At 50.9% G+C, this 57671-nt stretch carries 55 protein-coding genes, 1 tRNA gene and 1 other annotated feature (1 of these 57 running past the window's edge); of the genes, 32 read left to right on the plus strand and 24 right to left on the minus strand.

Annotated features, from left to right (window positions below; translation table 11 throughout):
- Positions 1–233: 233 nt before the first annotated feature.
- Both ychF and pth read right to left on the minus strand, forming a co-directional pair.
- Positions 234–1325: a redox-regulated ATPase YchF gene (gene ychF, locus JK211_RS00960; RefSeq protein ID WP_212706803.1), complete on the minus strand. Its 1092-nt coding sequence runs from the start codon at positions 1323–1325 to the stop codon at positions 234–236.
- A 115-nt stretch (positions 1326–1440) separates the two neighbouring features.
- Entirely contained in the window at positions 1441–2028 is a 588-nt protein-coding gene (pth, locus tag JK211_RS00965; RefSeq protein WP_212706804.1) for an aminoacyl-tRNA hydrolase, read from the minus strand.
- Positions 2029–2218: 190 nt separating this feature from the next.
- On the opposite strand from pth, the gene JK211_RS00970 reads away from it, so the two are divergent.
- A complete protein-coding gene (locus JK211_RS00970; RefSeq protein ID WP_371734556.1) occupies positions 2219–2524 on the plus strand; it encodes a DUF2583 family protein in 306 nt (101 codons plus the stop codon).
- A 105-nt stretch (positions 2525–2629) separates the two neighbouring features.
- On the opposite strand, the gene prs is transcribed toward JK211_RS00970, so the two are convergent.
- From prs to lolB, 3 genes are all read right to left on the minus strand, one after another.
- Positions 2630–3577, minus strand: a complete 948-nt coding sequence (prs, locus tag JK211_RS00975) for a ribose-phosphate pyrophosphokinase (RefSeq protein WP_212706805.1) — start codon at positions 3575–3577, stop codon at positions 2630–2632.
- A 126-nt stretch (positions 3578–3703) separates the two neighbouring features.
- A complete protein-coding gene (gene ispE / locus JK211_RS00980) occupies positions 3704–4558 on the minus strand; it encodes a 4-(cytidine 5'-diphospho)-2-C-methyl-D-erythritol kinase (RefSeq protein ID WP_212706806.1) in 855 nt (284 codons plus the stop codon).
- Entirely contained in the window at positions 4555–5181 is a 627-nt protein-coding gene (gene lolB, locus JK211_RS00985; RefSeq protein WP_212706807.1) for a lipoprotein insertase outer membrane protein LolB, read from the minus strand. The genes ispE and lolB overlap by 4 nt, the downstream gene beginning before the upstream one ends.
- A gap of 211 nt (positions 5182–5392) precedes the next feature.
- On the opposite strand from lolB, the gene hemA reads away from it, so the two are divergent.
- The 6 genes from hemA to kdsA are packed head-to-tail and all read left to right on the plus strand — an operon-like array spanning position 5393 to position 10718.
- Positions 5393–6649: a glutamyl-tRNA reductase gene (gene hemA, locus JK211_RS00990; RefSeq protein WP_212706808.1), complete on the plus strand. Its 1257-nt coding sequence runs from the start codon at positions 5393–5395 to the stop codon at positions 6647–6649.
- Positions 6650–6691: 42 nt separating this feature from the next.
- Complete coding sequence (gene prfA, locus JK211_RS00995; protein ID WP_212706809.1) at positions 6692–7774, plus strand: peptide chain release factor 1; 1083 nt, start codon at positions 6692–6694, stop codon at positions 7772–7774.
- Positions 7774–8622 (plus strand): peptide chain release factor N(5)-glutamine methyltransferase, encoded by an 849-nt coding sequence (gene prmC, locus JK211_RS01000; protein WP_212706810.1) that lies wholly within the window; start codon positions 7774–7776, stop codon positions 8620–8622. The genes prfA and prmC overlap by 1 nt, the downstream gene beginning before the upstream one ends.
- 1 nt (position 8623) lies before the next feature.
- On the plus strand, positions 8624–9022 hold the full coding sequence (locus JK211_RS01005; RefSeq protein WP_212706811.1) for a SirB2 family protein: 399 nt from the start codon (positions 8624–8626) through the stop codon (positions 9020–9022).
- On the plus strand, positions 9019–9828 hold the full coding sequence (gene sirB1 / locus JK211_RS01010; RefSeq protein ID WP_212706812.1) for an invasion regulator SirB1: 810 nt from the start codon (positions 9019–9021) through the stop codon (positions 9826–9828). Before JK211_RS01005 ends, sirB1 begins: the two co-directional genes overlap by 4 nt.
- Before the next feature lie 35 nt (positions 9829–9863).
- On the plus strand, positions 9864–10718 hold the full coding sequence (kdsA, locus tag JK211_RS01015) for a 3-deoxy-8-phosphooctulonate synthase (RefSeq protein WP_212706813.1): 855 nt from the start codon (positions 9864–9866) through the stop codon (positions 10716–10718).
- A 282-nt stretch (positions 10719–11000) separates the two neighbouring features.
- Here kdsA and chaA read toward each other — a convergent pair whose 3' ends face one another.
- Complete coding sequence (gene chaA / locus JK211_RS01020; RefSeq protein WP_212706814.1) at positions 11001–12092, minus strand: sodium-potassium/proton antiporter ChaA; 1092 nt, start codon at positions 12090–12092, stop codon at positions 11001–11003.
- A gap of 472 nt (positions 12093–12564) precedes the next feature.
- Here chaA and JK211_RS01025 point away from each other — a divergent pair, with 472 nt between their 5' ends.
- From JK211_RS01025 to spy, 8 genes are all read left to right on the plus strand, one after another.
- Positions 12565–13224, plus strand: a complete 660-nt coding sequence (locus JK211_RS01025; RefSeq protein ID WP_212706815.1) for a gamma-glutamylcyclotransferase — start codon at positions 12565–12567, stop codon at positions 13222–13224.
- Between the two features lie 166 nt (positions 13225–13390).
- A complete protein-coding gene (locus JK211_RS01030; protein WP_212706816.1) occupies positions 13391–14821 on the plus strand; it encodes a YchO/YchP family invasin in 1431 nt (476 codons plus the stop codon).
- 416 nt (positions 14822–15237) lie between these two features.
- Complete coding sequence (locus tag JK211_RS01035; protein WP_212706817.1) at positions 15238–16455, plus strand: bifunctional succinylornithine transaminase/acetylornithine transaminase; 1218 nt, start codon at positions 15238–15240, stop codon at positions 16453–16455.
- Positions 16455–17498 (plus strand): arginine N-succinyltransferase, encoded by a 1044-nt coding sequence (gene astA, locus JK211_RS01040; protein ID WP_212706818.1) that lies wholly within the window; start codon positions 16455–16457, stop codon positions 17496–17498. Before JK211_RS01035 ends, astA begins: the two co-directional genes overlap by 1 nt.
- Complete coding sequence (gene astD / locus JK211_RS01045) at positions 17482–18936, plus strand: succinylglutamate-semialdehyde dehydrogenase (protein ID WP_212706819.1); 1455 nt, start codon at positions 17482–17484, stop codon at positions 18934–18936. The genes astA and astD overlap by 17 nt, the downstream gene beginning before the upstream one ends.
- 15 nt (positions 18937–18951) lie before the next feature.
- The gene (gene astB, locus JK211_RS01050; RefSeq protein WP_249213736.1) at positions 18952–20286 is read left to right on the plus strand and encodes an N-succinylarginine dihydrolase; all 1335 of its coding nucleotides are present in this window, start codon (positions 18952–18954) and stop codon (positions 20284–20286) included.
- 27 nt (positions 20287–20313) lie between these two features.
- Positions 20314–21297, plus strand: a complete 984-nt coding sequence (astE, locus tag JK211_RS01055; protein ID WP_212706969.1) for a succinylglutamate desuccinylase — start codon at positions 20314–20316, stop codon at positions 21295–21297.
- 230 nt (positions 21298–21527) lie between these two features.
- A complete protein-coding gene (gene spy / locus JK211_RS01060; protein ID WP_212706820.1) occupies positions 21528–22010 on the plus strand; it encodes an ATP-independent periplasmic protein-refolding chaperone Spy in 483 nt (160 codons plus the stop codon).
- 125 nt (positions 22011–22135) lie between these two features.
- Here the strand turns inward: spy and nadE are convergent, their stop codons facing one another.
- Entirely contained in the window at positions 22136–22963 is an 828-nt protein-coding gene (gene nadE, locus JK211_RS01065; protein WP_212706821.1) for an ammonia-dependent NAD(+) synthetase, read from the minus strand.
- Between the two features lie 102 nt (positions 22964–23065).
- Positions 23066–24265, minus strand: a complete 1200-nt coding sequence (locus JK211_RS01070) for a multidrug effflux MFS transporter (RefSeq protein ID WP_212706822.1) — start codon at positions 24263–24265, stop codon at positions 23066–23068.
- A 251-nt stretch (positions 24266–24516) separates the two neighbouring features.
- Here JK211_RS01070 and osmE point away from each other — a divergent pair, with 251 nt between their 5' ends.
- Complete coding sequence (osmE, locus tag JK211_RS01075) at positions 24517–24855, plus strand: osmotically-inducible lipoprotein OsmE (RefSeq protein ID WP_212706823.1); 339 nt, start codon at positions 24517–24519, stop codon at positions 24853–24855.
- 255 nt (positions 24856–25110) lie between these two features.
- On the opposite strand, the gene JK211_RS01080 is transcribed toward osmE, so the two are convergent.
- Complete coding sequence (locus tag JK211_RS01080; RefSeq protein ID WP_212706824.1) at positions 25111–25695, minus strand: metal-dependent hydrolase; 585 nt, start codon at positions 25693–25695, stop codon at positions 25111–25113.
- A gap of 157 nt (positions 25696–25852) precedes the next feature.
- A complete protein-coding gene (hxpB, locus tag JK211_RS01085; RefSeq protein WP_212706825.1) occupies positions 25853–26527 on the minus strand; it encodes a hexitol phosphatase HxpB in 675 nt (224 codons plus the stop codon).
- Positions 26528–26695: 168 nt separating this feature from the next.
- Here hxpB and JK211_RS01090 point away from each other — a divergent pair, with 168 nt between their 5' ends.
- Positions 26696–27238, plus strand: coding sequence for a YniB family protein (locus JK211_RS01090; protein WP_212706826.1), 543 nt, complete (start codon positions 26696–26698; stop codon positions 27236–27238).
- Positions 27239–27241: 3 nt separating this feature from the next.
- Here the strand turns inward: JK211_RS01090 and JK211_RS01095 are convergent, their stop codons facing one another.
- On the minus strand, positions 27242–28111 hold the full coding sequence (locus tag JK211_RS01095) for a fructosamine kinase family protein (RefSeq protein ID WP_212706827.1): 870 nt from the start codon (positions 28109–28111) through the stop codon (positions 27242–27244).
- Between the two features lie 446 nt (positions 28112–28557).
- Between JK211_RS01095 and JK211_RS01100 the strand changes: the two genes are divergently transcribed.
- Entirely contained in the window at positions 28558–29319 is a 762-nt protein-coding gene (locus JK211_RS01100; protein ID WP_212706828.1) for a YdiY family protein, read from the plus strand.
- 255 nt (positions 29320–29574) lie between these two features.
- Here the strand turns inward: JK211_RS01100 and JK211_RS01105 are convergent, their stop codons facing one another.
- The gene (locus JK211_RS01105; protein WP_212706829.1) at positions 29575–29799 is read right to left on the minus strand and encodes a hypothetical protein; all 225 of its coding nucleotides are present in this window, start codon (positions 29797–29799) and stop codon (positions 29575–29577) included.
- 155 nt (positions 29800–29954) lie between these two features.
- Between JK211_RS01105 and JK211_RS16980 the strand changes: the two genes are divergently transcribed.
- From JK211_RS16980 to JK211_RS01160, 12 genes are all read left to right on the plus strand, one after another.
- Entirely contained in the window at positions 29955–30089 is a 135-nt protein-coding gene (locus tag JK211_RS16980) for a hypothetical protein (protein ID WP_256441120.1), read from the plus strand.
- A 169-nt stretch (positions 30090–30258) separates the two neighbouring features.
- The gene (thrS, locus tag JK211_RS01110) at positions 30259–32187 is read left to right on the plus strand and encodes a threonine--tRNA ligase (RefSeq protein WP_212706830.1); all 1929 of its coding nucleotides are present in this window, start codon (positions 30259–30261) and stop codon (positions 32185–32187) included.
- Between the two features lie 3 nt (positions 32188–32190).
- Positions 32191–32733, plus strand: coding sequence for a translation initiation factor IF-3 (gene infC / locus JK211_RS01115; protein ID WP_212706970.1), 543 nt, complete (start codon positions 32191–32193; stop codon positions 32731–32733).
- A 98-nt stretch (positions 32734–32831) separates the two neighbouring features.
- The gene (gene rpmI, locus JK211_RS01120; protein ID WP_212706831.1) at positions 32832–33029 is read left to right on the plus strand and encodes a 50S ribosomal protein L35; all 198 of its coding nucleotides are present in this window, start codon (positions 32832–32834) and stop codon (positions 33027–33029) included.
- 42 nt (positions 33030–33071) lie between these two features.
- Positions 33072–33428 carry a 50S ribosomal protein L20 gene (gene rplT, locus JK211_RS01125; RefSeq protein ID WP_038020526.1) on the plus strand — a complete coding sequence of 119 codons (357 nt, stop codon included), beginning with the start codon at positions 33072–33074 and terminating at the stop codon, positions 33426–33428.
- Positions 33429–33546: 118 nt separating this feature from the next.
- Positions 33547–33672 (plus strand) — a sequence feature (Phe leader region).
- Complete coding sequence (gene pheM / locus JK211_RS01130; RefSeq protein ID WP_152537847.1) at positions 33553–33597, plus strand: pheST operon leader peptide PheM; 45 nt, start codon at positions 33553–33555, stop codon at positions 33595–33597. Its footprint overlaps the feature before it by 45 nt.
- A 72-nt stretch (positions 33673–33744) precedes the next feature.
- A complete protein-coding gene (pheS, locus tag JK211_RS01135) occupies positions 33745–34728 on the plus strand; it encodes a phenylalanine--tRNA ligase subunit alpha (protein WP_212706832.1) in 984 nt (327 codons plus the stop codon).
- Positions 34729–34743: 15 nt separating this feature from the next.
- The gene (gene pheT / locus JK211_RS01140) at positions 34744–37131 is read left to right on the plus strand and encodes a phenylalanine--tRNA ligase subunit beta (RefSeq protein ID WP_212706833.1); all 2388 of its coding nucleotides are present in this window, start codon (positions 34744–34746) and stop codon (positions 37129–37131) included.
- Positions 37132–37135: 4 nt separating this feature from the next.
- On the plus strand, positions 37136–37435 hold the full coding sequence (gene ihfA / locus JK211_RS01145) for an integration host factor subunit alpha (RefSeq protein ID WP_029685826.1): 300 nt from the start codon (positions 37136–37138) through the stop codon (positions 37433–37435).
- 112 nt (positions 37436–37547) lie between these two features.
- Positions 37548–37688, plus strand: coding sequence for a hypothetical protein (locus JK211_RS01150; RefSeq protein WP_212706834.1), 141 nt, complete (start codon positions 37548–37550; stop codon positions 37686–37688).
- On the plus strand, positions 37685–38146 hold the full coding sequence (locus JK211_RS01155; protein WP_249213738.1) for a C40 family peptidase: 462 nt from the start codon (positions 37685–37687) through the stop codon (positions 38144–38146). Before JK211_RS01150 ends, JK211_RS01155 begins: the two co-directional genes overlap by 4 nt.
- 144 nt (positions 38147–38290) lie before the next feature.
- A complete protein-coding gene (locus JK211_RS01160; protein ID WP_212706835.1) occupies positions 38291–39730 on the plus strand; it encodes a YdiU family protein in 1440 nt (479 codons plus the stop codon).
- Between the two features lie 12 nt (positions 39731–39742).
- On the opposite strand, the gene JK211_RS01165 is transcribed toward JK211_RS01160, so the two are convergent.
- On the minus strand, positions 39743–40789 hold the full coding sequence (locus JK211_RS01165; RefSeq protein ID WP_212706836.1) for a 3-deoxy-7-phosphoheptulonate synthase: 1047 nt from the start codon (positions 40787–40789) through the stop codon (positions 39743–39745).
- A gap of 338 nt (positions 40790–41127) precedes the next feature.
- The gene (gene ydiK / locus JK211_RS01170; RefSeq protein WP_212706837.1) at positions 41128–42279 is read right to left on the minus strand and encodes an AI-2E family transporter YdiK; all 1152 of its coding nucleotides are present in this window, start codon (positions 42277–42279) and stop codon (positions 41128–41130) included.
- 186 nt (positions 42280–42465) lie between these two features.
- Here ydiK and JK211_RS01175 point away from each other — a divergent pair, with 186 nt between their 5' ends.
- Positions 42466–45522, plus strand: coding sequence for an FAD-binding and (Fe-S)-binding domain-containing protein (locus JK211_RS01175; RefSeq protein WP_212706838.1), 3057 nt, complete (start codon positions 42466–42468; stop codon positions 45520–45522).
- Positions 45523–45577: 55 nt separating this feature from the next.
- On the opposite strand, the gene JK211_RS01180 is transcribed toward JK211_RS01175, so the two are convergent.
- The 9 genes from JK211_RS01180 to JK211_RS01220 all read right to left on the minus strand — a co-directional run bounded on the left by JK211_RS01180 (position 45578) and on the right by JK211_RS01220 (position 56112).
- Complete coding sequence (locus JK211_RS01180; protein ID WP_212706839.1) at positions 45578–45979, minus strand: hypothetical protein; 402 nt, start codon at positions 45977–45979, stop codon at positions 45578–45580.
- 348 nt (positions 45980–46327) lie between these two features.
- A complete protein-coding gene (locus tag JK211_RS01185; protein ID WP_212706840.1) occupies positions 46328–46564 on the minus strand; it encodes a major outer membrane lipoprotein in 237 nt (78 codons plus the stop codon).
- Between the two features lie 292 nt (positions 46565–46856).
- The gene (gene pykF / locus JK211_RS01190) at positions 46857–48269 is read right to left on the minus strand and encodes a pyruvate kinase PykF (RefSeq protein ID WP_212706841.1); all 1413 of its coding nucleotides are present in this window, start codon (positions 48267–48269) and stop codon (positions 46857–46859) included.
- A 499-nt stretch (positions 48270–48768) separates the two neighbouring features.
- Entirely contained in the window at positions 48769–50058 is a 1290-nt protein-coding gene (locus JK211_RS01195; RefSeq protein ID WP_212706842.1) for a maltoporin, read from the minus strand.
- Positions 50059–50116: 58 nt separating this feature from the next.
- Positions 50117–51817: an alpha,alpha-phosphotrehalase gene (locus JK211_RS01200; protein ID WP_212706843.1), complete on the minus strand. Its 1701-nt coding sequence runs from the start codon at positions 51815–51817 to the stop codon at positions 50117–50119.
- Positions 51818–51833: 16 nt separating this feature from the next.
- Positions 51834–53291: a PTS trehalose transporter subunit IIBC gene (gene treB, locus JK211_RS01205; protein ID WP_212706844.1), complete on the minus strand. Its 1458-nt coding sequence runs from the start codon at positions 53289–53291 to the stop codon at positions 51834–51836.
- A gap of 141 nt (positions 53292–53432) precedes the next feature.
- Positions 53433–54389, minus strand: coding sequence for a trehalose operon repressor TreR (gene treR, locus JK211_RS01210; protein ID WP_212706845.1), 957 nt, complete (start codon positions 54387–54389; stop codon positions 53433–53435).
- A gap of 118 nt (positions 54390–54507) precedes the next feature.
- Positions 54508–54584 (minus strand) — tRNA-Val (locus JK211_RS01215).
- Positions 54585–54738: 154 nt separating this feature from the next.
- Positions 54739–56112 carry an MATE family efflux transporter gene (locus JK211_RS01220; protein WP_212706846.1) on the minus strand — a complete coding sequence of 458 codons (1374 nt, stop codon included), beginning with the start codon at positions 56110–56112 and terminating at the stop codon, positions 54739–54741.
- A gap of 189 nt (positions 56113–56301) precedes the next feature.
- Between JK211_RS01220 and JK211_RS01225 the strand changes: the two genes are divergently transcribed.
- A complete protein-coding gene (locus JK211_RS01225) occupies positions 56302–56937 on the plus strand; it encodes a riboflavin synthase subunit alpha (protein WP_212706847.1) in 636 nt (211 codons plus the stop codon).
- A 123-nt stretch (positions 56938–57060) separates the two neighbouring features.
- Here the strand turns inward: JK211_RS01225 and cfa are convergent, their stop codons facing one another.
- Positions 57061–57671, minus strand: partial view of a cyclopropane fatty acyl phospholipid synthase gene (gene cfa / locus JK211_RS01230; RefSeq protein WP_212706848.1) — the 3' portion only. Its footprint extends 538 nt past the window's final position; the window shows 611 of its 1149 coding nt (coding positions 539–1149); its start codon lies off the right edge, out of view — the gene reads right to left on this strand; its stop codon occupies positions 57061–57063.

The following is a 57671-nucleotide window of genomic DNA, read 5'->3' on the forward strand; positions in this document are numbered from 1 at the left end:
GGTTTTATAATCACGAGCGACCGAATATGGCACTGAATGGCTACACGCCGATGCAACATATTCAACGCTTATCTGATTCTACTTATCGCCTCCGTTAAAAATGGGGGGGTTACCCTGTTACGAGATAAGTTGAGAGTCTGTGAAATAAAAAAATCCACGCAATTGCGTGGATTTTATGGTTTTTTGTGATTTTTATGAGACTCAATGAAACCTCATAAGACAACACATTTTATTTAGACGTTAAACAGGAAGTTCATAATATCGCCATCTTTAACGATATACTCTTTTCCTTCGGCACGCATTTTACCGGCTTCTTTGGCACCCTGTTCGCCTTTGAACGCGACAAAGTCGTCAAAAGCGATGGTCTGGGCACGGATAAAGCCTTTTTCGAAGTCGGTATGTATTTTGCCGGCCGCCTGGGGGGCGGTTGCGCCGACAGGGATAGTCCAGGCACGGACTTCTTTAACACCGGCGGTGAAGTAGGTCTGCAGGCTGAGCAGGGCGTAACCGGCACGGATCACACGGTTCAGGCCCGGTTCTTCGAGGCCCAGTTCGGCCATAAATTCTTCGCGGTCCGCGTCGTCCAGTTCAGCAATATCCGATTCAACCGAAGCACAGACCGGCACGACCACAGAACCTTCCTGGTCGGCGATAGCCCGGACCTGATCGAGGAACGGGTTGTTTTCGAAGCCGTCTTCATTGACGTTAGCAATGTACATGGTTGGTTTCAGGGTCAGGAAACTCAGATAGCGGATCAGGGCTTTTTCGTCTTCATCCAGTGCCAGTGCACGCAGCATGCCGGCATTTTCCAGCTGTGGCAGGCACTTCTCCAGCACTTCCAGTTCGGCTTTCGCGTCTTTATCGCCGCCTTTGGCTTTTTTCTGTAAACGCTGGATAGCGCGTTCACAGGTATCCAGATCGGACAGGGCCAGTTCAGTGTTGATTACTTCAATATCATCAGCCGGATTCACTTTCCCGGAAACGTGAATAATATTGTCATCTTCAAAACAGCGAACAACATGACCGATAGCCTCGGTTTCGCGGATGTTAGTCAGAAACTGGTTACCCAGGCCTTCACCTTTAGATGCGCCTTTTACCAGACCGGCAATATCGACAAATTCCATGGTGGTGGCGATAGTACGCTGAGGTTTAACGATTTCTGCCAGCTTGTCCAGACGCGGGTCAGGCATGGGAACCACACCGGTATTGGGTTCAATAGTACAGAACGGAAAGTTAGCCGCTTCAATACCCGCTTTCGTCAGCGCATTAAACAGGGTGGATTTACCAACATTTGGCAGGCCCACGATACCGCATTTAAATCCCATGCTTGAGTTACCTTATAACGTATTGGCGGCAGATAAACAGACTGCCGCCGGAACTGTAAAATTTTGCCGCATTATACACATAACCACCCATAATGGCGCGGATTTCCGGAGCCGCTTAACCGGCTTTAAAGCTATGCAGGCGGTTCATTGCTTTAAGCCGATCGTCTTTCAGCCATACTTCCGTACAACGGACAGCCTCATCAATGGCTTCGTCAATCAGTTTTTGTTCACTCTGCGGTGGTTTACCCAGAACAAAACCGGTGACTTTATTACGGTCACCGGGATGGCCGATGCCGATACGCAGTCGATGGAAGTCGGCATTATTCCCCAGCTTACTGATGATATCCTTCAGTCCGTTATGTCCGCCATGACCGCCACCTTGTTTGAATTTAGCGACTCCCGGCAGCATATCAAGTTCATCATGGGCGACCAGAATTTCCTGCGGCGTAATGCGGTAAAAAGTGGCCATGGCAGCCACAGCTTTGCCGCTCAGGTTCATAAAGGTTGCAGGTACCAGTAACCGGACATCATTTCCTGCCAGGCTGATACGGGCTGTGTAGCCGTAGAATTTAGGTTCTTCTTTTAACGACTGATTATGTCGTTCTGCCAGCAAATCGAGATACCAGGCGCCGGCATTATGCCGGGTGGCCGCATATTCCGCGCCCGGATTCGCCAGACCTACAATCAGTTTAATACTGCTCACAATTTCTACCCTGCCATGATTACAAAGGCATTAGTTTACTGCCTGACACGCATAAGCACAAAGATCAGTCGCCAGCGCACGTAATGGTAATTTTCGCTCAGGTTTGTGATCTGAGTAGCAGAATTGATTAGTATTGATTACTAAACTTTTGTTTAATTGTTCAACGGCTGTCGCATGGCAGAAAGGGGAGATGATGAAACATAAACAATGTCTGAGATATGGCAATGCGCTGATGGGCATTGGCCTGCTGGTTATTGTTACAGGGATGGTATTAGCCGTGATGAGTCAGTTGCATTCTGTTCACCTGCCTGCGGTTGCTGTGGACGGTGCTGTATTTGCTATCTTCCTCGGAGCCTTATTATGGCTGGCGGGCGCACAACTCGGCGGACGTGAAAAAGTCTGTGACCGCTATTTTTTGCTGCGTTACAGTGGCTGTAATCTGCATCCGCGCCATAAATCATCACCGGCAACGGATGTGGATTCAGTGACTCAGTAACGCGCAGCGCTTTCCGGACCAGCATAACGTTTATATAACAGCGGGTCATTACATGAAAAAGCCGGGCATTATGCCCGGCTTTTTAGCTGAAATGATAAGCAGTGATTAATGCTCAAACATTGCAGAGATAGATTCTTCGTTACTGATACGGCGGATAGCTTCAGCCAGCATTCCGGATAATGTCAGCGTCCGGACATTAGGCAGTGCTTTGATTTCCGGTGACAAAGGAATGGTATCACAGACAACCACTTCATCAATTACCGAGTTACGCAGGTTTTCCAGGGCATTACCTGAGAAAATAGGGTGGGTTGCATAGGCAAATACCCGCTTGGCACCGCGTTCTTTCAGCGCTTCTGCAGCTTTACACAGAGTGCCGCCGGTATCGATCATATCATCGACCAGTACGCAATCACGGCCGGCAACATCACCGATAATGTGCATGACCTGAGAAACATTTGCCCGCGGGCGGCGTTTATCAATGATGGCCATATCGGCATCATTCAGCAATTTGGCGACTGCACGGGCACGGACAACACCACCAATGTCCGGAGAAACCACAATCGGGTTTTCCAGATTCAGCTGCAACATATCTTCCAGCAGGATCGGGCTGCCGAATACGTTATCTACCGGTACATCAAAGAAGCCCTGAATCTGTTCTGCGTGCAGGTCAACCGTCAGAACACGGTCAACACCTACGCTGGAAAGAAAATCGGCAACAACTTTTGCGGTAATGGGGACACGGGCAGAACGGACGCGACGATCCTGACGGGCATAACCAAAGTAAGGGATAACGGCGGTAATACGTCCGGCGGAGGCGCGACGCAGCGCGTCAACCATTACCACCAGTTCCATCAGATTATCGTTAGTAGGAGCGCAGGTGGACTGAATGATAAAAATATCACCGCCACGCACGTTTTCATTAATCTGTACACTGACTTCACCATCACTGAAACGACCGACAGCGGCGTCCCCGAGGTTAGTGTAAAGACGGTTGGCTATGCGTTGCGCCAGTTCCGGGGTAGCGTTACCAGCAAAAAGCTTCATATCGGGCACGAGAAAAACCTCAGGCTTTACGTCCAGAGAACTCCCTGCGCTGTGCCACAGGGAAAGTTCACACAGGTGTATAAATGCGATACGCGCAGTATCTGGAACAGGATGATACTGTCACGCACACGCTGATCACTCAGACAAACACATTTGCAACGGTGAGGTATTCACCCCGCGCGCCACAAAAGCAGTTATCCATTCAGGAGCGAGTTCAAGAACCTGAAGGGCGGCTTCCTCTGTGTCAAACTCGGCAAACACACAGGCACCTGTCCCTGTCAGGCGTGATGGCGCGTATTCTAACAGCCAGACAAGCAATTCATCAACCTTACGAAAACGTTTTCTTACGACAGCTTCACAATCATTATGCCAGCAACTATCCATAAGCTGGTTTAATGTCCGGTGCGGAGTATCTCGGGTAAGTTGCGGATCGCCGAAAACGGCCGGGGTAGGAATACTTTCTCCGGGATGGGCGACCAGGTACCATTTTTCCGGCGGACTGGCGGGTTGCAGTTGTTCGCCGACACCTTCGGCAAAGGCCGCATAACCGTGAACAAATACCGGCACGTCCGCCCCCAGTTGCAGCCCGAGGCTTGCCAGGTATTCGGCAGAGTAACCGCAATTCCAGAGCTGGTTTAACGCCACCAGTACGGTGGCGGCGTTGGATGATCCCCCCCCGAGACCGCCGCCCATCGGGATTTTTTTCTCAACAGTGAATTTGGCACCGGCATCTTCGCTGATCCGCCGGTCTGCGAGGGCCGCGGCTTTCAGCAACCGTGCCGCACGGATAATTAAATTATCTTCATCGGCGACCGCGGCCAGCGGGGTATTCATCCGCAGCCGGGCAGAGAAGTCAGTGCTGATAGTCAGGCTGTCGCCGTAATCAAGGAACTGAAACAATGTCTGCAGATTATGGTAGCCGTCGGCACGCTGACCAGTGATATAAAGGAACAGATTCAGTTTTGCCGGACTGGGCCAGGTTGTGGTCATGGTAATTTCCAGCTGTCCATACGTAATTTGATACGCAGATGACCGGTGGTTAACTCGAGGTCGGCGGGCAGGGCGGGTTTCACGTCCTGACGGTAATCATTGATAGTAACCTGCCATGTCTGGCCGTCGTGGGTATAGGTTGCGCTACGCAACTGGTACTGGTTATTCAGGGTATAGCTGTTGGCTGAACCGGGCAGTCCCAGCATCCACTGCCGCAGGTTTTCCAGCGGAATGTTCATGCCGGTCAGTTCAGAGATCATCTGAGTGGCATTGTGGCTGAAGTAGCGTTTCCCTGTATTGTCCACCAGCTGTACGGTTGTTCCCTGGGTATCCAGCTGCATTTCGGTACTGCCCAGCGGGCTGGTTAATAACAGCCGGTAACGATCGCTGGCTGTCTGTTGCCAGTTATAACGGGCATACACTTTTTGTTGTTCAGAAAGGTAGGCAAAGGCCCCGCGGGTTTGAAAAGCCGTAATTTTCTTAACTTCACTGACATGCTGTTTCCATTGGGCGGAGTCCGGGCTTTGGCCGGGTCCCTGTGGCGGGGGGGTAACACAGGCGCTTAACAGCAGGCTGGCAACAGGCAGGCACCGGCCCAGCCTGCGTCTATTCAATATACTCACGTCGTCATCTCCTCAGACCCGGATGTTTACTGCAGAGCGCTAAACGCTACCGTGCAGGCATTTAACCGTCAATGCTATTCGGGGAATATTATATGGGATCAGGTTAATCTTATTACAGTCATAGCTTTTGTATGGCTTTTCTTGATCTGCCTCATCTTGTAGAATGGTCCTATAACCCTGAAATTACCGGGACAACCCGACCAGAATCACCATGACGCTTCTAGCACTCGGAATCAATCACAAAACGGCACCTGTCGCGTTGCGCGAACGGGTATCTTTTGGGCCGGACACACTTGATAAAGCGCTGGACAGCCTGTTATCACAGCCACAGGTACAAAGTGGTGTGGTACTTTCAACCTGTAATCGCACTGAATTATACCTGAGTGTCGATGAAAATGATGATATTCAGGAGCAGTTGGTACGCTGGCTGTGTACGTATCATCAGCTTAAAGAGGAAGACGTCAGGCAAAGTCTGTACTGGCACGAGAATAATGCGGCGGTCAGCCATCTGATGCGGGTCGCCAGCGGGCTGGACTCTCTGGTGCTGGGTGAACCCCAGATTCTGGGTCAGGTAAAAAAAGCCTTTGCAGAATCTCAGCGTGGTCATGTACTGAGCAGCGAACTGGAGCGTATGTTCCAGAAAACCTTTTCGGTGGCCAAACGGGTTCGTACCGAAACAGAGATTGGTGCCAGTGCGGTATCGGTGGCCTTTGCGGCCTGTACCCTCGCCAGGCAGATTTTTGAATCACTGTCGAAAGTGAATGTGTTGCTGGTCGGTGCCGGGGAAACTATCGAACTGGTTGCCCGTCATCTGCGTGAGCACCGTGTACAGAAGCTGATTATTGCTAACCGGACCCGGGAACGTGCTCAGCGGCTGGCAGAAGAAGTCAATGCTGAAGTTATCGACATTGGTGATATCAGCTCTCGGTTGCAGGACGCGGATATTATTATCTCGTCCACCGCCAGCCCGCTTCCGATTATCGGTAAAGGTATGGTGGAACGGGCGCTAAAAGCCCGGCGTAATCAGCCGATGCTATTGGTAGATATTGCAGTACCGCGGGATGTTGAACCGGAGGCGGGTAAACTGGCGAATGCCTATTTATATACTGTCGATGATTTACAGACCATTATTCAGCAGAATATGGCACAGCGTGAAGCGGCGGCGGTTGAAGCCGAAAGTATCGTGGTGCATGAAAGCTGTGAGTTTATGTCATGGCTGCGGGCGCAGTCGGCGGTAACCACCATCCGTGATTACCGTGAACAGGCTGAACATATCCGTGAAGACCTGGAATCCAGGGCGTTACTGGCATTAGAGCAGGGACAGGATGCGAAAAAAGTGCTGCATGACCTTGCCCATAAACTGACTAACCGGCTGATCCATGCGCCGACAAAATCTCTCCAGCAGGCTGCCCGTGACGGGGACGATGAACGCCTGCAAATTTTACGTGACGGCCTTGGCATTGAATAATGCCGGGTGGTCCTTTTCAGTGATTGGAAAAACCTCAAATACATGAAGACATCAATTGTTGCCAAACTCGAAGCGCTGCAGGAACGCCATGAAGAAGTTGAAGCGTTATTGGGTGATGCCGGGGTCATTGCAGATCAGGAGCGTTTCCGGGCGTTATCCCGCGAATATGCTCAGTTAACCGACGTGACCAAATGCTTCCGCCACTGGCAGCAGGTTCAGGATGATATCGAAACAGCAACTCTGATGCTCGACGATCCCGAAATGCGGGAGATGGCTAACGACGAATTACAACAAGCGAAGAGCCAGAGCGAAATACTTGAGCAGGAACTGCAGGTACTGTTGCTGCCAAAAGATCCGGACGATGAACGTCCCTGTTTTGTTGAAGTCCGTGCCGGAACCGGTGGTGATGAAGCTGCTTTGTTTGCCGGTGATCTGTTCCGTATGTACAGTCGCTATGCGGAAACCAACCGCTGGCGTGTCGAAATCATCAGTGCCAACGAAGGCGAACATGGTGGCTATAAAGAAGTCATTGCGAAAATTATCGGTGATGGCGTTTACGGCCGGCTGAAATTTGAATCCGGTGGTCACCGTGTACAGCGGGTACCTGAGACCGAATCCCAGGGGCGTATTCATACTTCAGCCTGTACTGTGGCTATTATGCCGGAGATCCCGGATGCCGAGCTGCCGGATATTAATCCGTCGGATCTGAAAATTGATACTTTCCGGTCGTCGGGAGCAGGTGGTCAGCACGTTAACACCACTGACTCTGCTATCCGTATTACGCACCTGCCAACCGGTATCGTGGTGGAGTGCCAGGATGAGCGTTCGCAGCATAAGAACAAAGCGAAAGCCTTGTCGGTTCTGGGGGCACGTATCCATGCCGCCGAAATGGCCAGACGTCATGAAGCCGAGGCTTCGGCGCGGCGTAACCTGCTGGGCAGCGGTGACCGCTCTGACCGTATCCGGACCTACAACTTCCCTCAGGGACGGGTCACGGATCACCGTATCAACCTGACACTGTACCGGCTGGATGAAACAATGGAAGGTAAACTGGACAGCCTGATCGAGCCTATTGTTCAGGAATATCAGGCAGATCAGCTGGCGGCACTGGCAGGCCAGGAATAATGCGGATACGTGACTGGCTGGCACAAAGCCGTGTGGTATTGCAGCACAGTGAAAGTCCGAAACGTGATGCGGAAGTACTGCTCGGCTATGTGCTGGCGAAACCCCGTAGCTGGCTGATTGCCTTTGATGATACCAGTCTGTTGCCTGCCCAGTTAACCCGCTTAACCATGTTGCTGGAACGCCGCCGGGCAGGGGAACCTGTGGCCCATTTGCTGGGGGAGCGGGAATTCTGGTCACTGCCCTTAAAAGTGAATAACAGTACCCTGATCCCGCGGCCGGATACGGAAGTGCTGGTCGAGGTCGCCCTGCAATTGCTCGGGGCATCGCCTGCGGCGGTGCTTGACCTGGGCACCGGCAGCGGAGCGGTTGCACTGGCGATAGCCAAAGAACGGCCGGACTGTGAAATTACCGGGGTGGACAGGGTGCCTGAGGCTGTTGCACTGGCCCGTGAAAATGCCGCACTGCTGGCGTTATCCGGTTGCCGGTTTTTGCAAAGCGACTGGTTCAGTGAACTGTCTGGCGCAAAGTATCAGCTGATTGTCAGTAATCCTCCTTATATTGATGCGACGGACCGGCATCTGCAGCAGGGGGATGTCCGTTTTGAGCCCCTCAGTGCACTGGTGGCGGATGAGGGCGGGCTGGCAGATCTGCGTAAGATTGCAGACCAGAGCCGTGACTGGTTACAGAAAGGGGGCTGGCTGGCGATGGAGCATGGCTGGCAACAGGCAGATGCGGTAAGCCGTTTACTGACGGATGCCGGTTATCAGCAGGTGGCCACACAAGCAGACTATGGCGGTAACCCGCGGGTAACTTTTGGCCAGTATAATCCCGGACAGATGGCGGGCTGATATGAACAATTATTTTACCGTTATAAAATCGATTCACATCTTCACCGCAATCGTTTCGGTGTTGTTATTTACCGGCCGTTTTTACTGGAAAACGGCAGGCTCCGCGATGATGCAGCGTCGCTGGGTGAAAATCACTCCGCATATTAATGATACGCTGCTGTTGCTGACCGGCATTATGCTGGTGCTGATCACCCGTTATTATCCGTTTACTGCCGATGGCAGCTGGCTGACCGAAAAATTAATGGCGGTCATTCTGTATATCGGTTTCGGATTTGTCGCTTTTGGTCGTCGTAATTTTTCACCGTTTATCCGCGGAATTGCATTTTGTGCAGCATTACTGATGCTGGTTATCATTGTCTTCCTTGCGATCAACAGAATACCGCTAGTGGGGATGTTATGAGTTCCGCAAACCAATTTGATTTTAGTCATGGCTCATTGTGTGAAGCCATGCTGACTGTAATGCAGGACATCCGGTCCGATTTTTCGGCCGGGAATGTGCGGCGGCAGTTAGAGTTGCTGGTCACTGAAGCAGAAACTTATGTGGCCGGTGAAACTGACCCTGAGAAGCGTCTCGGGAAACTGATGGAGCTGTTTTACGGGCAGTGGGGATTTGGCGGGGCCGGCGGTATATACCGCTTATCCGATGCCTTGTGGCTGGATAATGTGCTGAAAACCCGTCAGGGCACAGCCGTTTCACTCGGTGCGTTACTGCTGTTTATTGCAGACCGGTTATCTCTGCCACTGTTGCCGGTTATTTTCCCGACACAGCTGATTGCCCGGGCTGACTGGATTGATGGCGAAATGTGGTTAATTAACCCGTTTAACGGCGAAACGCTGGACGAACATACACTGGATGTGTGGGTGAAAGGGACTATCGGGCCGACATCCGGTTTGTATGATGAAGACCTGGATGAAGCTGATATTGCTTCGGTTATTCGTAAAATGCTTGATACACTGAAAGCCTCGTTGATGGATGAACAACAGCTGGAGCTGGCGTTAAAAGTCAGTGAAGTTCTGCTGAAAATGGATCCTGAAGACCCCTATGAAATTCGTGACCGGGGTTTGATTTATGCGCAACTTGAATGTGAACATGTTGCATTAAGTGACTTAACCTATTTTATTGAACAATGCCCTGAAGATCCGGTCAGTGAAATGATTAAGGTGCAGATCCATGCCATCGGGCAAAAACACGTTACGCTGCACTAAGCCGCGTTGATATCAGTAATTAAAGGAACAACAGTATGACAGAGAAAGTAGTCTCTATTGGTGACCTCAGGGTAGCAAACGATCTGCCATTTGTGTTGTTCGGTGGTATGAACGTTCTCGAATCCCGTGAACTTGCCATGCGTATCTGCGAACACTATGTCAGAGTGACAGACAAACTGGGTATCCCTTACGTTTTTAAAGCTTCGTTTGATAAAGCGAACCGCTCCTCAATTCATTCTTACCGTGGCCCTGGCCTGGAAGAAGGTCTGAAGATCTTTGCCGAGCTGAAAAGTACTTTTGGTGTGAAAATTATTACCGATGTACATGAAGCTGCCCAGGCACAGCCTGTGTCCGAAGTGGTTGATGTTATCCAGCTGCCGGCATTTCTTGCCCGTCAGACAGACCTGGTCGAAGCGATGGCGAAAACCGGTGCTGTGATTAACGTAAAAAAACCACAGTTTGTCAGCCCGGGGCAGATGGGTAATATTGTTGATAAATTTGCCGAAGGCGGTAATGATCAGGTGATCCTCTGTGACCGCGGCAGTAACTTTGGTTACGATAATCTGGTGGTTGATATGCTTGGCTTTAATGTCATGAAAAAAGTGACGCATAACTCCCCGGTGATTTTTGACGTTACCCATGCCCTGCAAACCCGGGATCCTTTTGGGGCGGCATCCGGTGGTCGCCGTGCCCAGGTAGCAGAACTGGCGCGTGCCGGGATGGCGGTAGGGATTGCCGGGCTGTTTATTGAAGCGCATCCGGATCCGGATAATGCAAAATGTGATGGCCCTTCAGCATTACCGCTGGATAAGCTGGAACCTTTCCTGGTTCAGATGAAAGGGATTGATGATTTAGTTAAATCGTTCCCGGCGCTGGATACCAGCCGCTAAGTTATACAGAGTGCAGCGCAATTCTGTGCTGCACTGGCTCCTGTCTGTGCCGGGATGATTACCGGCCCTGTTTCTGTATCGCAGCCATGCCATTTGGTTTATGTCGTATATTCTCTGCTTCTGTCTCTGCCTCTGCCTGCCCGGGAAATACCTGTCTGTGCGCCTGATGGCTGCAAGGAGTTGTAGCAGAGCAGTACTGACGCTGAGGGGCGGGCAGAAAGGGCCGGGATTATCCGATCTGCCACAGGCGCAATCCTGCGCCTGTGGTGGTTTGTCAACAGGTTACAGCATAATAGTCATCAGGTAGCCGATAAACAGCGCCAGATGCGCGGCACCATTGAGTACGTTAGTGCGTCCGGTAGAAAATGACACCTGGCACAGTAACAGCACACTGCACATAATCACCATTTGTGGCGCTTCGAGGCCGAAAATCAGCGGCTGGCCGGTAATGACTGCGATCAGGCTGACCACCGGTACTGTTAACGAAATTGTCGCCAGTACGGAGCCGAAAAACAGATTCATAGCCCGCTGTACCTGGTTAGCCAGCACTGCTTTGATAGCCCCTAATCCTTCCGGAGACAGGATCAGCAGGGCAATCAGGAAACCGGTAAACTGTGGCGGCGCATTCAGGTCGCCCAGCAATTGTTCCAGTACCGGTGCATTCATTTTAGTCACACTGATCACCGCCAGCAGATGGATAATCAGCCATAAGGCATGCCAGCCGCTGCTATGAGCAGAAGGTTTACCATGGTGAGGGTCACCGTCATCACTTTCGTCTTCATGTTCATAAATAAACAGACTCTGGTGGGTTTTGGTCTGGATAAGCAGGAATACCCCGTACATAGCTGCGGACACGGCAGCGATTAACAGTGCCTGACCAGTGGTAAAGTTACCGCCCGGCAGGGCATTAGGAAAAACCAGAACCAGAATGGCTAACGGGAAGATAGCAATCAGATACTGTTTTACTCCTGCCAGATTGACATATTGTGTGGCGAATTTGCGGCCGCCGAGCAGCAGCGCAAAACCCACCAGCCCGGCAGTCACGATCATAATAATTGAGTACAGGGTATCGCGCATCAGCCCGGCACTGGCATTTCCGGTCGCCATCAGTGCCGAAATCAGACTGACCTCCAGGATTACCACCGACAGAGTCAGAATCAATGAACCAAAGGGTTCCCCCAGCCGGTGGGCCAGTACATCAGCGTGACGAACAACGCTGAAAGCGCTGCAGAGGATCGCGACCAGGGTTAATATATTGATGGCGATGACCAGCGGCAGGGACGTCTGATGGCTGAAGAACCATAAAACGCCCAGGGCAATTATTGGGAAAATTAATGAGTATTCCGTATGGCGGGTTTTTTCATGCGCTGGCATTCTCTCTCCTCACGCGTTATAAATTGGACTCTCTGTAACTCTGTGCAGCCTTGTTACCGGGTAAATTTCCGGGAGATACTGTATCATTAAAAGATATTACTGACACATTTATTTACTCCGTAGTGATATTTTAATTACCTTTCTGTTTTCTCTGCTATCTTCATTTAACTTAATGATTTAAATGGATTTAAAATATTTTTGATTCATGATTTTTTTAGGTTATCTTGCAAAAAGTCGTGGTTATTACATCACTAACAACACTGAGTCTGTTATTTGTGTTTCCGGGGTAATATTATCGATTTTTTATATTTATCTCTTTGTTTCATATGTATTATTTTTTATTTTTCAGCCAGTAGTCTGCGCCGGGGGGAGTTGCCGGGAAAGAGCTATTTATGTGATGCTCTTCACATAATGGCCGGTTTATTGTAATGATAGCAGTATTGAGTATTCCCCGGTGATTAAGGAGGACGATGTGCTGACCCGGGATTTTTTGATCAATGCGGATTGCCGGTCCTCATTCGGACATATTGATGATCAGTTATTGCTGACTCCGCAACAGCGTAAAGCCTCGCTGGCGGAATTTCTTAACCGGTTGCCGGAAGGTTTACCCGTATGGATATTTGGTTACGGATCTTTAATGTGGAATCCGGTGCTGGATTATAATGACGTACGGCCTGCGGTCCTTGAGGGCTGGCATCGTGCGTTTTGTATCCGGCTGATAGCCGGCCGGGGAACAGAATGTCAGCCGGGCAGGATGCTGGCTTTACAGTCGGGCGGCAGAACCCGCGGACGGGTGTTTCGCCTGAGTGACGATAACCGGGCTGAAGAGCTGGAATTACTCTGGAAACGGGAAATGCTGACCGGCTGCTATTGTCCGCGCTGGGAAGCGGTTACCCTTGATGACGGGCAACAGATTATCGCGCTGGTATTCACTATCAATCCCCTGCATCCCTTGTTTGAGTCTGATAACAGTCCTTCAGTGATTGCCCCGTTAATTGCTGCAGCTAAAGGGCCTCTCGGAACAAATGCACAATATCTGTATCAACTGGTCAGCAGTCTGTCGGAACTCGGAGAACAGGATGACACTCTGTTATCCCTGGCCCGCGACGTCAGACAATTACAACAACAGTAACCGGTGAGCGGTGACGGTGGCTTTATGCTGATACTCAGTGGTTCCACAGTGCCGGGTTAAGGCGGGGTCTGCATTCAGTGCCGGCTATGGTATACTGGGGCATCTGCTTTTCTGACATCAGGTCAGCCACCGTTTCTCTGTTCTCTTTGACGCTGTTGAATTTATTATGCCTTTAAACAGATCATGCCGGTTTTGCTATTCATTTTTACTGTTATGTTCTGCCGCCGCGGGGATACCTCAGGCCGGGGCAGACAGTAACCTTACCGGTTCACCAACTACGGCTGGCAGCAGGGAGCCTGAAGGAGAAGAGAACCGTTCGTTACCGGACCTTGGTAGTAGCGCCAGCCAGAGTGATTTCTCGAAGCAACTGGCGGAAATTGCCCAATCAATCGCACAGGAAAATTCCAGCAATACGGATACCAGCCTCGGACACAGTGCAGGTCTGTGGGCTTTTGACCACTTGCGTGACCAGTTATCGGAAAAACTCAATCAGGCGGGGCAGAGTTTGCTGTCGCCTTACGGGCGAACCAATATTAATCTGGATGTGGACCTGAACGGTAACTTTGATGGTACTTCTGCCAGGCTGCTGAGTCCGCTGGAGGATAATGATCGTTATCTGGTATACAGCCAGCTGGGGATAAGTCAGAGTTCGCCCGGGACTACCGGCAGTGTCGGAGTGGGGCAGCGCTGGGGGGCCGGACACTGGCTATTTGGCTATAACTCTTTTCTTGATCATCTGTTCAATCAGCGTCTTGACAGAGCATCGTTTGGTACCGAGGCCCGCGGCGATTTTCTGAGTTTCTCGGCCAATTATTATCTGCCGGTTTCCGGCTGGCGTGAGACTGACAGTACACGTATGGCCCGTATGGCCCACGGCTATGATATTACCAGCCAGGGCTATCTGCCGTTTTACCGCCAGCTTGGTGTCTCCGTCAGCTGGCAGCAATATCTCGGGGATAATATTGATGCTTTTAACAGCGGGAATTATTACCATAATCCGGCAGCACTGTCTCTGGGATTCACTTATACGCCGGTCCCGCTGGTCACTTTCTCTGCCAGTCATAAGACCGGAACCGGAGGCGAAAGTCAGGATTTATTCGGGTTAAAATTTAATTACCGTTTCGGTGAGTCACTGGCAAAACAGCTGTCTCCCGATGAAGTCGCGGCGGTGCACTCTCTGCGGGGCAGCCGCTATGATGCCGTTACCCGCAATAACAGTCCGGTATTATCCTACCGCGACATCCCGGCACTGAGTGTATTTCTTGCCACGCCGCCGTGGCAGCTGACCGGCGGAGAAACCCTGATGCTGAAATTACAGGTCAGCCCGGCGGGTAATATCCGCAGTATTCACTGGCAGGGCGATACCCGTGCACTTAGTCTGACTTCGCCGGCCAGTAATACCGACTTGCAGGGATGGAGTGTGATTATTCCGCGCTGGGATAATGATCCGCAGGCAACCAACGAATATCATCTGGCGGTAACTATTGAAAATGCCCGCCATCAGACCACGTCAAACTGGATCACCCTGAAAGTGGACCAGCCACTTTCTCTGCCAGAGGCTCCCGTCCAGCCACAATATGATCTGATGGCCCCCTGAGTTTTCCCCGCCACGGTGCACCCTGTTGCCGGATTTTCTTTTACGCCCCATAAAGGGGCATTCTGTGATCATAAGGGCGGATAATTGCACCTGTATGGGGCGTTTTTATGACGGATAAAGGCGGCTACCTGTTCATGATCACAAAACTGAAACTTTTCTTTAGTTTTGCATAAATCTTCTGTTTTAGTTCAGAGAGATACTGAATCGCCTGGTGATTATTCACTATTTATTCATTTATTGTGAATACTTCTAGCTCATAAGTCGTTGATTTATTTTGTCATGTGTAATTTTATGCACTTTTTCCTTTTTACTGGCACGTTAACTGCAATTTACAGTCTCTGCCAGTCAGGCTGTGCATCGATAGTTTAAAAAATAATATTCACATCACAACACAACAAAATAGATCAGAGGTTGTTATGCCACAGGCCATCACCCGTCAGAATTTTGACCAATGGATGCTTCCGGTTTATGCGCCGGCAGACTTTATTCCGGTCAGGGCTAAAGGTTCGCGTTTATGGGACCAGCAGGATAAAGAATATATCGATTTTGCCGGAGGAATTGCGGTCAATGCCCTCGGCCATTGTCATCCGCAATTGCAACAGGTATTGATCGAACAGTCTGCCAGACTCTGGCACACAGGAAATGGGTATACCAATGAACCGATCCTCGGTGTGGCGAAACAACTGACAGAAGCAACCTTTGCAGACCGGGTTTTTTTCTGTAATTCCGGTGCTGAAGCCAATGAAGCTGCACTGAAACTGGCCCGTAAATATGCGCATGATCAGGGTAACCCGCAAAAACGCGGTATTGTTGCCTTTAAAAATGCATTTCATGGCAGAACATTATTTACGGTAACTGCAGGGGGACAGCCGGCCTATTCGGCAGATTTTGCCCCCTTACCGCCTGATATCAGTCATGCCCGGTTCAACGATATTGAATCTGCCCGTGCTGCCATTAACTCCCATACCTGTGCAGTGATAGTAGAACCTGTACAGGGAGAAGGCGGAGTTATTCCTGCCAGTGCCGGTTTTTTGCAGGCACTGCGTGAATTATGCGATCAGCATGGAGCTTTGCTGATTTTCGATGAAGTACAAACCGGTGTTGGCCGGACCGGCGCATTATACGCTTACATGAAGTACGGGGTGGAACCGGATGTAATGACTACCGCTAAAGCGCTGGGCGGTGGTTTTCCGATAGGTGCGATGCTGGCAAAAGAGCATTGTGCCAGAGTGATGACTGTCGGCACCCACGGCACAACTTACGGGGGGAACCCTCTGGCCGGGGCGATTGCCGGGAAAGTATTGTCACTGATTAATACTCCCGAAACCCTGGCAGGAGTGAGCGAGCGTGAACAATACTTCCGTCGCGGACTGGCCGATATTATGCAGCGGTTACCGGTCTTCAGCGAAGTCCGTGGTGAAGGACTGTTGATTGGTTGTCAGTTAACTGAACGTTTACAGGGAAAAGCGAAGGCGATAAGCCTGGCAGCGGCACGGCAGGGAGTGATGGTATTAATTGCCGGGGCCAGTGTTATACGTTTTGCACCGGCATTAAATATTCCGTTTGCTGATATTGATGAAGGGCTGAACCGTCTGGCACAGGCGCTGCACGCCGTTGTACAGGAGGCCGGATAATGTCGGTAATCCGTCCTGTATGCCATAACGATTTAGCCGGACTGATGGCCCTGGCGGCTAAAACTGGCGGGGGGTTAACTTCCCTTCCTGAAGATGAACAGACCCTTTCCGAACGTATTGATCGTTCGATAAAAACCTGGCGCGGAGAATGTCCGAAATCACAGCAGGGTTATGTGTTTGTGCTTGAATTACCCGACAGCGGGCAGATTGCCGGAATCTGTGCCATTGAAGTCGCGGTCGGGCTGGAAGAGCCCTGGTATAACTTTCGCGTGGGTTCTCAGGTACATGCTTCACGGCAACTGGATGTCTATAACCATCTGGCGACATTATCACTAAGCAATGACCATACGGGTGTCAGTGAGCTTTGTACTCTGTTCCTTGATCCTGACTGTCGCGGTAATAAAAATGGTCAGCTATTGTCTAAATCACGGCTGCTGTTTCTGGCCAGTTTTCGCCAGCATTTTTCGAGCCATGTGGTTGCAGAAATGCGTGGTGTCAGCGACCGGCAACAGGAGTCACCGTTCTGGAACAGTGTCGGAAAACACTTTTTTTCGATGGACTTTGGCAGAGCTGATTTTCTCAGCGGTACCGGACATAAGGCGTTTATCGCTGAACTGATGCCTAAGCATCCTTTGTATGCCCATTATCTGACCGGGGAGGCTCAGGACGTTATCGGCCAGGTACACCCTGATACGGCGCCGGCCAGAGCTTTACTTGAGTCTGAGGGCTTCCGTTACCGAAATTATATCGATATTTTCGATGGCGGGCCGACTCTGGAGTGTGAACTGGCGCAGATCCGCGCTGTCCGTCACAGCCGTCTGGTCAGTGCTGAAATCGGGTCGCCGCCGGAGAATGCTCCGTTATGCCTGGTGGCCAGTCAGAATTATCATGATTTCAGAACCCTGCTGACACCTGCCGATCCGCGCACCGGTCATGTGTATTTAACCGCCGACCGTGCCGCACACCTGCAGGCCGATGCCGGTGATATGTTACGTATTGTTACACTCAGCCCAAAGGACAGTTCAGATGACGTTATTAATTAATGGCCAGTGGCTGCAGGGCAAAGGACCTGAGCTGATCAAAAATGATCCGGTGAGCGGTCAGCGGATTTGGCAGAATAATACGGCGCAACAGGACGATGTTGCAGCCGCCTGTCAGGCAGCCGCATCTGCATTCCCGGCCTGGTCACGGCGCAGTTTTACTGACCGGCTGGCACTGGTCACCGCATTTGGCCAACTGTTAGCCGAAAACAAACCGCAACTGGCGGAGCTGATTAGCCGTGAAACAGGCAAGCCACGCTGGGAAGCGCTGACCGAAGTCAGATCAATGATTAATAAAATTGCCATATCTGAACAGTCCTGGCATCAGCGCACCGGTGAGTCACAGCAGGCAGACAGCAGCCTTCGCCACCGTCCCCATGGGGTGATGGCGGTATTCGGTCCCTATAATTTCCCCGGGCATCTGCCTAACGGACATATAGTTCCGGCGTTGCTGGCGGGGAATTGCGTGGTGTTTAAACCCAGTGAACTGACGCCGGCAACCGCGCAACTGACCACGGAACTCTGGCATAAAGCAGGCTTACCGGCGGGGGTGATTAATCTGGTGCAGGGCGGGCGGGAAACGGGACAGGCCTTACTGACAGATCCTGCTGTCAATGGTGTACTGTTCACCGGCAGTGCTGCGACCGGCTACCATATCCATCGTCAGTTTGCCGGCCGGCCGGAGATTATGCTGGCCCTGGAAATGGGCGGAAATAATGCACTGATTGTCGATGAACCACAGGAAATTGATGCAGCCGTCAACCTCACTCTCCAGTCGGCTTTTATCAGCGCCGGCCAGCGTTGTACTTGTGCGCGGCGTTTGCTGGTGAAACGCGGTGACGCCGGTGATCGTTTCCTGACTCGCCTGGCCGAAGTGGCGGCCAGGATTGAACCCGCGCCATGGGATAGCACCCCGGCTCCCTTTATGGGCAGCGTAATTTCGCAACAGGCTGCAGGGCATATCTGGCAGCACTGGCAGCAGCTTACCGCCGCAGGAGCCGATGTATTGCTGGAAATGCGCTGGCCGGACCGGGCCTCAGGATTGATCAGCCCGGGGATTATTGATATCACCGCTTTGCCGGAGCAACCGGATGAGGAAGTCTTCGGGCCGTTACTGAATGTGATTCGTTATGATGACTTTGACCAGGCAATAGCTATCGCTAACCGTACCCGCTATGGCCTTTCCTGTGGACTGATTTCTGAACAACGCGAGAAATTTGAACAACTGCTGACCGATGCCCGCGCCGGGATTGTTAACTGGAATAAACCCCTGACCGGAGCCGCCAGCAACGCACCGTTTGGCGGCATAGGTGCTTCCGGTAACCACCGGCCCGGGGCCTGGTATGCGGCGGACTATTGTGCCTGGCCGATGGCCTCAATGGAGAGTGCGCAACTCCGTCTGCCGGAGCAATTATCGCCCGGCCTCGATTTTTCACATTAATAAGCAGGTGCTCCTATGGAAATTCAGAAGGCAGAAGCCAATTTTGACGGTCTGACAGGCCTGACTCACCACTATGCCGGGCTCTCTTTTGGTAACGAAGCCTCGGCGCGTAACCGGTTTCAGCCATCAAATCCGTTAAACGCGGTAAAACAGGGGCTGGCGAAAATGAAAGCACTGGCCGATCAGGGCTTTATTCAGGGAGTGATCCCGCCCTTATCGCGGCCTAATCTTGCACTGTTGCGTCAGCTGGGGTTTACGGGCAATGATCCGCAGGTATTACAGAAAGCCCTGCAACAGGCTCCTGAGCTATTATCGGCCGCCTGTTCGGCGTCGTCGATGTGGGTGGCCAATGCAGCCACCGTTTCCCCCTCGGCGGATACCGCAGATCAACGGGTACACTTTACGGTTGCCAACCTCAATAATAAACTGCACCGCATGACAGAAGCGCCGGCCACCACCCGCCTGTTACGGGCAATCTTCCCTGACGATACATATTTCAAAGTACATCACGCTTTACCCCAGACTGCCTGTTTCGGGGATGAGGGTGCAGCCAATCATAACCGGCTATGTAATAAAGATGGTTCCTCACCGCTGGAGTTATTTGTTTATGGCCGTGATGAAAAACATCCGGACAGGGGACCGGTTCGTTACCCGGCGCGCCAGACCCTGCAGGCCAGTGAAGCCGTTGCCCGACTGCATCAGCTTGATCCGCGTCACACATTGTATGCGCAACAAAATCCTGCGGTGATCGACCAGGGGGTTTTCCATAACGATGTGATTGCGGTAAGCCATCGTGAAGTTCTGTTCTGTCATGAACAGGCATTTGTCGGACAGGCCGGTTTACTGGCAAAAATTCGTGAGCGGCTGGCGGACTTTACTCCGATAATTGTGCCGGAACAGCGGGTTTCGGTCAGAGATGCAGTCAATACCTACTTGTTTAACAGCCAGTTGCTTAGCTTTAACGATGGCAGCATGTCGCTGGTGTTACCTGCGGAAGCGGAAGCTCATCCCGGGGTGTGGCAATATCTTCAGCAGGTTGTGGCAGAAGATAACCCGATAACGGATTTGCAGATTTTCGATTTACGTGAAAGTATGCGCAACGGTGGCGGGCCTGCCTGTTTACGATTACGTGTGGCATTAACGGCCCGGCAATGTCAGGCGGTTAACCCGGCGGTACTGATGAACGATCAGCTGTTTGCGCAACTTAATGGCTGGGCAGAGAAGTATTACCGTGACAGACTGACGATCGATGACCTTGCTGACCCGCAATTACTGACCGAAAATAATCAGGCACTGGATGATTTAACGAAACTGTTAAAGCTTGGCAGTGTCTATGAATTCCAGTGTTAAGTTGATCTGAATGGAAAGAGCCGAATGATAACTGATTATCTGCAGCACCTGCTCTCCGGGCAATCGGGCGGAGAGGCTGAAGGAGAAAATGCATTTCTGCGCTGGCGGGAAAGGGGCGAGGGAATTATTGAACTGACGCCGGCGGGTGATGCTGCGGACGATATGCTGGTGGTTTCAGCGGGGATTCACGGTAATGAAACGGCCCCTGCAGAGATCCTTAACCAGATCCTTGGTGGATTACTGGCAGGGGAACGGCCACTTGCCAGCCGGTTACTGGTTATTTTTGGTAACCCTGCTGCCCTGAGGGCGGGGACACGTTTTACCGCCTATGACCTGAACCGGTTGTTCTCCAGCGGCTGGAAGACCATTGCTCCCTGCTATGAGTCACGGCGTGCCAGCCAGTTAGAGCTGGTATTACAGCAGTTTTTTGCCAGCGGCACGGCAGGGGCACGCTGCTGGCATCTGGATTTACATACGGCGATCCGCGGTTCGCTTTACCAGAAATTCGGGGTGTTACCGGTTAATTCTGAGCCCTGGCAGGAGAATTTTATTGACTGGCTGAACTGTGCCGGGGCTGAAGCACTGGTGTTTCATCGCTCGCCGGGCGGAACCTTTAGCCATTTCAGCTGCAATTCACTGTCGGCTCAGAGTTGTACCCTGGAGCTCGGTAAAGCTTTACCCTTCGGTAAAAATCAGTTATCAGATTTTGAACAAACCCGTGACGCCCTGATGGCGTTAATTTGCGGGGACTGTCCGCTGCCTGCCCGGCCGGTAAAACCGGCCGTTCGCTTCCGTGTGGCACAGCAGATAACCCGGTTAAGTGATGAGTTTTGCTTGCATATGTCTGATTCAACACTTAATTTCACGCAATTTCCTGCCGGAACCTTACTGGCCGAAGATGGTGAACAGCAATATCTGGTCGACAATGCCGGCGGCGAAAGGGTGCTGTTTCCGAACCCACGGGTGGCTGCCGGACTGCGGGCAGGTCTGATGCTGGTGGAAGAGAACTAACCTGCCTCTGACTGCAGGCCGGTATATTCTCCGGCCTGTTGCCGTCCGATCAGCGGTTTCTTAGCAATCTCTGATGACTTCATCCATTTTTTCTCCATGATCGTTGTCTTTTTAGCTTTTTTGTTTTCAGTGATTTACCCAGTTACTGAATAATTGACGTTGTTAGCGCTAGACTTTATCTCAGCGGCGACCTGTTGGTCAGATATATAAAAACTGTTAAGGATAAAACTATGCGTAAACTCACTTCACTGATTCTGGCTTCATCTCTGGCTTTAGGAGCAGCCTCTGTTGTTCATGCGGAAGCTGAGAACCTGACACCACCACCGTCAGCACAGCATAAATGCCCGTGTCGCGGGGAAGGCGAAGGACCAATGATGTTTAAAGGCCTGAACCTGACAGATGCGCAGAAGCAACAGATACGCGATATTATGAAAGCCGGTCATCAGCAGATGAAACGTCCATCGGTTGAACAACGCCGGGCGGTTCATTCAATTATTGCTTCTGACAGTTTCGACCGCAGTAAAGCGGAAGCTGAGGCAGCTCAGATGACGGCAAGTGCGAAAGACAACGCATTGCAGCGCCTGGAAACTGACAATAAGCTGTATAATGTCCTGACGGCTGATCAGAAAAAACAATACAATGCGAATGTTGAAAAGCGTCTGACGGAAAAGCCGGAAATGGGCGGGCGTCATCAGCCCCGCAACCCGGGCTAATATGCTGACCTGAATGTATTTTGTGAGACCGCCGTTGTGACTGATGACAGGTATTATCGTCAGCCACAACGGCGGTTTTTCGTGCTATGCCACAGCCGGAGGCTAGGGCATATTACAGGGAATAACTATTTTTTCCAGAAATCATCAAAGACCGTAATCGGTGGCTGACGTTTATGTTCAGTTTTCAGATACCAGCCTTCGATAATTTTTGCTGCATTCGGATCGATACTCTGACCTTCCAGATAATCGTCAATCTGCTGATAAGTGACACCCAGAGCCACTTCATCCTGTAACCCGGGACGACCGTCTTCAAGGTCAGCCGTGGGGTGTTTCAGGTATAAATGTTCCGGACAACCCAGCTGTTTCAGCAGCTGCTTACCCTGGCGTTTATTCAGGCGAAACAGTGGATTAAGATCGGTGCCACCATCGCCATATTTGGTAAAGAAACCGGTGACGGCCTCTGCGGCATGGTCTGTGCCGACCACCACCCCGGCAGTCATACCGGCGATACTGTACTGTGCTTTCATGCGCTCGCGGGCTTTTTCATTCCCCCGGACAAAGTCTGACAGGGTGATCCCTGCGTCTTTTAAGGCATTTTCACTGGCGAGGACGGCTGGTTTTATATTAACGGTCAGGGTCCGGTCGGGCTGGATAAATGCCAGGGCATCCTGACAATCCTGTTCATCGGCCTGGTTGCCGTAGGGCAGGCGTACTGCGATAAAGGTGTAATCGTTATTACCGCTTTCTTCACGCAGTTCTGCAATTGCGGTCTGGCAAAGTTTTCCGGTCAGTGTGGAGTCTTGCCCGCCACTGATCCCCAGCACCAGGCTTTTCAGCTGCGGATAAGTTTTCAGGTAGGATTTCAGAAACTCTGTGCTGGTACGGATTTCCTGCTGCACATCAATCACCGGCCTGACACCCAGTGCGCGGATAATTTCCTGTTGTAATGCCATACAAGTTTTCCTCAGCTCTATGGCGGCCTGTCAGGCCGCAGTGTCATACGTATTATCAGATAATCCGGCGCTGCACGATAACTCCTGGCAGCGGCGGGCCCATTATTTTCTCTGCAGGGTCAGCGGTTTTTTTGCGACAAAAGTAAACATCAGAATTGCCAGCATAAAACAACCGAAGATGGTTGCGGTCATACTAAACACCGATGTTCCGCCGAGGCCGGTGACCGGCACGCTCAGTGAACCCAGGGTAAACATTGTGACGCCAATGACTGCCGAGGCGCTGCCGGCACGTTTTCCCTGACTCTGCATTGCCAGTGAAGACGCGGTGGTGGAGATAACCGCATTGCTGGAAATACTGAAGAACAGGGCAGTCAGCACGACGGCTAATGGTGCATGACTGATTCCGGCAATTAACAGGCCGGAAGAAGCGACAAATGCCAGTATGAGTCCGCCTTTAAGGACATTATATTCGCCGAAATAAGGACTCAGCCGTGCACTGGTCTGAGAAGCAATAATCAGCCCCAGACCATTCAGGGCAAAGCACAGGCTGAAAGTCTGGGGCGACATACCGTAAATTTGCTGAAGCACAAACGGCGAAGCGCCGATATAGGCAAACATACCGGCCATCATAAAGCCCTGTGTCAGACAGAATCCCATAAACGAGCGATGGGTCACCACTTTTCCCAGTGCAGCCCAGGCAGAGAGTATTGACCCTTTGCTGCGGTGTTCATGGGCCAGGGATTCATTAATACCCAGCCGCGAGAGAATAAATAACAGTATGGATATTCCTGCCAGCACCAGGAATATCCCACGCCAGTTCATGATCCCCATCAGCGCGCCTCCGATAACCGGCGCTGCAATCGGGGCTACGCCATTGACCAGCATCAGTAAGGCAAAGAAGCGTGTCAGTTCGTGACCACTGTACATATCACGGGCTATTGCCCGTGACAACACGGCGCCTCCGGCTCCGCCAAGCCCCTGGAAGAATCTGGCAACCAGTAACTGGTCGATGTTCTGTGCCAGTGAACAGACAACAGAGGCAATAAACAATACCAGTAATGATAAGGCCAGCGGGCCTTTACGTCCGTATTTGTCGCTCATCGGACCGAACAGTAACTGGCCGATACCCAGTCCCAGTAAACCTGCGGTCAGACTGAGCTGTGCGACTGCTGTCGTCACATTCAGGGAACCGGACAATTGCGGGAGTGCCGGAAGATAGAGGTCGATACATAAAGGGCCAAGACCGGCCATCAGGCCGAGTGTTATGGCGAAAGCAATGCGATGGGGGGGAGCTTTGGACATTTTTCCTCTGAGTATAAAATAACCAGCGATAATTACGTGAGTTATAAGTATGAAATATAATATGTTTATATAACCGGGGCATCAGATGCAAAATGCCCTGGCAGGATACAGGGTGAGAATATCGGTTTATAAATCATCCGTCCATGCTGACCATTTGTTTTATCACTATCAGAGATGACGCTCCGCAGCTGTCTGCCGGTGAAAGCCTCTGATATATGTTGTTGTGCATAACCATTACAGTGAGGTAAATAATGCGTAAAATCACCGGGTTTATGGCTGCCGGACTGGCGCTGGCGGTACTTTCTGGTTGCAGTAGCTATCATCAGGCTGAAAGCTATGTCACCAAACCTGTGGTTAAAGATGTGAAAAAAGGGATGACCCGCGAGCAGGTTCGTCAGATTGGCGGTCGTCCGGTTTCGGAAATTACCATGATCCATGCACGAGGTACCTGCGAAACCTACATCATTGGCGAAGACAATGGAAAACCACTTACCTATTTCGTCAGTTTCAATGATACCGGGCATGTGATGAACTATGGTTTCCAGAGTTGTGCAGAGTATGATACTGATCCGCAGGCCCCGCAGCGCTAGATAGCGGAGTCTGTGTATAGCGACTATCTTCAGGCCAGCCTTGCTGGCCTTTCAGACGTCGGCCCGGCAGGACGGAGAGCGTGGGTATACAGGCCGCCCGGCAGAAGCCAGCGCACTGTCGGATAAAAACTCAGATCTCTGCCGCCGTTTTTACTCCGATGGCACGATTTAGTCTGTTCTGAACCGTCTGCTGATAGCCGGGTCATGATAACTGCAGTCTGCCGGAGACCCGCCAGTATAATGACCGGAAGAACATTACTGACGAGGGCTGATCAGCTGTTTTTGCCAGCTAACGGCGGTGGAATATAGCTGGCGTCCGGTGGCGGTAAAAAACTGCTTAGTCAGTTGCCCCGGCAAACAAACGGCACACATCACCAGCGTGACACAAAATAATCGTTCCAGCTGGTTACTTTTTTGTGGCTGTAAAATAGGAAAACGGAATCGCCAGCGGCAGGGCCACAACAACGGTACTCCGGCAGGCGTCAGCATATCTGCAACAATATGGCTCAGGTAGCCCAGAACCATACCTTGCATCACATCTGCGGGCAGCCACATCGCCGCCGGGAGTTTGACCCACAATAACCATAGGCCGGCCCCGATAGCGATTAAACTGTGAGTAAAACCACGATGGCCGAACATTCGGGCAATAGGCTTTGATATCCAGCGGAACCGTTGTCCGAGTACTGAGCTCGGATGGTCAATGTCGGGCAACAGACATGTGAGTATGGTCGCCGAAATTAAATGCCACCAGTCGGCATTTGCTATCACCGGCGTCAGTTCACTGCGCTTGGCAATGATGGCACTGGCTAATGCAAAAAGAATGTGGCCTTCGGCCGTCATGAGATACCCTGCAACTACCTTAAACTGTCAATGCATACAGTATAGGTATTTATACAGTTAATGTATATGTGACGGTGTAACAATTAATAACTATATACTGAAAAAACAACATCAGACAGAGCCTGTCGGGAGAGTACCTCTCCCGGCAGAGTATTTTTTAGTCGCTGATACCCAGTAACGCCGGGTTGAGTTCCCGCAGAGAGTTCAGGCGGGCGTTAGCCAGACTCCAGACCGGCTGTGCGGCCTCGTTGGCAGCAGGCACTACCAGAACCCGCATTCTGGCAGCTTTGGCGGCTACCATTCCGTTAAGTGAATCTTCGAGAGCAACACAGTGCAGGGGATCCACATTGAGTTCACTGGCCGCATTCAGGTAAACCTGAGGGTGAGGTTTACTGTAGGGTAATTTTTCTGCTGAAACGACCACCTGAAAAAAATCACGCAGTGAGAACAGTTCCAGCACCATTTCTATCAGGTTAAGGGGAGATGCGGACGCCAGGCCAATTTTTAGCCGATTATCACGGCACAGCGTTAATGCTTCGCGAACCCCCGGCATCAGAGGTTGTTGTTCCTGTATCAGCTGAACCACCCGGGCGAAGATTTGTGCGGTGATTTGTCCGGCAGAAAGGTGCCGGACATGGCAGGCCTCAAACCACATGGCGACGACCTGATCAATACGCAGGCCAGTGGTTTCCGGAAAACTATTCCGCAGGCTGATATCCAGTCCGGCGGCAGAAAATACCTCCAGTTCAGCCTGATGCCAGAACGGCTCAGAATTTATCAGCAGTCCGTCCATATCAAAAATTGCTGCTTTCACCGGGCGATGATAAGCCATAAACCCTCCATTAATGGTTACATCAGGGCTCAGAGCCCACACAACATAAATGAAAGTTGTACGGTCTGAGAAAAAACATTCCGCGACAGCTATTGTAACAGCATAAAACAGGAAAAATAGTCAGGTCGCAGGTAGACTTGTAACACGAAACCCGCTTCAGGAGAGAGCATGAATTACCAACAGATTGGCCGGATTGCGATAGCCAAAAAAATTGCCGGCTGGGTACTGTTTATTCCGGCTACCCTATCGACAGTCATATCGTTTCTTAATTTTCTGTTTATTCATAGTGACAAACAGCCCGGGATTGATTCTGTATTATCTGACTTTCTGCATGTGATGATTGACATGACGAAGTTTAATACCCATTTTCTGGATCTGTTCTGGAATAACTCACCGGTACCTGAGTTCCGCACTCAGAATAATGTTTTATTCTGGATTATCTACGGGGTGATTTTTATCGGGCTGGCTTTACAGGATTCAGGCGCCAGGATGTGGCGTCAGTCGCGGTTCCTCAAAGAAAATATTGAAGATCAGCTAATTATTGAACAAGCCAAAGGAGATGGCGGGCTGACTCGTCAGCAACTGACTGACAGACTTCAGGCCGGTAATCATACGGTTTTCCGGCAGTATTTCTCGCTGTATATTTTGCCGGTGATCATCATTGTGATTGGTTACGTCTTGCTGAGATTAACCGGCTTGCTATACGTCTGAGTATTATCCGTATTTGCGCACCAGTTGATTAATTGTCTGCTGCGCCTCTGCCTGCCAGTGTCCGCCAAACGCACAGGCTCTGTTTAACAGATAGTAGAGCCTGTATGCCGGTTGCCGTTCGCGGTAACCGGCGGGTAGCGGGCTGACGGCCTGATAGCTGTCGAGCAGGGCGCTGCTCAGGAGATTATCTGGCTGCCACAAGGCCAGGTCGCACTCCCTGTCTCCCCAGTAACAAGCAGGATTAAACAGCCAGGGGCTGTCATGGCTTTCGGCACAATGGCCTGGCCAGAGATCGCCATGCAACAGTGAAGGTGACGGATGGTGGTGTTCAAGGCAGCGGTTTATACACTGAATTATTTGCTCTGTGTTGCCGAAAGACAGCTGTTTCTCGGCTGCTATCTGCAACTGCCAGCCAATTCGCTGCTCAGAGAAAAACAGTGACCAGCGATGTTGCCAGTTATTAGGCTGAGGTGACAGTGTCACAGAGTTATCAAAATCGAGACCAAATTTTGGTTGCTCATTCCACTGATGTAGCTGTGCAAGCTGCCGGCCAAGCACAGATGCTGTGTCTGCGGACAAGGGGGCCGGAGGAAGGTATTCAAGAATAAGGAAACTGTGATGGCGGGAAGTGCCGGTACCGTAAACCCGCGGAACCTTAACACAACCTGTTCTGGCCAGAAGTGCCAGCTGGTCGGCCTCTTCGATAAACCTCGGTAACATTGTACGGTGGTTAGACTTAATAAAAAAATGTTTATCACCGCAAATCAGTTGCCATGACTGGTTTACTTCGCCACCATGGCATTGATGATAATAAGAAATTCCTTCTAAATCAGGCTGCTGCTCTTCTAATAGCCGGGTAATTGCTGACCACATGGTGTTGTCCTCATTTGCCGCTGCATGGTTAAATTGTAACCTGTAGTTCCGGTGGAATACCAGCCGCAAAAAGCGCCTGTGCTAAAAAAAACAACCAAATAATCACTTTTTTCGGCTGATTGCTGTTACGGCGCAATGAAAAAGAAGTGCTGATTACGGGAGCGCTAATTCTCCGGAAGACACAAAATTAACGCAGTATTTACCCGTGAAATATTTTGAAACATTCTGGCCGCTATTTTATGTAATTTCTCTTTCTATTTTTTTTTTCGGGCATATGATACGCAGCGCTATTCAGATTGATCTGAATAACGCTGCGGTCTGGTGCTTTTTTTTGACATTCAATGTCAACTAATGTTTTTTTACAAACTGAGGGTAAATGGCATTAACTGCTGTTTAAAGTACACATTCTTAGTATTTAACAACGTCGTCGGTACAGGTCTTATTTAATGAAAGCGTTTAATAAAATTGCAGCAGCGTTACTGCTTACTGCCGGATCCATTGCTCAGCAGGCTTATGCGGATAACTCAGTATTTACCTCCATGGATGATCCATCTACCGCTAAATCACCTTTTGTCGGTACCGCTTCGGCAGGGTATCTGGCCCAGTCAGGAAACAGCTCCAGCTCATCACTGACTGCACAGACGAATATGACATGGTACCAGTCAGCGATGGCATACAGTTTATGGGGAAATGCATCGAATACTTCCTCAAATGACCAGCGCTCTTCAGAGACTTATACTATTGGCGGACGCAGCCGTTACAACCTGGATAGCAACAACTATCTGTTTGGTCAGGCAAGCTGGCTCAGTGACCGGTTTAATGGTTACCGCAGCCGCGATACGCTGGCGACCGGTTACGGACGGCAGATCCTGAATGGTCCGGTGCACTCTCTGCGTGCTGAATTCGGTCCGGGCGTACGTTACGATGAATATGAAGCTGGTGGGCATACCACCAAAGCCCTGGCTTATGGGGCTCTGAGTTACCAGTGGCAGCTGACAGATACAACGAAGTTTATTCAGGGTGTCTCTGCATTAAGTACGCTGGGCGATGATACTACCGTGAACTCAGAAACAGGCCTGCAGGTTGCTATCAACGAGAACTTTGCCCTGAAACTGGCTTATAACGTTACCTGGAATAATTCTCCGCCAGCATCAGCCCCGGATCACACGGATACTAAAACCAGTATCATGCTGACTTATAACATGTAATACCGCAGCCTGAGCTCGCTCAGTGCTAGCGGATGATTCAGGTTACCTGAATGACTGGCAGCGCCGGTATAAGTCACGGTTTGTTTCTCTGCCTGTTCTCTGTGTGGGACTGACAAGCGATAGCTATGGCTAACGGGAATATTGTTACCGACGGCAAGCGCACTAAGCCGAATAATGACAGGTCCGGGAAAGTCCCGGCCCTGTTGTTTCAGCGCGGAAAGCACTGAATATGGTGTGGTTGCGGGGGGCAGGTCATTAACCGTTTTGTTGTTTCTGCCCGGCGGCTTTTTCCGCTGCTGCTTTTTTCGCCATATGGTGGCCGATAAAACAACCGGCAACGGCACCGGCAAATGCATGGTGATGTGCGGCGTGTCCGGCAACGCCACCGATCACAGCGCCTTTAATGCAACCGGCAGCCATTGCGGCCTGGGATACAACTAATGTACTGGCCAGTGCCAGTGTGACAATATATCTTTTCATTTAATGACTCTCCTGCAATAACTCAGCGCAGACTATCATCAGGCTATTTTACCTCAATCGGTTATTTATTAATTTCATAGAGTAATTGTTTCAGAACGGTAAGTTTGTAACGGCCGGATATGTCTGTTGCATAACTGTAATCAGAATCTGTCCGGATGAGCAGGGTGCGACAGGCAGTAGAAAAAGTGAGCAGCGCTGTCGGGGTGAAGATTATTTGTCCGTTTGGCCGGAAAATCGCCCGGCCATGGGTTCCGCGTCTTTCCGTGGCTGTTATTAACATGTACCATTAACAATGTTGCGCCTTTACAAAACAGACAGTGTTTTTACGCTCTGTACCTGTTTATATACCAGACTGGGGAAGATATCAGTTTGATATTGCACAACTCACTGAATTCAAATACAAATCAATATTTGCATGTAGCCTTTGGTGTGGGTTACCACTGCAATTAAGGATATGAAATGCCAGTTATTACTCTTCCTGACGGAAGTCAGCGTTCTTATGACCATGCGGTCAGTGTTATGGATATTGCTCAGGATATCGGTCCGGGCCTGGCGAAAGCCTGTATTGCCGGCCGGGTCAACGGTGAATTAGTCGATGCTGTCGACCCTATCACCGACGACGCCGCAGTGGCGATCATTACGGCTAAAGAGGATGCCGGAATCGAGATCATTCGTCACTCCTGTGCTCACCTGTTAGGGCATGCCATTAAACAACTGTGGCCTGATACCAAAATGGCGATCGGTCCGGTGATTGACCACGGTTTCTACTACGATGTAGACATGGATCATACCCTGACCCGGGAAGACCTTGAGTTGCTCGAAAAGCGGATGCATCAGCTGGCTGAAACCAACTACAATGTTATAAAAAATAAGGTCAGCTGGCAGGAAGCACGTGATACTTTTGAAGCACGCGGAGAAGCTTATAAAATTGCTATTCTTGATGAAAACATCAGCCATGACGATCGTCCCGGCTTATACCATCATGAAGAATACGTAGATATGTGTCGTGGTCCGCATGTCCCGAACATGCGTTTCTGCCATCATTTCCGGTTGCAAAAAACGGCCGGTGCATACTGGCGAGGCGACAGCAACAACAAAATGTTGCAGCGTATTTACGGAACGGCCTGGGCAGATAAAAAGCAGCTGGCGGCTTATCTGAAACGTCTGGAAGAAGCGGCAAAACGCGATCACCGTAAAATCGGTAAACAGCTGGATTTGTATCATATGCAGGAAGAAGCACCGGGTATGGTGTTCTGGCATAATGATGGCTGGACAGTGTTCCGTGAACTGGAAGTGTTTGTCCGTACCAAGCTGAAAGAATACCAGTACCAGGAAGTGAAGGGTCCTTTTATGATGGACCGTGTGCTGTGGGAAAAAACCGGTCACTGGGATAACTATAAAGAAGCTATGTTCACGACTTCTTCTGAGAATCGTGAATACTGCATTAAACCAATGAACTGCCCGGGCCACGTGCAAATCTTTAACCAGGGTCTGAAGTCTTACCGTGATTTGCCTCTGCGCATGGCAGAATTTGGCAGTTGCCACCGTAATGAACCGTCAGGGGCATTACATGGTCTGATGCGTGTCCGTGGCTTCACCCAGGATGATGCGCACATTTTCTGTACCGAAGATCAGATTCTGGATGAAGTGAACAGCTGTATCCGGATGATTTATGATATGTACGGCACTTTTGGTTTTGCGAAGATTGTTGTTAAACTGTCAACCCGTCCGGAAAAACGTATCGGCAGCGAGGATTTATGGGATCGCGCCGAACAGAATCTGGCCGAAGCACTGACCGCAAATAATATCGAATTCGAATATCAGCCAGGTGAAGGGGCATTTTATGGCCCTAAAATTGAATTTACCTTATATGATTGTCTGGATCGTGCGTGGCAGTGTGGTACAGTACAGCTCGACTTCTCTCTGCCAGGTCGTCTGGATGCGACTTATGTGGGTGAGAACAATGAACGTCAGACGCCGGTAATGATTCACCGTGCGATTCTGGGCTCAATGGAACGCTTTATCGGTATTCTGACTGAAGAATATGCCGGTTTCTTCCCGACCTGGCTGGCACCATTACAGGTTGTGTTGATGAATATTACCGACAGCCAGGCAGATTATGTCAACGAATTAACCCAAAAATTACAAAAAGCGGGTATTCGGGTAAAAGCGGACTTGAGAAACGAGAAGATAGGCTTTAAAATTCGTGAACACACATTACGTCGTGTCCCCTATATGTTAGTCTGCGGTGAAAAAGAAGTGGAAGCCGGTAAAGTAGCCGTGCGTACCCGCCGTGGTGTAGACTTAGGTTCTATGGACGTCGATGTATTTATAGATAAGCTGCAGCAAGAAATTCGCAGCAGACATCTTCATCAATTGGAGGAGTAAGGTATTAAAGGCGGAAAAAGAGTACAACCAACACGTCCGAACCGTATCAACGGCGAAATCCGTGCCACAGAGGTACGTCTGACGGGTGTTGACGGTGAGCAGCTAGGCATTGTCAGCCTGCGCGAAGCTTTAGAAAAATCTGAAGAAGCAGGCGTGGATTTAGTTGAAATCAGCCCTAACGCCGAGCCGCCGGTTTGCCGCATTATGGATTACGGCAAATTCCTCTATGAAAAGAGCAAATCTTCTAAGGAACAGAAGAAAAAGCAAAAAATTGTCCAGGTTAAGGAAATTAAATTCCGTCCTGGTACAGATGAAGGCGACTATCAGGTCAAACTACGCAACCTGATTCGTTTTCTTGAAGAGGGCGATAAAGCCAAAATCACACTGCGTTTTCGTGGTCGTGAAATGGCGCACCAGCAGATTGGTATGGAAGTGCTTAACCGCGTGAAAGAAGATCTGTCTGAACTGGCGGTTGTTGAATCCTTTCCTACAAGGATTGAAGGCCGTCAGATGATCATGGTGCTCGCACCTAAGAAGAAGCAGTAGGCTTTCAAGTAATATTCCCATTCTGCCGGTAACGGCAGAACGGGAATGTTCGCCTGCTGGTTCATTTTATTAACAATGCGAAGTGGATATTTTAAAAAATGCCAAAGATTAAAACTGTACGTGGAGCGGCTAAACGCTTCAAGAAGACCGCTTCTGGCGGCTTCAAGCGTAAACGCGCTAACCTGCGTCATATTCTGACCAAAAAGTCTACTAAGCGTAAACGTCACCTGCGCCCTAAAGGCCTGGTATCTAAAGGCGATCTGGGTCTGGTTATTGCCTGCCTGCCGTACGCATAAGTAAACTTTTTTTCTCACAGAATATAAAACAGGAGAGCTATTATGGCTCGTGTAAAACGTGGTGTAATTGCCCGCGCACGTCACAAAAAAATCTTAAAACAAGCTAAAGGTTACTACGGTGCACGTTCACGTGTTTATCGTGTTGCCTTCCAGGCTGTTATCAAAGCTGGTCAGTACGCATACCGCGACCGTCGTCAACGTAAGCGTCAGTTCCGTCAGCTGTGGATTGCACGTATTAACGCTGCAGCCCGTCAGAATGGTCTGTCTTACAGCCGTTTCATCAATGGCCTGAAAAAAGCCTCAATTGAAATCGACCGTAAGATCCTGGCTGACATCGCAGTATTCGACAAAGTAGCTTTCGCTGCTTTAGTTGAAAAAGCGAAATCAGTTCTGGCATAAGTCAGATAAAAAAGGGAGCTTGCTCCCTTTTTTATTATGATATGTAAATGCTAACTGTTTGACTTTTATCTGTTATTATAACGTTTCTGACTACCAGCCTGACGGCTAAACAGGTAACCTGAATATGAATTCCGCTATTTTTCGCTTCTTTTTTTACTTTAGCACCTGAACCCGGGGGCTTGTGCGCAGCAGAAAAGAAACGAAAAATCGCGCTAAAAGCCTCCCTGGTGGAGGCTTTGTTATTTCTGGCGACCTATACCAGGGCTACGGTCCAAACAAGAACAGAACACCAGACTAACTGGAAGAAGAGGAAAACATGTCCCAACTCGCAGAATTAGTGGCCCGCGCAAGGGCTGCTATAGACGAGGCGACGGATATCGCCACCCTGGATGCTGTCCGCGTCGAATACCTGGGGAAAAAAGGCCATCTGACTCTGCAGATGACGACATTACGTGAATTACCGGCTGAGGAACGTCCTGCGGCCGGTGCGGTAATTAACGAAGCCAAACAACAGGTGCAGGAACAATTAACCCTGCGTAAACAGACGCTGGAAACCGCGGCGCTGAACGAACGACTGTCTGCTGAAACGATTGATGTTTCTCTGCCCGGGCGTCGTATAGAAAATGGCGGACTGCATCCGGTAACCCGAACCATCGATCGTATCGAACACTTTTTCGGTGAGCTGGGTTTTACCACCGTGACCGGCCCGGAAATTGAAGATGCGTATTATAACTTCGATGCCCTGAATATTCCCGGCCATCACCCGGCACGTGCTGACCATGATACCTTCTGGTTTGATGCACAACGCCTGCTGCGTACCCAGACATCAGGTATGCAGATCCGTACCCTGGAGAAAAATCAGCCACCGGTGCGTATTATTGTTCCCGGCCGTGTCTACCGTAATGATTATGATCAGACCCACACACCTATGTTCCACCAGATGGAAGGTCTGATTGTTGATAAAGACATCAGCTTTACCAATCTGAAAGGCACGCTACACGATTTCCTGAATAACTTCTTTGAGGAAGATCTGCAGGTCCGCTTCCGTCCTTCCTATTTCCCGTTCACTGAGCCGTCGGCTGAAGTTGATGTCATGGGCAAAAACGGCAAATGGCTTGAAGTTCTGGGCTGCGGAATGGTGCACCCGAATGTATTACGCAATGTCGGGATTGATCCGGAAGTGTATTCCGGTTTCGCTTTTGGTATGGGTATGGAACGTCTGACGATGCTGCGTTATGGCGTGACGGATTTACGTGCATTCTTCGAAAACGATCTGCGTTTTCTGAAACAGTTTAAATAAGGGCAGGGTTATCCAATGAAATTCAGTGAACTTTGGTTACGTGAATGGGTAAATCCGGCCCTGACCAGTGAAGAACTTTCTGAACAAATTACCATGGCCGGTCTGGAAGTTGACGGCACCGCGCCGGTGGCGGGCGATTTTCATGGCGTTGTGGTCGGTGAAGTTGTTGAATGCGAACAACACCCGAATGCTGATAAGTTGCGGGTCACCAAAGTCAACGTAGGCGGCGATCGTCTGCTGGACATCGTCTGCGGCGCACCCAACTGTCGCAAAGGCCTGAAAGTCGCCGTAGCGACTGTCGGTGCGGTTCTGCCGGGTGACTTTAAAATTAAAGCTGCCAAACTGCGGGGTGAGCCGTCGGAGGGTATGCTGTGCTCTTATTCAGAACTGGGCATTGCCGTTGAATCTGATGGCATTATGGAATTACCTGCCGGGGCTGTGGCGGGTACTGATTTCCGTAAGTTCCTGCAACTGGATGACACGACCATTGAAATCAGTGTGACGCCTAACCGTGCTGACTGTCTGGGTATTATGGGGATAGCCCGTGATGTTGCGGTCCTGAATGGTCTCAGGTTATCTGAGCCAGAGATCGAACCGGTAGTGGCAACCACTGATCGTCGTTTCCCGATTGAAGTACAGGCGACAGAGGCCTGCCCGCGCTATCTGGGCCGTGTGATTAGCGGAATAAATGTTGCTGCTGATACTCCGTTATGGATGAAAGAAAAATTACGCCGTTGTGGTATTCGTTCTATTGATGCGGTTGTCGATGTCACGAACTATGTATTGCTGGAACTTGGTCAGCCGATGCACGCTTTTGACCTCGACCGTTTACAGGGCGGCATTATTGTTCGCCTGGCCGACGAAGGTGAAAAACTGACCCTGCTCGACGGTAATGAAGCGACCCTCAGCGCAGATACTCTGGTTATCGCTGACCAGCAAAAAGCTCTGGCGATGGCGGGTATCTTTGGCGGAGAAGAGTCAGGTGTTAATCATCAGACACAAAATCTGTTGCTCGAATGTGCCTGGTTTAATCCGTTAGCCATTACTGGCCGGGCGCGTCGTCAGGGGCTGCATACCGATGCATCTCACCGTTATGAGCGTGGTGTCGATACCACGCTGCAATATAAAGCAATGGAACGGGCTACCCGTTTACTGCTGGATATCTGCGGTGGTGAAGCCGGACCGGTGATCGACTGTACTCATCAGCAAGCATTACCGGTGCCAGCAACCATTACTCTGCGTCGCCAGAAACTGGACCGTCTGATTGGGCACTCTATTGCCGATGCGCAGGTGACCGATATTCTGCAACGTCTGGGATGTAACGTTACCTGCGGGCAGGATGAGTGGACGGCGACGGCCCCGGGCTGGCGTTTTGATATGGCTATCGAAGAAGATCTGGTGGAAGAGGTTGCGCGGGTCTACGGATATAACAATATCCCCGATGTTCCTGTCAAAGCCGATCTGGTGATGCCGGTACACCGCGAAGCCAGTCTGTCCCTGAAACGTGTAAAAGCAATGCTGGTTGATAAAGGCTATCAGGAAGCGATTACCTACAGTTTTGTCGATCCTAAAGTGCAGAGTCTGGTACATCCGGGTGAAGAAGCGCTGATCCTGCCAAACCCGATCTCCAGCGAAATGTCAGCGATGCGTCTGTCACTGTTACCGGGATTACTGGGAGCGGTAGTCTATAACCAGAATCGCCAGCAAAGCCGCGTCCGTTTATTTGAAAGCGGGTTGCGTTTTGTTCCCGACAGTTCGGCAGAACTGGGGATCCGTCAGCAGACTATGCTGGCCGGGGTAATTACGGGTACCCGGGTTGAAGAGCACTGGGACCAGCAGCGTGCGACTGTCGACTTTTTTGACCTGAAAGGTGATCTGGAGTCGGTGCTTGACCTGACAGCGAAAGGTGAGCAGATTGAATTCCGCGCGGCGGCATATTCTGCACTTCATCCGGGACAGACTGCGGGTATTTATTTGCAGGATCAATGCATTGGTTTTATCGGCGTGGTTCACCCGGAACTGGAACGTAAGCTTGATCTGAATGGCCGTACTGTCGTTTTCGAACTGCAGTGGGATCAGCTTGCAGACCGCGTCCTGCCTGCTGCGAAAGATATTTCCCGCTTCCCGGCTAACCGTCGTGATATCGCGGTTGTGGTGGCCGAAAACGTCCCTGCGGCAGCAGTAATTGCAGAGTGTAAGAAAGTTGGCGTAAATCAGTTAGTTGGCGTAAACTTGTTTGACGTGTACCGAGGTAAGGGTGTGAGTGAGGGTTATAAGAGCCTTGCAATCAGCCTGATTTTGCAGGATACCAGCCGGACACTCGAAGAAGACGAAATCGCCGCGACTGTTGCTAATTGTGTTGCGGCATTAAAAGAGCGATTCCAGGCAACCTTGAGGGATTGAACTTATGGCGCTTACAAAAGCTGAAATGTCAGAGTACCTGTTCGAAAAACTGGGTCTTAGCAAGCGTGATGCGAAGGATCTGGTTGAACTGTTTTTTGAAGAAGTCCGCAGGGCATTAGAGAATGGTGAGCAGGTTAAACTGTCAGGCTTTGGCAATTTTGACTTACGTGATAAGAATCAACGTCCGGGAAGAAATCCGAAAACCGGGGAAGATATCCCGATTACGGCCCGTCGTGTTGTGACTTTCCGCCCCGGCCAGAAACTGAAAAGCCGTGTCGAAAACGCTGCTCCGAAGAAAAGTTAATGTTTTACTGATGCAATGTACTAAAGGCCGCGACTGCGGCCTTTTTTTTGTCTGTGGTTTATGGCACAACAGATAAACCCGACAGCTGACTGCCCTGCAAGAGTAACCGCCATTGACTGGTTTATTCGGGTTAGCCGCACTGGCGGGTATTCGTCTGCTGGCGGTACTGCGGATGATCTGGCCAGTGTCAGCACAGACCGTATTACTGTGTCATTTTTGCTTATTGAATGGCTTCGCGGAGTCCCTGGTATGATACGTATTGCTGTAGCTTTATTGGTATTATTACTTGCCGGGTGCAGCAGCCGTGCACCGGCTCCTGATACACGCTTGTCTGATCCCGTCAAAGTGACCCGGCAGCTGAGCCAGCAACTGTCTCAATGGCATGGTACGCCTTACCGGCTTGGCGGACTCAGTCGCCGCGGTGTTGACTGCTCCGGTTTTGTGTATCTGACGTTCCGTAATCGTTTTGACTTGCAGTTACCCCGAACCACTCGCCAGCAAAGCAGGCTGGGGACGCGGATCAAAAAAAGCGAGTTAAGGCCGGGAGACCTGGTCTTTTTCAAAACCGGCTGGGGGCAGGATGGTTTACATGTCGGTATTTATGATCGTGATAACCTGTTTATCCATGCCTCAACCAGCAGGGGGGTGATGCGCTCTTCGCTGGATAATGTTTACTGGCGTAAAGTCTTCTGGCAGGCGAGGCGCATTTAGAGTTTTTCAGGGAGGATGGCTGACAGGTGTCGTGGTGTGCGGAAAGCATCGCCGTGACTGTCATCACAGACAACAGCAAGGTACACTTACTGCTAAACAGCACATAAGATGCTTTCCTGAACTATGCCCACCTGCGGAGTTGCTATGCAGTTTAAAAATACCTGGTTCGATGAACTGCCTGACTTTTACAGCGCAGTGACCCCGGCGCCCCTGAATCAGGGGCGGTTGCTCTATCATAACCAGCCGTTGGCCGACGCCCTGCAACTGGATGCACAACTGTTCAGTGGCTCAGGGCATCCGGTTTTTTACGGAGGGGCGGTTATTGAAGGGATGTCGCCGCTGGCACAGGTCTATAGTGGTCATCAGTTTGGTGTCTGGGCCGGACAATTAGGCGATGGCCGGGGACTGTTGCTGGGGGAACAACGTCTCCCCAACGGGCAGAAGTATGACTGGCACCTGAAAGGTGCCGGCCTGACGCCATATTCCCGCAGCGGAGATGGCCGTGCGGTCATTCGCTCGACCGTCCGGGAATTCCTCGCCTCTGAAGCGATGCATGGCCTGGGGATCCCGACGACCCGCGCCCTTAGCCTGGCCATCAGCGATGAACCTGTCTTCCGCGAACAGACAGAACGGGGGGCAATGCTGGTAAGGATTGCTGAAAGCCATTTGCGTTTCGGTCATTTTGAACATTTTTTCTACCGTAACCAGCCAGAAAAAGTCCGTGAGCTGGCCGATTACGCCATCCGCCATCACTGGCCGGCACTCGCTGATGATGCGGATCGCTACCTGCTGTGGTTTTCGGATGTGGTAAAACGCACAGCGACGATGATAGCCCGCTGGCAGGCAGTCGGCTTCTCACATGGCGTGATGAACACGGATAATATGTCGCTGCTGGGCCTGACACTTGATTATGGTCCGTACGGGTTTATGGACGATTATAATCCGCAGTTTATCTGTAATCACAGTGATCATCAGGGGCGTTATCGCTTTGAAAATCAGCCAATGGCGGGGTTGTGGAACCTCAACCGGCTGGCCCACGCATTATCCCCCTTACTGTCGGCCGGACAGCTGAAGCAGGCCCTGGCTGGTTATGAACACTGGCTGATGGAAGCCTGGGGTCAGCAGATGCGCGATAAGCTCGGCTTCTTTAGCCGCCGCCCGGAAGATAACGATCTGCTGAGTGAACTGCTGGCACTAATGGCCAGTGAAGGCAGCGATTACACCAGGACTTTTCGTTTGTTGTCGGAAACAGAGCAGTTACAGGCACAATCACCGTTACGTGACGAGTTTATTGACAGGGCAGCATTTGATCACTGGTTTATTAAATACCGCCAGCGTTTAGCAGAAGAACAGATCAGTGATGAGCATCGTCAGCAGCGGATGCAGCAGGTAAACCCGGCGCTGGTATTGCGCAATTATCTGGCACAGCAAGCCATTGAAGAAGCGGAGCGCGGTGAAACTGGCGCATTGTCCGTGCTTCACCGGGCGTTACAGAACCCTTACCGGCTGGCAAATGACCAGCAGGCGTTATTTAATCGCCCGCCGGACTGGGGTAAGGCATTAGAAATCAGCTGTTCCAGCTGACTCCGGTCGCGGTTAATGGCTGGCGGAAACGGCTTCTGCCAGCAGCTTCAGTACCGTTTCAGTATCTTCCCAGCCGATACAGGGGTCGGTAATTGACTGGCCATAGACCAGTGGTTTCCCGGCAGCCACGGCCTGTTGCCCTTCCTGTAAAAAGCTTTCGATCATCACGCCGGCAATGGCGGTTTCTCCGTCACGTAACTGTTGCGCCACATCATCAGCAACCAGTAATTGCCGGCGGTGTTGTTTCAGGCAGTTACCGTGGCTGAAATCAATCACCAGCCGCGGGGTCAGCTGAAACTCTTCCAGTGCCTGACGTGCCATACGAATATGCTCTGATGTGTAATTAGGCTGTTTCCCGCCACGTAAAATAATGTGTCCGTCGGGATTCCCCTGCGTCTGATAGATAGTCATCTGCCCTTGTTTATCGGGAGACAAAAACATATGGCTGGCTTGCGTTGCACGGATAGCATCAATGGCAATCCGGACGTTACCGTCCGTGCCGTTTTTAAACCCGACAGGGCAGGAGAGCGCTGACGCCATTTCCCGGTGAATCTGACTTTCGGTGGTACGGGCACCGATGGCACCCCAGCTGATCAGGTCAGCAATAAATTGTCCGTTCACCATATCAAGGAACTCTGTGGCGGTTGGCAGACCGAGCGCATTGATGTCCAGTAATAGCTTACGGGCAATGGCCAGACCGTGATTAATGTTATAACTGCCGTCGAGGCCGGGATCATTAATCAGCCCCTTCCATCCGGTGACGGTACGGGGTTTTTCAAAGTAAGTCCGCATCACTATTTCCAGCTTATGATGATAACGGTCGCGCAGTCGGTTCAGGCGCTGTGCGTATTCCAGCGCAGCAGCCGGGTGATGCAGGGAACAGGGCCCGATAATGACCAGCAGACGCTTATCTGTACCCCGTAAAATACGGCTGATGCGCTGTCGGGTGGCCAGGATATTATCGGCTATTGCCGGGGAAACGGGGAATTGCTGATTAAGTGCTGCCGGAGTGATTAGCGGAGCAACTGGCCTGGTGCGTAATTCATCTGTTTTCTTCATAGTACTCTCGGAATCTGTGCTTCTCATCGGCAGAATGCCGGGAAGATATGGCACAAACCATAACCGAACAGTCGATGATTTCAACTGCCTGAGTGAAAAAGATGCGGATTACCGGCCGTGAAATGGTTACCGGGCCACAAAAAGATAAAAAAAATGCCCTTTACAGAAGGGCAAAGACTACACACAGCAATAAGTGTTTCGCTACCTTTTTAGGGGTAAGTGAAAATATTAATAATTATCATAAAGTTATTTACCTTCCTGATCTGTAAGAATCATCCCATTAACAAATATCCTTGCAGAGCAGTGCCCCTGAAAACTACCAGCGGCACCTGCAGTGACTATTCTGCCACAGAGTTATTACGGGCATGACGTGCCTGTTCGGCCGTTTTGCGGGTATCTTCTATCAGTTCTTCAACCACCAGTTCAGGATCGCCGTGGGGTTCCGGCGCCTGATGCATCCAGACAGAGACCAGGCGATAAGAGACAGCCAGTACCACCGGACCGATAAACAGACCAATCATGCCGAAAGAAACCAGTCCGCCGATAACCCCGGAGAGGATAATCAGCATCGGCAGGTCGGCACCAAGCCGGATAAGCATGGGGCGGATCACGCTGTCCATAGTACCGACAACACAGCTCCAGACCAGCAATACCGTTCCCCAGGTCGTGTCGCCACTCCAGTACAGCCAGATAATGGCCGGTACCAGTACCAGTAGCGGACCAATCTGGATCAGGCAGCAAAGGATCATAACCACAGTTAACAGGGTGGCATAAGGAATACCGGCAATCGCCAGACCAATCCCGCCGACCACGCCTTGTAACAGGGCCGTCACGACCACGCCAAGTGCCACCGCACGGATCGCCTGACCCGCCAGCAGTACCACGGCATCGCCGCGGCGTCCCGCCAGACGGTAAGCAAAATGGCGTATTCCCTGACCGACCCGTTCACCGCGCCAGTAAAGCAGTACACTGAACAGCAGCATCAGTGCCAGGTGTACCAGCAATCGGCCAAAATGCCCGGCCTGAGCAACGAAAAAGCTGGTTGTCTGACCAATGTAAGGCTGTATTTTTGCCATCATGGCACTGCCACCGCCTGCCACCATTTTGTGGTAGTAGATCGCCATTTTGTTACCCGCCAGCGGGATTTTATCCAGCCACTCCAGTTTCGGTATCTCGATATGTCCTGAGGTTGCCCAGGCGACCACCGGTCCGATATTGTCGATCACGCTGCTAATCAGTAACGCAATCGGAATAATAAACACCAGCAGTAAAATCAGGGTCATCACCAGTACGGCCAGCGAACGGCGTCCCCATAGATATTTCTGGATGCGCAGCATCAGCCCCCAGGTGGCGATAACCACCATCCCTGCCCATGCAAAGCCAAGGATAAATGGCTGCACGATCCAAAAACTGGCGACGATCATTAAAACGAAAAACATCAGCGTAAATAGCTTTTGCGGTAAATCCTTATCCTGCGGCAGCGCTTTCATAACAACCTTTACCTCAATCAGTTCACCCGGTGTCGGGGATGCTGCTAATGATGCGGTATTTCCGGCAAATACAACAGAGCCGACAGGTAAACTTTTTCATACAGTAACAAAAGCAGCGTTGACGAAAATATGGTAAAACCAATTATCTGAACAATTACAACAACACAACATCCGGGTTTTTACTGCATGATCCCACAGATAAACCATGCACCTGGGCTGAGCCCGCAGGTGCTTTCCTATATTGAGACACTTCAGCAGCAAGGTTTTAGCGGTGATATTGCGACCGATTATGGCGCGCGCCTGAGTATGTCGGTCGATAACAGTATTTACCAGAGCCTGCCGGAAGCGATTATTTTTCCACGCTCTGTGGCAGATGTCGCCATGATCAGCCGCATTTCTGCTGAAAAGGACTATCAGTCGCTGACACTGACAGCGCGTGGCGGAGGCACAGGGACTAATGGTCAGTCACTGAATCAGGGCATTATTGTTGATCTGTCGCGCCATATGAACCGTATCCTTGAGATAAATACGGATGAAGGCTGGGTAAGGGTTGAGGCCGGGGTAGTAAAAGATCAGCTGAACCAGTGGCTGAAACCTTATGGCTTCTTCTTTGCACCCGAATTATCAACCAGTAACCGCGCCACTATCGGCGGGATGATTAACACCGATGCCTCGGGGCAGGGGTCGCTGGTCTACGGTAAAACCTCTGATCATGTGCTGGGGTTACGGGTTATTCTGGCTGACGGGGAGATGCTTGATACCCGGCCGGTGCCGGTCGCGCTGGCAGAGCAAATCGCCGCAGAACAGACCCGTGAAGGTGAAATTTATCAGCAAGTCCTCAAAAGCTGTCGTGATAACCGACAGCTGATCCTCGATAAGTTCCCACGGCTTAACCGTTTTATGACCGGTTATGACCTGCGCCATGTGCTGAGTGATGATCTGCAAACTTTTGATCTGACCAGAATTCTGTGTGGTTCAGAAGGAACTCTGGCGTTTATTACTGAGGCGCGGCTGAATATCACGCCCATCCCAAAAGTGCGTCAGTTGGTAAATATAAAATATGACAGCTTTGACTCGGCATTACGTAATGCACCCTTTCTGGTGCAGGCGCAGGCCCTGTCGGTGGAAACCGTAGACTCGACAGTCCTTAATCTGGCCCGTGAGGACATTGTCTGGCATTCGGTGAAAGAGCTGATTACCGATGTACCGGGAGAACAGATGCTTGGGCTGAACCTGGTTGAGTTTGCCGGGAATGACAGAGAACTGGCGGCGAAGCAGGTCAGTGACTTATGTCAGCGCCTGGACCAGCTGATGCAGGCCAGAGAAGCAGGAATTATTGGTTATCAGTGTTGTACACGGCTTGATGAAGTGGAACGTATTTATGCCATGCGTAAAAAAGCGGTCGGTCTGCTGGGCAATGCCAAAGGGCATGCCAAGCCTATCCCTTTTGTGGAAGATACCGCAGTACCGCCAGAACAGCTGGCTGACTATATTACTGATTTTCGTGCGCTGCTGGACAGCCACGGACTGAGCTATGGCATGTTTGGCCATGTTGATGCCGGCGTTCTGCATGTCCGTCCTGCACTGGACATGTGTGACCCTCAGCAGGAACTGCTGATGAAACGCTTGTCTGACCAGGTGGCAGCCCTGACCGCAAGCTATGGCGGGCTATTATGGGGAGAACACGGAAAAGGCTACCGCGGGGCTTATACAGAGGATTTCTTCGGAGCTGAACTGTTTCGCGAATTACGGCGCATCAAACGTGCATTCGATCGGCAAAACCGGCTTAATCCGGGAAAAATCTGTACTCCTCTTGACAGCCCTGCAGTACTGAAACCTATCGAAAGCCCGACCCGTGGCAGCTTTGACCGGCAGATTCCGGTAACTGTCCGGGAAGACTGGCGCGGAGCGATGGAGTGTAATGGTAACGGGTTATGCTTTAATTTTGATGTGAACAGTCCGATGTGCCCGTCCATGAAAATTACCCGTAACCGGTTACATTCACCCAAAGGCCGTGCCACCCTGACCAGAGAATGGCTGCGTTTACTGGCGGAGCAGGGGGTTGACCCCCGACAGCTGGAACAGACTTTACCGCAGAATACTCTCAGTCTGCGCAGTTTTATCAGTAAACTGAAAAATACCCGCCAGGCAGCCAGAGGGGAATATGACTTCTCTCATGAAGTGAAAGAGGCAATGGCCGGTTGTCTGGGATGTAAAGCCTGCTCCAGCCAGTGCCCGATCAAAATTGATGTACCTTCATTCCGTTCCCGTTTTTTACAGCTGTACCACAGCCGTTATCTGCGGCCGGTCAGTGATCACCTGGTGGCCGCGGTGGAGAGCTATACGCCATTAATGGCCAGGGCACCACGGCTGTTTAATTTTTTCCTGACCAACCCGCAATTGCAGGCTTTTAGCAGGAAATATATCGGTATGGCTGATTTGCCCGCACTGTCATCACCGACCCTGAAACAACAGTTAGCTGGTCATCAGGCCCTGCAAACCTCACCGGATGATCTGCGTCACCTGAGCCTTGCCGAACGTCAGCAGTATGTGCTGGTGGTGCAGGACCCGTTCACCAGTTATTACGAAGCCAGACTGGTCAGTGATTTTATCAGCCTGATCAGTAAACTTGGCTTTAAACCGGTACTGGTGCCGTTTACGCCTAACGGTAAAGCGCAGCATGTAAAAGGGTTCCTGCAGCGGTTTGCCGGCACGGCCAGGAAGAGTGCCGGGGTACTGAATGAGCTTGCGGCGCTCGGGATCCCCATGGTCGGGACGGACCCGGCACTGGTACTCTGTTATCGCGATGAGTACCGGCAGGTGCTGGGTGACGCGCGGGGAGATTTCAGCGTATTACTGGCTCATGAGTGGCTGAACCAGGTGACCGCCGGGCGTGCTGAGCAGCAACCTGTCGGTGAGGCATGGTATCTGTTCCCCCACTGTACCGAAAATACAGCCCTCCCTCAGTCGGGCAGCCACTGGAAATCTATTTTCAGCCGTTTTGGCGCAAAACTGGAAACCGTCAATGCCGGATGCTGTGGTATGGCAGGTACCTATGGTCATGAAACCAGAAATCTTGATAACTCTCTGGGAATTTACCAGCTCTCCTGGCAGCCGCACATGCAACAGCGGGCCCGTCACCGTTGTCTGGCGACCGGTTATTCCTGCCGGAGTCAGGTAAAAAGGATTGAAGGCGAGGCAGTACGCCATCCGTTGCAGGCCTTGCTTGAGATGGTAAGTTAGTACGCAGACGCCGGTGTTAACCGCGGAAAGTGCATGCTGCGCTTTCCGCGCTGTTTCAGGGCAGTTGTTCGGAATAACAAAAAAATTCTTCCTGTAAATGGCATACCTGTTCCCATTCACCTTCCTGCATCAGGCGGTGGCTTAACTGACTGAGTGAGTAGCGAGCCAGTTGCAGCGCCTGTAAACGGAACAACATATCCTGAGCTTCATCGGCCATTCCGCTGACCAGTTGCTGGTGCAGGCTGAGTAAAATCGACAGACTGCGACCGTCATCGCCTTGCTGCTGGCATTTGTCGGCCATGCTCAGGCACAGGTCATTAAATCCCCGCAAATCCGCCAGTGAGCTGTCAGGCTGTTTTAGACGGTGTTTACGGTTATGGAACTCTCTGCACATTGCTCTGAGGGTCTGATGGTATTCTTCAAGGTGAATCGTTAGCCAGCCAGAAAATGAGAACATCACAATACCTCTCTGTAGTAATGATAATCATTATCATATAACTATCCGGTATTTTGCAAGCCTGACGTTTCTTAAGCAGAGTCGTCAGGAGGCTGTCTCAGGATTGTTGCTGCGGCCAGCGTGTGACAAGTCCGGAAAGGGCGAAATATCTTTACAAAGGCGGGTACTGAAAGCAGCAGATAGCAGATATGCAGCTTGCTGAACAGGGGCAGCCGGGGCAGGCAGGAGGCGTGTATCAGACACAGCCACTGAGGGTTCAGCAAAAAAAGGCGGGAGAACGATGAAAGTCGCCGGAACGACAGATAAAAAAAATGGCGCCCGCAGGCGCCATTTTCACTACCAGAACGCTTACTTGCGGTATGCGTGAGCCTGGTTATCCAGACGCTGGTTAGCGCGAGCTGCGTCGTCTTTAGCAGCCTGAACGTCAGTACGTACTGCGTTCACGTCGGTGCTCAGCTGGTCAACTTTGGTGTTCAGAGTCTGAACATCGCTTGACAGTTGGTCGATTTTAGCATTGCTAGAACAACCAGCCAGCAGAGTTGAACCCAGAATTACCGCGCCCAGTACCAGTTTAGTACGATTCATTATTTTACCCTCTAAATTGAGTTAATCTCCATGTAGCCCAATAAGTATTACACAAAGTTTTTTGAGTTGAGAATATATTTTTTATGAGAACATGCTTAATTTCGTTTATTCGCTCAAAGAAACAGCGATTAATAAATTCTGATAAATTTTTTAGTAAAAACATTGAGATTTAATCGGATTTACCTTAATTATAAAAAGCATTTTTAGTCTCTTTTTATTTTTTTTTGAACTTATTTAAAATAAAAAGGCATAAAAAAAGGCGCCCCGCAGGACGCCTTGTCACAAATATATATTAAATAACGTGAACTGAAGCAGTATTTGTGGTGCCGCTTGGTACTAATGCCCCGGAAACCATTACCACAACATCGCCTTCCGCCGCATATCCGGCGCTGAGAGCAATCTCTTTACCGATACGATAGAAGTCATCAGTTGACGCGATTTCTTTAACCAGGTGTGTTTCGACACCTTTAGTCACTAATAGCTGGCGGGCCGTGGTTTCATTGGTGGTTAGTGCCAGAATAGTGGCTGACGGGAAATATTTACGGATAGATTTTGCGGATTTTCCGCCCTGGGTCGCCACAACAATCAGGGCTGATTGCAGTTTTTCCGCGGTTTCTACTGCGCCACGACATACAGCTTCTGTGATGCGTAATTTATGGCTGTCGTGCAGGGAGTCGATTCGGCTGCCCATCACACGGTCAGTACGGTCGCAGATCGTCGCCATAATAGTGACGGCTTCCAGCGGATATTTACCTTTAGCACTTTCACCGGACAGCATTACGGCATCAGTACCGTCGAGGATAGCATTCGCCACATCGCCGGCTTCAGCGCGGGTAGGGCGCGGGTTCTTGATCATCGAATCCAGCATCTGGGTTGCTGTGATCACCAGCTTACGTGCTTTGTTACATTTCTGAATCATCATCTTCTGGGCGAAAATAACTTCTTCCACCGGGATTTCAACCCCTAAGTCGCCCCTGGCCACCATAATGCCATCAGACGCTTCCAGAATTTCATCAAAGTTGTTCAGACCTTCCTGATTTTCGATTTTCGAAATAATCTGAATATTCTCACCGCCGTGCTGTTTCAGGTGTTCGCGGATTTCAAGCACGTCAGAACGTTTACGGATAAAGGACGCAGCAACGAAATCCACACCTTGCTCACAACCAAAAATCAGATCACGCTTATCTTTTTCCGCGAGGGCCGGTAACTGAATAGAGACACCCGGCAGGTTAACACCTTTGTTTTCACCCAGGTCACCATTGTTCAGTACTTTACAGACAACGGTATTTTCGGTGACTGACAACACTTCCATACCCAGCAAACCATCATCAACCAGAACCGTATTACCGATGGCCAGATCCGCGGCAAAGCCGGGATAAGTGACGGCAACGTGCTGATTATTACCAATAACAGACTGGTCGGTAGTAAAGGTAAATGTCTGTCCCGCCTGCAGCGAAACATCATTACCGCCTTCCAGTTTCATGGTGCGGATTTCCGGACCTTTGGTGTCCAGCAGAATAGCAGCATTGTGCCGGGTTTTACTGACCACTGCACGCAGGTTAGCGATACGCTGTCCATGTTCAGCATAATCACCATGAGAAAAATTCAGACGCATAACATTCATACCCGCATCCAGCAGGTGAGTCAGCATCTCTTCAGATTCAGTTTTTGGGCCGATAGTACAGACGATTTTGGTTTTTTTCATGACGGGTTATCTATAAGTTGTAATGGGTTAAGAAATACAGACCACCGGCCGGACAAGCCGATGACGGGGATTTTGGTCTCAGGTAACACAAACTCACAGGAGCGAACACGCCGATAAGAAGAGTAAAAACGGTCTGATGCGTAGGATCCCGCACCACACAAAGGCAGATAAGAAATGGATGTTGCGCAAGCTGTATACGTTAATGCTCTTATCACGTTATTCGCAGACACCGTTCAAGTGGACAACAGGGTTATTATAGTCACTAAGTGGGCGGAAACCAAACAGAAATCGGAATAAGCCTGATACAGAGCAGTGAAAGAATGATATTGCGCAACACTACATCAGATTTTCGAAGGGTGGCTGAAAAAAACTGAGACAGGCTGTTTCCGCAGTATCAGCGCGGGCCGGCGACCAGCGAAAGCACCGGATGACCGGGGACAGACAGCATACGTAAATCACGTAACCGTTCCCGGGAATAATTATCTGAAACCGGCAGCGGTTACCACCAGATTTCCATCTGAGCACCGAAGCTGACCTCACCACGGCTTCCGCGACTAAAGTTATAACCAGCGCTGTCACTGTAAGCCAGACCGTTACTTATGCCAGCCATATTATCCGGAGCATACCCCCAGTTTTCCTGCCATTTGGCATAAGTGGTATATAACCGCAGTGCCGGACGGGCCCAGACATTCGGTCCGGCCTGCCATTGTTGTGCCAGAGTCAGTTTAAACTGGTTGTTGGTCTGTCCGGTACGCTGAGAATTGACCCGGTCATAACCGGCCTCCAGTAAGGTACTCATGATCGGGGTCCAGTTATACATTGGCCTGACCCCGGCGGTAAACCAGCGGGTACCATTGCGGTTATCGAGGTTAATGTCCTGATACATCGCAACATACATTAGCCCCCAGCGGTCATTGATTTCCATAGCCCCATGATCAATCAGCCGGAGCATACTCCCCTTATTCAGTACGGCTGCGCCTTCGCCACGGCCATTGTTTAATGAGGTCATGGCATCAGTAGCATACTGGAACACCAGCGTATTATAGCCTTCAGAAAATGTCTGTTTATGCTCGGCGCTGACCAGCCAGCCCTTTTTACTGGCATCCGGCGCCAGAGAGTAACCTTTGCGCAGGTTAGCTTTACCGTAATCAATCCCTACTTCCAGCTCTCCGCCGGGGTTAACCGCAATACCCGCCAGACGTACATCGAAAGTATCGGTGATCACCGGTACCCGGTTTCGTTCATTTTCAATATACCCCTGCACGCCTCCGGCTTCGCTATTGCGGGTTACCGCCAGGGATAAGTCACCCAGCGGGGTGGTGATATTCTCCATCCCTGCACCCGGGCCGGAAATATCCCAATAGTAGAAATCAATCATATGCACGTCATGGCGCTGGTAAAAACGCTTCCCTGCCCAGAGTTTTGCGCCGGGTAAAGCCGGAATCAGGTTATCCCCCTGAATATTGACCTCACGCAGTGCCGGAGAAACTGACTCAGAATCTGCCTGCTGGGAAACGGCGTAAGCCAGGTTAGTATCAAAATAAAAAGAAGCATTATCCTGCTGCCAGACTTGCTGGCCCAGTTTCAGCTCAGCATAGGTTTCACATTCATTACCCAGCCGGTATTTGCTGCCAGCGCCGGTCGCTGTACTGCATTGCTGCTCACCTCCCTGGTTACTCCAGCCTATTCCGGAACGGGCATATCCTTTGAAATCGAGCGCATAAGCGGGGGAAACCGAGGCAATTGCCAGTGCGGCCAGCATTGCCGGTGCTCTTCCCTGAGTATTCATAATTACTCTCCTGTCAGGATACAGCGTCAGTGCTGTATCTGGGCGGGGGTCGCAGTGATTACGACCCGTGGTTATTGTCTGTCGGAAAATGCTCCGGGGTCTCCGGAGTCAGTAACCACCAGACGGCCTGGTAAGGTTTAAAGTAACCTCCTTGCCGTAACGGGTCGGCATCGGGATAGTTATTGATTAAGGGATGATATTCGCCAGTCTGTGGCAGGGAAGGTGGCAGCCAGCGGATTGCTGAGTCCGTCAGGTTAGCTGCAACCAGTAACAGCTGATCCTGCCAGCGACGGCAATAACACCAGGTCCGGCTGTTGGCAGGGCAGAGATCCCGGTAGTCACCGAATTGCAGAACAGCGAGCTGCTTTCGCAGCTGAATTAACTGACGATAAGTATGGAGTACCGAATCGGGATCGCCGATGGCTGCTGCAACATTCATTCCTGCGGCAGGTGCTGCACATTCCAGCCAGGGCGTGCCGCTGCTGAAACCGGCATTTTTGCTGTTATCCCACAGCATCGGGGTTCTGCTGTTATCCCGTGATTTCGCTGCCAGAATATCCAGAGTATCCCGGGACGAGAGGCCTTGCCGGGTCAGCAGATGGTACATTGTCAGGCTCTCCACATCCCGGTACTGACTGATCTGCGTAAACCCGGCATTAGTCATGCCGATTTCTTCTCCCTGATAGAGATAAGGTGTTCCCTGCATACCGTACAGCACCATTGCCAGCATTTTGGCTGAATGTTGCCGGAAAGTGGTGTCGTTGCCGAACCGTGACACTACCCGTGGCTGGTCGTGGTTTCCCCAGAATAAAGCCCCGTTCGCCCGCTGATGCATACCCTGTTGCCAGTCAGAAAATATCTTTTTCAGCGCCACAAAATCGGCGGCAGCCAGAGTCCATTTTTCACCGTTACGGTAATCGACTTTCAGGTGATGAAAATTAAAGGCCATTGACAGTTCGGTATTATCAACAGACGCATATTGCTGACAATGTTCAAGGGTCGTCGAAGACATTTCTCCGACTGTGACCAATTGCAACGGACTGAAAACATCACGATTCATCTCACGCAGAAATTCATGAACCCGCGGGCCGTCCGTATAGAAACTGCGTCCGTCACCGTCAGGATCGTCGGTGAAACACGCCGGTTTGGAAATCAGGTTCACGACATCAAGCCGTAATGCATCGACGCCTTTACCGGCCCAGAAACGGCAGACTTCTTTTAGTGCCTCGCGGACGGGCGGATGCTCCCAGTTGAGATCAGCCTGTTCACGGCTGAATAAATGCAGGTAATGCTGTCCGCATTGCGGCTGCCACTGCCACGCCGGGCCACCGAATTTAGATAACCAGTTGGTCGGTGGCTTCTCCGGCGGAGAATCCTGCCAGATATAAAACGGGTGGTACGGACTCTGCGGATCACAGGCCTGAACAAACCATGGATGGCGGGTTGAGGTATGGTTGAAAACCATATCCATCATAATTGACAAATCACGCTGGCGGGCTTCACGGACCAGTCGTTCAAAATCTTCCATCGTGCCGTAACCCGGGTCGATCGCACAATAATCAGTAACATCATAACCATTATCGACCTGCGGCGACGGATATACTGGTGTCAGCCAGAGAATATCCACCCCGAGAAACTGTAAATAATCCAGCCGGCTGATAATCCCTGCCAGGTCTCCCTGACCGTTACCGGTAGTATCCTGAAAGCTTTTCGGGTAAATCTGGTAAACAACTTTGTCCTGAGTCCATGCTTTAGCCATTACAACAACCTGCCTGTTAGTGAGTTACGGATGAGTCAGTGACGGGGGAAGTGTCCGATGAGGATGCACTGTTCGCGGTTGCGGAATGGAAACGCGCCACGATAAACGTCAGTACCAGAGGGACAATAATGGCGATCAGTATTGACACCCCATAGACGCCCCAGAATTTCGGCTGGATGGACAAAATACCGGGTAAACCACCGACGCCGATACCGTTAGCCAGAACCTGATTCATACCGCTAAACAGTGCTGCCAGTGCGGAACCAATCATTGCGCACAGCATCGGATAACGGAATTTAAGGTTCACCCCGTACATGGCGGGTTCAGTAACCCCGAGGTAAGCAGCGATTGCCGCAGGTACCGACACGGCACGTTCTTTCGGTGAACGGCGGATAATGATCATTGCCAGAACCGCGGATGCCTGCGCAATATTCGACAGGGCAATTAACGGCCAGACAGGGGTACCGCCCATGCTCTGGATCATCTGCATATCAATGGCAAGGGTGGTCTGATGGATCCCGGTAATCACCAGCGGGGCATATAAAAAGCCAAACAATGCTGCACCGACAGGGGCAAAGCTGCCGGTCATAGCCAGCTGCACGACGCTGGCAACACCGTCTCCCAGTAAGCGACCGAACGGGCCAATCAGACCGTGGGCCAGGGGGATCGCGACCAGTAATGCCGTGACAGGGACAATTACCAGGCTCAGGGAAACAGGAACCACCCGCCGTAGCTGGCGTTCAATTATCGCCAGCGCCATACCTGCCAGTATGGAAGGGATGACCTGGGCCTGATACCCGACTTTTTCTACCAGGAACCAGCCAAAATCCCAGGTATCAGCTGCCGACTGACCCAGCTGATATGAGTTCATCAGTTGGGGAGAGACAAGGGTAATGCCGAGCACAATGCCCAGTATCGGTGTACCGTCCATTTTCACCACCGTGGACCAACAGACGGCGACCGGCAAAAACATAAAAATGGCTTCACCGGGTAACCATAACAGGTCATACAAGGTCTGCCAGACCTGAGATGACTGGGCCAGGGTATTACCATCACTGAAAGGGATGTCGCCGATCACATTACGGAAACCGAGGATCAGACCGCCGCTGATTAGCGCCGGAAGTAACGGAAAGAAAATATCGGCAATATGCGAAAGGGCACGTTCAGCAATCGACATATTTTTGCGGGCGGCTTCACGCTGTTGGCTACGGTCTGCGCCCGTCAGACCGAGGGTTGTCATCATTGCTTTGTAGTAGTCATCAACTTCCGGGCCGATCACCACCTGAAACTGTCCGGCATTGGTAAAGCAGCCTTTGACCATCGGCAGGGTTTCCAGACCTGAGGGACTGGCCAGCGCGGGATCATTCAGTACCAGCCTCAGGCGGGTAATACAATGGGTGGCACTGACAATATTGTCTCGCCCTCCGAGGAATTTAATAAGTTTATCAATAATCTGCTGTTGAATTTCACGCATGGCAAATCCTTATGGGTTCCCTGATAGAAAAGTTTTCCGGCAGTGTGGGTCCGTCATAAGCAGCATAATTAAAATGTGGCAAAAAGTGTTGGGAACGTTCCCGGAACTAAGGGCAGATCACAAAACCAGTACAATTTATCATCAGAAATCAGAGGTGAGTTTACCTTTCAGCAGAAAGCTTCTGACGGGGGCGGCGCGGGATAAATGTGCAATCAGCTGTCTTGCGGCCAGTTTACCGGCGGTGGCGTAACCAAACTCAAGCATGACAACATCAGGAAACAAAAAGCCTAATAAAGGGGTATTACCGATAGCCGCCACCTGAATATTTTTCTGCGGGTTTTGCCGCAGATACTTGTAAACACCGAGCGCCAGGGTGTCGGTTGCGCAAATCACAGCCGTGGTCTCATCAGTACAGACCTGTGCGGCAAGGTCATATCCGCTGTGATAGTCAAGAGAACCGAGTGCGGCAAGGGGGGTCAGCTTCAGCTGTTGGCAGGCCGACAGATAGGCCCGATAACGATCGCCGCCAGTGGTTTTATCCTCTTCATTGACCCCGAGATAACTGATGTTGCGGTGTCCCAGTTGCTGCAGGTGACTGGCAAGCAGGTTGACTGCTCCGGCGTCATCGTAGCAGACCGACGAAAAACCGCGGCATGACTGGACCATCAGCACCAGTTTGTTTTCCCAGCCAGCCAGCATCCCGGTGGTCAGTCCGGTGAAACCAAACAGGATCACACCATCGACTTCCCGCTGCCCGAGGACCTGCAGATGTTCTGTTACTTTCGTGGTACTGAACCGGCTTTCCAGCACCATAGCATCATAGCCATACTGGTAGAGCAGAGGAAGCATCGCACTGACGGCCTGATTTTCTGCGGCGGAGTCGAGTCTGGCAAGAATGACGCCGATCACCCGGCTTTCATTGACCCGCATAGCCCGTGCAGAACGTGAAGGAATAAACTGGTGTTGTTTAATCACCGCTTCAATACGCTGACGCGTTTGCGGGTGGACATCTCCCTGCTGATTAATCACCCGTGATACGGTTGATTTTCCGGTGCCACTGAGGCGGGCAATATCTTTAATCGTCAGACGTTTTGACATCACTGTGTTTCCATAAGCAATCCGTTGACCCGCCGACAGGCAGACGAAGAGTTATAGTAACCGAAATAACAGTAATAAGGGATATCAGTAACAGAACAACAAGAGAGGAAAAGCAGAATGGTGCGTTCTAGTGGACTCGAACCACCGACCCCCACCATGTCAAGGTGGTGCTCTAACCAACTGAGCTAAGAACGCATTCGCTATCATGCTGACAGCGGGACGAATATTAGCGGCACAGGACGGTGCTGGCAAGGAGAATAATGGTTTTTTATGACTGACTGGACAGCAACTGTGCGAAGCGGGTTATTTTTAATCACCGGCGCGGAAAAAACCGTCGCCGGTGCTGCTATCAGTGGGCCGCGCGGCGCAGTATCACCGCAGCGGACTGACGCTGTACCCACAGAATACGCCAGCTCATCATCAGTGCGGCGGCGGTCAGTCCGATGATAAAACCACACCAGAATCCGGCAGGGCCCATACGCGGTACCAGAATATCGGTCAGTGCCAGCAGATAACCGAACGGTAGCCCAAGTACCCAGTAGGACACCAGGGTAATAAAGAAGATCGACCGGGTATCTTTGTAACCGCGTAAAATACCGCTGCCGATAACCTGAACACTGTCAGAAAACTGATAAATAGCCGCCAGAAACATCAGGTGGGCGGCCAGCATAACCACCAGAGGATCGTCATTATACAGCAGAGCAATTTTATGACGGAAGACGACTGTTCCCAGGGCTGTAATACAGGCAAGACATAACCCCACCGCCTGGGCGGTCCAGGCCGCAATTTTTGCCTGTTCCGTATCCCCCTGACCTAAGCGGTATCCGACACGGATAGTCGCGGCAACCCCCATCGACATCGGCAGGACAAACATCATGGAGCTGAAATTCAGGGCGATCTGGTGACCTGCGACATCCACAATCCCCAGCGGAGAAACCAGTAAGGCCACGACCGCAAATAATGTCACCTCAAAAAACAGTGCTAATGCCACCGGTAATCCCAGTGCGAATAACCGCTTCAGGATTTGCAGGTCCGGAGCTGAACGGCGGGTCAGGTGGTTAATATCTTTCATCACTGGCATCCGGTTCACCCAGTAGCGCATCACCAGGAACATGACCCAGTAAACAGTCGCCGTGGCCACACCACAGCCAACACCACCGAGGACGGGCATACCGAAATGACCGTAAATAAAGATATAATTGAGGGGGATATTACATAACAGGCCGATAAATCCCAGTACCATGCCCGGTTTGGTTTTAGACAGGCCTTCACACTGGTTACGCAATACCTGAAACAGCAGATACCCCGGAGCCCCCCACATTAATGCGTGCAGGTAACGTTCGGCTTTATCCGCCAGTGACGGGTCAATATCAGGCATATGCCGCAATAACAAACCGGCATTCCATAACAGGATAATCGTCAGGATAGCCAGCCCGATAGCCAGCCAGAAAGCCTGGTGCACCTGATAAATAATTTTGTTCCGGCGGCCAGAGCCATTCAGCTGGGCAACCGTGGGGGTCAGGGCCAGCAATAACCCCTGGCCGAACAGGATCACCGGCAACCAGATTGAGGTACCAATAGCCACCGCCGCCATATCCGTGGCACTGACGGAACCTGCCATAATCGTATCAACAAAGCCCATCGCTGTTTGCGCGACCTGGGCCAGAATAACCGGAATAGCGAGCCCAAGGAGCTGACGCGCCTCAGTAAAATACTTCTGCACGAATACACCTGTAAAATAACAAAGGGAATAGAAGAGGAGAGATATCCTTATTGGCGACTAGTGTAGCGGGGTCTGAAAACTTAGCAACCGGTGAATTCAAACTATTTTTGCAATAATAAAGCCCCATTAATGGATAAACAGCCTGCCAGTGTTGTGTTACTCTGCGGAAAATATTCAGGGAGATTAACTATGTTTACAGGTATTGTGCAGGGGACGGCAGAAGTCGTCGCGGTCGATGAAAAACCGTTATTCCGAACCCACACACTGAGGTTTCCTTCACAATGGCTGGAAGGCCTGGAGATTGGGGCTTCTGTTGCGCACAACGGTTGTTGCCTGACCGTCACTGCTATACATGATGATCTGGTCAGCTTTGATCTGATTAAAGAAACATTGCGTATCACCAATCTGGGTGATATCACGCCGGGAAGCCGGGTGAATATTGAGCGTGCTGCAAAATTTTCCGATGAAATAGGTGGTCACCTGATGTCGGGTCATATCATGACCACAGCCGAAATATCGAAAATAATACAATCCGAAAATAACCGTGAAATCTGGTTCAGGCTGCAGGACAGTGCGCTGATCAAGTATATTTTACATAAAGGTTTTGTCGGTATTGATGGCTGCAGCCTGACAATAGGGGATGTGGTAGCGAACAAGTTCTGTGTACACCTGATCCCTGAAACACTGCAACGCACGTTACTGGGTCAGAAAAAGATCGGCGACCGTGTGAATATCGAAATTGATCCGCAAACTCAGGCGGTAATTGATACGGTCGAACGGGTACTGGCAGCTCGCGAAATGGCAACCACAGAAGCGAAGGTATAAGCCGTCGTTATTTTATCGGCCTTGTCTGACAACAGGTGCCTCGCTGAACGATGTTCCTGTAAAAAGCCCGCCGGCTGTCACGACCAACCGGCGGGCTTTATTCTAAGACGAGCCAGTGAAGACTTAACGGGCTACCCGTAATCCGCCATCAATGCCGCGGCTGAAAACGACCTGCCATAACTGGATATCCCTGGCACGGAAGGCACCGGCGCAGGCATTCAGGTAATAACTAAACATACGTTTAAAACGCTGATCATAGTTATTTTCAAGCTGTGGCCAGCTGGCGAGAAAACGTTCGTACCACGCCATCAGTGTCCGGTCATAGTCCACACCAATATTATGCCAGTCTTCCATCACAAAATGCGGTTCGCTGGTCTGAGCGATATGCATCACTGACGGCAGACAACCATTCGGGAATATATATTTATCAATCCACGGGTCAACATTTAAATCGGTATGGTTAGATCCGATAGTATGCAGTAAAAAAAGTCCGTCAGGTTTCAGGTTGCGTGAAACCACATCGAAGTAGGTGGCATAGTTTTTCGGGCCGACATGCTCAAACATCCCGACAGACACAATCCGGTCAAAACTCAGATTAAGATCACGATAGTCTTGTAACAGGATAGTGACGTCCAGGCCTTCGCACCGTTGCCGGGCCATTTTTTGCTGTTCAGCAGAAATGGTGACGCCATGCACACTGACACCGTAACGACGGGCAGCAAACTCAGATAATC

Origin of the sequence: Tatumella sp. JGM130 (assembly GCF_018257525.1) — a bacterium.
GTDB classification, from domain to species: Bacteria; Pseudomonadota; Gammaproteobacteria; order Enterobacterales; family Enterobacteriaceae; genus Tatumella; species Tatumella punctata.

Excerpts from the sequence above, each read along its gene's own strand:
- JK211_RS01200 (WP_212706843.1), bottom strand. The coding sequence starts at position 51,817 with ATGGCTAAAGCATGGACTCAGGACAAAGTTGTTTACCAGATTTACCCG.
- ihfA (WP_029685826.1), top strand. The coding sequence starts at position 37,136 with ATGGCGCTTACAAAAGCTGAAATGTCAGAGTACCTGTTCGAAAAACTG.
- JK211_RS01070 (WP_212706822.1), bottom strand. The coding sequence starts at position 24,265 with ATGTCCAAAGCTCCCCCCCATCGCATTGCTTTCGCCATAACACTCGGC.
- nadE (WP_212706821.1), bottom strand. The coding sequence starts at position 22,963 with ATGGCATTACAACAGGAAATTATCCGCGCACTGGGTGTCAGGCCGGTG.
- kdsA (WP_212706813.1), top strand. The coding sequence starts at position 9,864 with ATGACAGAGAAAGTAGTCTCTATTGGTGACCTCAGGGTAGCAAACGAT.
- thrS (WP_212706830.1), top strand. The coding sequence starts at position 30,259 with ATGCCAGTTATTACTCTTCCTGACGGAAGTCAGCGTTCTTATGACCAT.
- rpmI (WP_212706831.1), top strand. The coding sequence starts at position 32,832 with ATGCCAAAGATTAAAACTGTACGTGGAGCGGCTAAACGCTTCAAGAAG.
- hemA (WP_212706808.1), top strand. The coding sequence starts at position 5,393 with ATGACGCTTCTAGCACTCGGAATCAATCACAAAACGGCACCTGTCGCG.
- JK211_RS01030 (WP_212706816.1), top strand. The coding sequence starts at position 13,391 with ATGCCTTTAAACAGATCATGCCGGTTTTGCTATTCATTTTTACTGTTA.
- JK211_RS01100 (WP_212706828.1), top strand. The coding sequence starts at position 28,558 with ATGAAAGCGTTTAATAAAATTGCAGCAGCGTTACTGCTTACTGCCGGA.
- JK211_RS01225 (WP_212706847.1), top strand. The coding sequence starts at position 56,302 with ATGTTTACAGGTATTGTGCAGGGGACGGCAGAAGTCGTCGCGGTCGAT.
- treR (WP_212706845.1), bottom strand. The coding sequence starts at position 54,389 with ATGTCAAAACGTCTGACGATTAAAGATATTGCCCGCCTCAGTGGCACC.
- pheS (WP_212706832.1), top strand. The coding sequence starts at position 33,745 with ATGTCCCAACTCGCAGAATTAGTGGCCCGCGCAAGGGCTGCTATAGAC.
- JK211_RS01095 (WP_212706827.1), bottom strand. The coding sequence starts at position 28,111 with ATGTGGTCAGCAATTACCCGGCTATTAGAAGAGCAGCAGCCTGATTTA.
- spy (WP_212706820.1), top strand. The coding sequence starts at position 21,528 with ATGCGTAAACTCACTTCACTGATTCTGGCTTCATCTCTGGCTTTAGGA.
- ychF (WP_212706803.1), bottom strand. The coding sequence starts at position 1,325 with ATGGGATTTAAATGCGGTATCGTGGGCCTGCCAAATGTTGGTAAATCC.
- prfA (WP_212706809.1), top strand. The coding sequence starts at position 6,692 with ATGAAGACATCAATTGTTGCCAAACTCGAAGCGCTGCAGGAACGCCAT.
- JK211_RS16980 (WP_256441120.1), top strand. The coding sequence starts at position 29,955 with ATGAGCAGGGTGCGACAGGCAGTAGAAAAAGTGAGCAGCGCTGTCGGG.
- astA (WP_212706818.1), top strand. The coding sequence starts at position 16,455 with ATGTCGGTAATCCGTCCTGTATGCCATAACGATTTAGCCGGACTGATG.
- JK211_RS01185 (WP_212706840.1), bottom strand. The coding sequence starts at position 46,564 with ATGAATCGTACTAAACTGGTACTGGGCGCGGTAATTCTGGGTTCAACT.
- prmC (WP_212706810.1), top strand. The coding sequence starts at position 7,774 with ATGCGGATACGTGACTGGCTGGCACAAAGCCGTGTGGTATTGCAGCAC.
- rplT (WP_038020526.1), top strand. The coding sequence starts at position 33,072 with ATGGCTCGTGTAAAACGTGGTGTAATTGCCCGCGCACGTCACAAAAAA.
- JK211_RS01195 (WP_212706842.1), bottom strand. The coding sequence starts at position 50,058 with ATGAATACTCAGGGAAGAGCACCGGCAATGCTGGCCGCACTGGCAATT.
- JK211_RS01175 (WP_212706838.1), top strand. The coding sequence starts at position 42,466 with ATGATCCCACAGATAAACCATGCACCTGGGCTGAGCCCGCAGGTGCTT.
- JK211_RS01105 (WP_212706829.1), bottom strand. The coding sequence starts at position 29,799 with ATGAAAAGATATATTGTCACACTGGCACTGGCCAGTACATTAGTTGTA.
- chaA (WP_212706814.1), bottom strand. The coding sequence starts at position 12,092 with ATGCCAGCGCATGAAAAAACCCGCCATACGGAATACTCATTAATTTTC.
- JK211_RS01090 (WP_212706826.1), top strand. The coding sequence starts at position 26,696 with ATGAATTACCAACAGATTGGCCGGATTGCGATAGCCAAAAAAATTGCC.
- JK211_RS01180 (WP_212706839.1), bottom strand. The coding sequence starts at position 45,979 with ATGTTCTCATTTTCTGGCTGGCTAACGATTCACCTTGAAGAATACCAT.
- sirB1 (WP_212706812.1), top strand. The coding sequence starts at position 9,019 with ATGAGTTCCGCAAACCAATTTGATTTTAGTCATGGCTCATTGTGTGAA.
- astB (WP_249213736.1), top strand. The coding sequence starts at position 18,952 with ATGGAAATTCAGAAGGCAGAAGCCAATTTTGACGGTCTGACAGGCCTG.
- JK211_RS01165 (WP_212706836.1), bottom strand. The coding sequence starts at position 40,789 with ATGAAGAAAACAGATGAATTACGCACCAGGCCAGTTGCTCCGCTAATC.
- JK211_RS01005 (WP_212706811.1), top strand. The coding sequence starts at position 8,624 with ATGAACAATTATTTTACCGTTATAAAATCGATTCACATCTTCACCGCA.
- JK211_RS01155 (WP_249213738.1), top strand. The coding sequence starts at position 37,685 with ATGATACGTATTGCTGTAGCTTTATTGGTATTATTACTTGCCGGGTGC.
- treB (WP_212706844.1), bottom strand. The coding sequence starts at position 53,291 with ATGCGTGAAATTCAACAGCAGATTATTGATAAACTTATTAAATTCCTC.
- JK211_RS01035 (WP_212706817.1), top strand. The coding sequence starts at position 15,238 with ATGCCACAGGCCATCACCCGTCAGAATTTTGACCAATGGATGCTTCCG.
- pheT (WP_212706833.1), top strand. The coding sequence starts at position 34,744 with ATGAAATTCAGTGAACTTTGGTTACGTGAATGGGTAAATCCGGCCCTG.
- ydiK (WP_212706837.1), bottom strand. The coding sequence starts at position 42,279 with ATGAAAGCGCTGCCGCAGGATAAGGATTTACCGCAAAAGCTATTTACG.
- osmE (WP_212706823.1), top strand. The coding sequence starts at position 24,517 with ATGCGTAAAATCACCGGGTTTATGGCTGCCGGACTGGCGCTGGCGGTA.
- hxpB (WP_212706825.1), bottom strand. The coding sequence starts at position 26,527 with ATGGCTTATCATCGCCCGGTGAAAGCAGCAATTTTTGATATGGACGGA.
- ispE (WP_212706806.1), bottom strand. The coding sequence starts at position 4,558 with ATGACCACAACCTGGCCCAGTCCGGCAAAACTGAATCTGTTCCTTTAT.
- astD (WP_212706819.1), top strand. The coding sequence starts at position 17,482 with ATGACGTTATTAATTAATGGCCAGTGGCTGCAGGGCAAAGGACCTGAG.
- JK211_RS00970 (WP_371734556.1), top strand. The coding sequence starts at position 2,219 with ATGATGAAACATAAACAATGTCTGAGATATGGCAATGCGCTGATGGGC.
- pykF (WP_212706841.1), bottom strand. The coding sequence starts at position 48,269 with ATGAAAAAAACCAAAATCGTCTGTACTATCGGCCCAAAAACTGAATCT.
- JK211_RS01160 (WP_212706835.1), top strand. The coding sequence starts at position 38,291 with ATGCAGTTTAAAAATACCTGGTTCGATGAACTGCCTGACTTTTACAGC.
- JK211_RS01080 (WP_212706824.1), bottom strand. The coding sequence starts at position 25,695 with ATGACGGCCGAAGGCCACATTCTTTTTGCATTAGCCAGTGCCATCATT.